At 44.7% G+C, this 57,671-nt stretch carries 44 protein-coding genes, 1 rRNA gene and 1 riboswitch (2 of these 46 cut by a window edge); of the genes, 4 read left to right on the top strand and 41 right to left on the bottom strand.

Annotated features, from left to right (window positions below; genetic code table 11):
* From murB to H9Q76_RS04380, 11 genes are all read right to left on the bottom strand, one after another.
* On the bottom strand, window positions 1-260 hold the start of the coding sequence (gene murB / locus H9Q76_RS04430; protein ID WP_021984209.1) for a UDP-N-acetylmuramate dehydrogenase. The gene continues 619 nt to the left of window position 1, outside the view; only the first 260 of its 879 coding nucleotides appear in the window; its start codon is at window positions 258-260; the stop codon falls past the left edge of the window.
* 143 nt (window positions 261-403) lie between these two features.
* Window positions 404-1,345 carry an ROK family glucokinase gene (locus H9Q76_RS04425; RefSeq protein ID WP_021984208.1) on the bottom strand — a complete coding sequence of 314 codons (942 nt, stop codon included), beginning with the start codon at window positions 1,343-1,345 and terminating at the stop codon, window positions 404-406.
* A gap of 26 nt (window positions 1,346-1,371) precedes the next feature.
* Window positions 1,372-2,322 carry an HPr(Ser) kinase/phosphatase gene (gene hprK / locus H9Q76_RS04420; protein WP_021984207.1) on the bottom strand — a complete coding sequence of 317 codons (951 nt, stop codon included), beginning with the start codon at window positions 2,320-2,322 and terminating at the stop codon, window positions 1,372-1,374.
* Between the two features lie 68 nt (window positions 2,323-2,390).
* Window positions 2,391-2,666 (bottom strand): septation regulator SpoVG, encoded by a 276-nt coding sequence (spoVG, locus tag H9Q76_RS04415; protein WP_021984206.1) that lies wholly within the window; start codon window positions 2,664-2,666, stop codon window positions 2,391-2,393.
* 35 nt (window positions 2,667-2,701) lie between these two features.
* The gene (gene glgD, locus H9Q76_RS04410; RefSeq protein ID WP_021984205.1) at window positions 2,702-3,826 is read right to left on the bottom strand and encodes a glucose-1-phosphate adenylyltransferase subunit GlgD; all 1,125 of its coding nucleotides are present in this window, start codon (window positions 3,824-3,826) and stop codon (window positions 2,702-2,704) included.
* Window position 3,827: 1 nt separating this feature from the next.
* Window positions 3,828-5,096, bottom strand: coding sequence for a glucose-1-phosphate adenylyltransferase (locus H9Q76_RS04405; RefSeq protein ID WP_021984204.1), 1,269 nt, complete (start codon window positions 5,094-5,096; stop codon window positions 3,828-3,830).
* A gap of 137 nt (window positions 5,097-5,233) precedes the next feature.
* The gene (locus tag H9Q76_RS04400; protein ID WP_021984203.1) at window positions 5,234-5,599 is read right to left on the bottom strand and encodes a hypothetical protein; all 366 of its coding nucleotides are present in this window, start codon (window positions 5,597-5,599) and stop codon (window positions 5,234-5,236) included.
* 17 nt (window positions 5,600-5,616) lie between these two features.
* Window positions 5,617-6,555, bottom strand: coding sequence for an SPFH domain-containing protein (locus H9Q76_RS04395; protein WP_021984202.1), 939 nt, complete (start codon window positions 6,553-6,555; stop codon window positions 5,617-5,619).
* Between the two features lie 40 nt (window positions 6,556-6,595).
* Window positions 6,596-7,030: an NfeD family protein gene (locus tag H9Q76_RS04390; protein ID WP_021984201.1), complete on the bottom strand. Its 435-nt coding sequence runs from the start codon at window positions 7,028-7,030 to the stop codon at window positions 6,596-6,598.
* A gap of 179 nt (window positions 7,031-7,209) precedes the next feature.
* Complete coding sequence (typA, locus tag H9Q76_RS04385; RefSeq protein ID WP_117781276.1) at window positions 7,210-9,048, bottom strand: translational GTPase TypA; 1,839 nt, start codon at window positions 9,046-9,048, stop codon at window positions 7,210-7,212.
* Between the two features lie 135 nt (window positions 9,049-9,183).
* Entirely contained in the window at window positions 9,184-13,998 is a 4,815-nt protein-coding gene (locus H9Q76_RS04380) for a hypothetical protein (RefSeq protein ID WP_249321715.1), read from the bottom strand.
* 242 nt (window positions 13,999-14,240) lie between these two features.
* Between H9Q76_RS04380 and sigG the strand changes: the two genes are divergently transcribed.
* A complete protein-coding gene (sigG, locus tag H9Q76_RS04375) occupies window positions 14,241-15,026 on the top strand; it encodes an RNA polymerase sporulation sigma factor SigG (protein ID WP_117781274.1) in 786 nt (261 codons plus the stop codon).
* Window positions 15,027-15,084: 58 nt separating this feature from the next.
* On the opposite strand, the gene H9Q76_RS04370 is transcribed toward sigG, so the two are convergent.
* From H9Q76_RS04370 to purF, 7 genes are all read right to left on the bottom strand, one after another.
* Window positions 15,085-17,619 carry a leucine-rich repeat protein gene (locus H9Q76_RS04370; RefSeq protein ID WP_249321714.1) on the bottom strand — a complete coding sequence of 845 codons (2,535 nt, stop codon included), beginning with the start codon at window positions 17,617-17,619 and terminating at the stop codon, window positions 15,085-15,087.
* Window positions 17,620-18,096: 477 nt separating this feature from the next.
* Window positions 18,097-19,008, bottom strand: a complete 912-nt coding sequence (locus H9Q76_RS04365) for an FHA domain-containing protein (RefSeq protein ID WP_021984197.1) — start codon at window positions 19,006-19,008, stop codon at window positions 18,097-18,099.
* A gap of 21 nt (window positions 19,009-19,029) precedes the next feature.
* Complete coding sequence (locus H9Q76_RS04360) at window positions 19,030-20,397, bottom strand: 4Fe-4S dicluster domain-containing protein (protein WP_334298704.1); 1,368 nt, start codon at window positions 20,395-20,397, stop codon at window positions 19,030-19,032.
* 184 nt (window positions 20,398-20,581) lie between these two features.
* On the bottom strand, window positions 20,582-22,036 hold the full coding sequence (locus H9Q76_RS04355; protein ID WP_249321713.1) for a nicotinate phosphoribosyltransferase: 1,455 nt from the start codon (window positions 22,034-22,036) through the stop codon (window positions 20,582-20,584).
* Between the two features lie 74 nt (window positions 22,037-22,110).
* On the bottom strand, window positions 22,111-23,400 hold the full coding sequence (locus H9Q76_RS04350) for an adenylosuccinate synthase (RefSeq protein ID WP_021984194.1): 1,290 nt from the start codon (window positions 23,398-23,400) through the stop codon (window positions 22,111-22,113).
* Window positions 23,401-23,520: 120 nt separating this feature from the next.
* On the bottom strand, window positions 23,521-24,975 hold the full coding sequence (purB, locus tag H9Q76_RS04345; RefSeq protein WP_021984193.1) for an adenylosuccinate lyase: 1,455 nt from the start codon (window positions 24,973-24,975) through the stop codon (window positions 23,521-23,523).
* Window positions 24,976-25,026: 51 nt separating this feature from the next.
* A complete protein-coding gene (gene purF, locus H9Q76_RS04340; RefSeq protein WP_021984192.1) occupies window positions 25,027-26,463 on the bottom strand; it encodes an amidophosphoribosyltransferase in 1,437 nt (478 codons plus the stop codon).
* A 212-nt stretch (window positions 26,464-26,675) separates the two neighbouring features.
* Here purF and H9Q76_RS04335 point away from each other — a divergent pair, with 212 nt between their 5' ends.
* Window positions 26,676-27,020, top strand: coding sequence for a PilZ domain-containing protein (locus tag H9Q76_RS04335; protein ID WP_021984191.1), 345 nt, complete (start codon window positions 26,676-26,678; stop codon window positions 27,018-27,020).
* A 67-nt stretch (window positions 27,021-27,087) separates the two neighbouring features.
* Here H9Q76_RS04335 and H9Q76_RS04330 read toward each other — a convergent pair whose 3' ends face one another.
* The 9 genes from H9Q76_RS04330 to H9Q76_RS04290 form a co-directional block, all read right to left on the bottom strand.
* The gene (locus H9Q76_RS04330) at window positions 27,088-28,491 is read right to left on the bottom strand and encodes an exopolysaccharide biosynthesis polyprenyl glycosylphosphotransferase (protein ID WP_227572918.1); all 1,404 of its coding nucleotides are present in this window, start codon (window positions 28,489-28,491) and stop codon (window positions 27,088-27,090) included.
* 9 nt (window positions 28,492-28,500) lie between these two features.
* Window positions 28,501-29,859 (bottom strand): phosphoglucosamine mutase, encoded by a 1,359-nt coding sequence (gene glmM / locus H9Q76_RS04325; protein ID WP_021984189.1) that lies wholly within the window; start codon window positions 29,857-29,859, stop codon window positions 28,501-28,503.
* 121 nt (window positions 29,860-29,980) lie between these two features.
* Window positions 29,981-31,048, bottom strand: coding sequence for a diacylglycerol/lipid kinase family protein (locus tag H9Q76_RS04320; protein WP_118670806.1), 1,068 nt, complete (start codon window positions 31,046-31,048; stop codon window positions 29,981-29,983).
* 19 nt (window positions 31,049-31,067) lie between these two features.
* Window positions 31,068-31,733 carry a 7-cyano-7-deazaguanine synthase QueC gene (queC, locus tag H9Q76_RS04315; RefSeq protein WP_021984187.1) on the bottom strand — a complete coding sequence of 222 codons (666 nt, stop codon included), beginning with the start codon at window positions 31,731-31,733 and terminating at the stop codon, window positions 31,068-31,070.
* A gap of 48 nt (window positions 31,734-31,781) precedes the next feature.
* Window positions 31,782-32,360: a GTP cyclohydrolase I FolE gene (gene folE, locus H9Q76_RS04310; protein WP_021984186.1), complete on the bottom strand. Its 579-nt coding sequence runs from the start codon at window positions 32,358-32,360 to the stop codon at window positions 31,782-31,784.
* 1 nt (window position 32,361) lies between these two features.
* A complete protein-coding gene (gene queE / locus H9Q76_RS04305) occupies window positions 32,362-33,030 on the bottom strand; it encodes a putative 7-carboxy-7-deazaguanine synthase QueE (protein ID WP_021984185.1) in 669 nt (222 codons plus the stop codon).
* A gap of 1 nt (window position 33,031) precedes the next feature.
* The gene (gene queD / locus H9Q76_RS04300; RefSeq protein ID WP_021984184.1) at window positions 33,032-33,451 is read right to left on the bottom strand and encodes a 6-carboxytetrahydropterin synthase QueD; all 420 of its coding nucleotides are present in this window, start codon (window positions 33,449-33,451) and stop codon (window positions 33,032-33,034) included.
* A 142-nt stretch (window positions 33,452-33,593) separates the two neighbouring features.
* Window positions 33,594-35,081 carry a threonine synthase gene (gene thrC, locus H9Q76_RS04295; protein ID WP_021984183.1) on the bottom strand — a complete coding sequence of 496 codons (1,488 nt, stop codon included), beginning with the start codon at window positions 35,079-35,081 and terminating at the stop codon, window positions 33,594-33,596.
* Window positions 35,082-35,093: 12 nt separating this feature from the next.
* A complete protein-coding gene (locus tag H9Q76_RS04290) occupies window positions 35,094-35,954 on the bottom strand; it encodes a 3D domain-containing protein (RefSeq protein WP_117781267.1) in 861 nt (286 codons plus the stop codon).
* A gap of 252 nt (window positions 35,955-36,206) precedes the next feature.
* On the opposite strand from H9Q76_RS04290, the gene H9Q76_RS04285 reads away from it, so the two are divergent.
* Window positions 36,207-37,001: a hypothetical protein gene (locus H9Q76_RS04285; protein WP_117781266.1), complete on the top strand. Its 795-nt coding sequence runs from the start codon at window positions 36,207-36,209 to the stop codon at window positions 36,999-37,001.
* Here the strand turns inward: H9Q76_RS04285 and dusB are convergent.
* The 11 genes from dusB to H9Q76_RS04230 all read right to left on the bottom strand — a co-directional run bounded on the left by dusB (window position 36,982) and on the right by H9Q76_RS04230 (window position 48,092).
* Window positions 36,982-37,917, bottom strand: a complete 936-nt coding sequence (dusB, locus tag H9Q76_RS04280) for a tRNA dihydrouridine synthase DusB (protein ID WP_021984180.1) — start codon at window positions 37,915-37,917, stop codon at window positions 36,982-36,984. The genes H9Q76_RS04285 and dusB overlap by 20 nt on opposite strands.
* Window positions 37,918-37,928: 11 nt before the next feature.
* Window positions 37,929-38,693, bottom strand: a complete 765-nt coding sequence (locus tag H9Q76_RS04275; protein WP_021984179.1) for a type III pantothenate kinase — start codon at window positions 38,691-38,693, stop codon at window positions 37,929-37,931.
* Window positions 38,694-38,704: 11 nt separating this feature from the next.
* A complete protein-coding gene (locus H9Q76_RS04270) occupies window positions 38,705-39,025 on the bottom strand; it encodes a DUF6145 family protein (protein WP_021984178.1) in 321 nt (106 codons plus the stop codon).
* Between the two features lie 13 nt (window positions 39,026-39,038).
* Window positions 39,039-39,794: a 4-hydroxy-tetrahydrodipicolinate reductase gene (gene dapB, locus H9Q76_RS04265; protein WP_021984177.1), complete on the bottom strand. Its 756-nt coding sequence runs from the start codon at window positions 39,792-39,794 to the stop codon at window positions 39,039-39,041.
* Between the two features lie 30 nt (window positions 39,795-39,824).
* Complete coding sequence (dapA, locus tag H9Q76_RS04260) at window positions 39,825-40,715, bottom strand: 4-hydroxy-tetrahydrodipicolinate synthase (RefSeq protein WP_021984176.1); 891 nt, start codon at window positions 40,713-40,715, stop codon at window positions 39,825-39,827.
* An 81-nt stretch (window positions 40,716-40,796) separates the two neighbouring features.
* Window positions 40,797-40,976, bottom strand: a riboswitch (Lysine riboswitch).
* Window positions 40,977-41,019: 43 nt separating this feature from the next.
* Complete coding sequence (locus tag H9Q76_RS04255) at window positions 41,020-41,649, bottom strand: single-stranded DNA-binding protein (protein ID WP_021984174.1); 630 nt, start codon at window positions 41,647-41,649, stop codon at window positions 41,020-41,022.
* A gap of 120 nt (window positions 41,650-41,769) precedes the next feature.
* A complete protein-coding gene (locus tag H9Q76_RS04250; RefSeq protein WP_021984173.1) occupies window positions 41,770-42,555 on the bottom strand; it encodes a TrmH family RNA methyltransferase in 786 nt (261 codons plus the stop codon).
* Window positions 42,552-46,112: a DNA polymerase III subunit alpha gene (locus tag H9Q76_RS04245; RefSeq protein WP_021984172.1), complete on the bottom strand. Its 3,561-nt coding sequence runs from the start codon at window positions 46,110-46,112 to the stop codon at window positions 42,552-42,554. Before H9Q76_RS04245 ends, H9Q76_RS04250 begins: the two co-directional genes overlap by 4 nt.
* An 8-nt stretch (window positions 46,113-46,120) precedes the next feature.
* Window positions 46,121-46,729, bottom strand: a complete 609-nt coding sequence (locus H9Q76_RS04240; RefSeq protein WP_021984171.1) for a DUF5662 family protein — start codon at window positions 46,727-46,729, stop codon at window positions 46,121-46,123.
* A gap of 27 nt (window positions 46,730-46,756) precedes the next feature.
* Complete coding sequence (locus H9Q76_RS04235) at window positions 46,757-47,839, bottom strand: FAD:protein FMN transferase (protein ID WP_249321712.1); 1,083 nt, start codon at window positions 47,837-47,839, stop codon at window positions 46,757-46,759.
* Window position 47,840: 1 nt separating this feature from the next.
* Window positions 47,841-48,092 (bottom strand): hypothetical protein, encoded by a 252-nt coding sequence (locus H9Q76_RS04230; protein ID WP_117781264.1) that lies wholly within the window; start codon window positions 48,090-48,092, stop codon window positions 47,841-47,843.
* Window positions 48,093-48,237: 145 nt separating this feature from the next.
* Here H9Q76_RS04230 and abc-f point away from each other — a divergent pair, with 145 nt between their 5' ends.
* Complete coding sequence (gene abc-f, locus H9Q76_RS04225) at window positions 48,238-50,163, top strand: ribosomal protection-like ABC-F family protein (RefSeq protein WP_249321711.1); 1,926 nt, start codon at window positions 48,238-48,240, stop codon at window positions 50,161-50,163.
* A 1-nt stretch (window position 50,164) separates the two neighbouring features.
* On the opposite strand, the gene H9Q76_RS04220 is transcribed toward abc-f, so the two are convergent.
* From H9Q76_RS04220 to H9Q76_RS04210, 3 genes are all read right to left on the bottom strand, one after another.
* Entirely contained in the window at window positions 50,165-52,444 is a 2,280-nt protein-coding gene (locus H9Q76_RS04220; RefSeq protein WP_118545143.1) for an EAL domain-containing protein, read from the bottom strand.
* 11 nt (window positions 52,445-52,455) lie between these two features.
* Window positions 52,456-54,750 carry a GGDEF and EAL domain-containing protein gene (locus H9Q76_RS04215; RefSeq protein ID WP_117781261.1) on the bottom strand — a complete coding sequence of 765 codons (2,295 nt, stop codon included), beginning with the start codon at window positions 54,748-54,750 and terminating at the stop codon, window positions 52,456-52,458.
* A gap of 187 nt (window positions 54,751-54,937) precedes the next feature.
* Window positions 54,938-57,671, bottom strand: a 23S ribosomal RNA gene (locus tag H9Q76_RS04210) (it continues 145 nt past the right edge of the window).

The raw sequence follows: 57,671 nt of genomic DNA, 5'->3' as shown, positions 1-57,671 counted from the left end.
TCCACCCGGATTTCACTCATGGCACTGCCAATCTGGATAATCAAGCCATCATATCCGGCGTCTGTAAACAGGACATTACTTCCATTTCCAAGTACACAATAATCAAGCTTGTGTTCCTTGCAATACGCGATCAATGTCTGGATTTCAGCCGTATTTTTCGGCATTGCAAAATACTTTGCCGCCCCGCCAATGCGAAATGTCGTATGCTTGCACATCGGCTCCTGCTCCAATATTTTAATCTCTTCTATCTTCAAACTCATACGTTCCTCACAAAAATAAACATAAAAAAGCCCATAAGCTCTGCTTTATCATAGCTTATGGGCAAAATTTATTCAATGTGTAAATATATAGAAAAATACTAAGGAAAACTGCTTCCCTTCGTCATTTTCACGATTAGGCATCACTAATCGTTCATAATCGCACAGGCTCCACCATACATACCGGCATCATTTCCAAGTGTTGCAAGTGTGAACTTCGTGTTCTTGCATGCGTGGAATGCATACTCCTTGAAATATTTCTCTGTTGTATCTGTGATGATCGTACCTGCCTTGGATACACCGCCACCAATAACAAAAACCTCTGGATCAACCACACATGCGATCTGTGCCAATGCTTTGCCAAGGCACTTTCCATGTCTGTCTACGATCTCAGCTGCAAGCTCATCGCCCTGCTTTGCTGCATCGAACACTTCCTTTGCAGATACATACTGTACGTTGCGAAGTGCAGATGGACGATCCGTTGTGTTGAGCAATGTATTTGCCATTCTTACGATACCAGTTGCAGATGTGTACTGCTCCAGACAGCCCTTTCTGCCACATCCGCAAACCTCTGTCTCATCATCGTTCACCTGAATATGTCCGATCTCACCGCCAGCACCATTCACACCGGAAAGCATCTTTCCGCCTAAGATGATACCGCCGCCAACACCGGTTCCAAGTGTTACCATAACGATGTTACTGAAGCCTTTTCCACCGCCCTGCCACATCTCGCCGAGCGCTGCCATATTTGCATCGTTACCAACCTTGACTGGAAGTCCGATAATCTTGGATAACTCATCTGCTGCATTGAAGATTCCCCATCCAAGGTTTACACAACGGAGAACGGTTCCATCTGCCTTGACTGGTCCCGGAACACCCATTCCGATACCCTTTACTTCGCTCTTGTCAATCTGCTTTTCTGCAAGCTTATCCTCGATGGATGCTGCGATATCGCCTAAGATATACTTTCCGCCCTCATCGGTGCGTGTTGTGATCTCCCACTTGTCAACCATCGTTCCTTCTGCTGTGAAAAGTCCGATCTTAACTGTTGTTCCTCCGATATCTACACCAAATACATACTTTGCCATCTTCCTCTATATCCTCCTTATTTCTCTTAGACATTATGTGAATTTTTCGCTATATTCTGTGTTACACGGTTATACAATTCCTGAGCCGCATTGTATCCCATCTTCTTCTGTCTGTGGTTGACAGCTGCGGCCTCTACGATAACCGCAATATTTCGTCCCGGTCGAATCGGAATCGAATGACTGACGATCTTATTTCCGAGAATCTCTGTATACTGATCCTCCAGTCCCAGACGGTCATAGTTCGCATCCTTATCCCACTCTTCCAGATTCACGATCAGGTCGATGCTCTGTGTATGCTTGACACACTCTACACCGAACATACTCTTGACATCGATAATTCCGATTCCTCGAAGCTCGATAAAATGTCTCGTAATATCCGGAGCCGTACCGATCAGCGTCTCATCCGAAACCTTCTTGATCTCTACAACATCATCCGATACAAGACGATGTCCACGCCGAATCATCTCCAGAGCCGCCTCACTCTTACCAAGGCCACTGTCTCCGGTAATCATGACACCCTCACCATATACGTCCAGCAAAACCGCATGAATGGAAATACGCGGTGCAAGCTCCACATGCAGCCACTTTACAACCTCATGCACGAAGTCAGACGTCGTCTCCGAAGTATCAGTCAGAATTGGGATTCCACATCGTTTTCCGGTCTCGATGATATAATCATATGGCTTGATATTACGACAGAAGATCAGACACGGAATCTTGAATGCAAATAACTTCTCAAATATCTGGATATTCTCTTCCTCTGTATGCATATTTGAAATATACGCAAACTCTACATTTCCACATATCTGAATACGTGCGGAATCAAAATGTTCAAAAAAGCCCGCCAGCTGGACTGCCGGACGGTTCATATTTGGATCTTTGATCAATATATGATCGGTATCAATTTCAGGCGTATGATTGATCAGATTCATCTTTTGAATCAATTGTGTCACACTTACGCTATATTCTTCTTCCATGCCCTCTTACGTCTCCTTACTTATTTTGAAAAAATGGGCTGTCGCAGACGCAACAGCCCTTTGCTATTTTACTCTTCATCCTCAGACTCAGACGCTACTTCCTGATACTTCTCAAGAATGAGACTCTGGATTTTGTCTCTTGTCTCAGAATTGATCGGATGTGCAATATCCCGATATTCACCATCCGACGCCTTTCGACTCGGCATCGCGATAAACAATCCCTTCTCTCCTTCAATTACCTTGATATCATGTACTACAAATACATCATCAATTGTAATCGAAACAACTGCGCGCATCTTGCCTTCTTTTGTAACCTTACGTACCCTTACATCTGTGATTTGCATATTAGTCCCCCTTTTACGCAACTCTTTTTGTGAAATTATAATGCGTATCTAAAATTCTTCTCAACGATGACCTTAATCTCGTTTGGATCTCCTGTATGTACTGTATTTGCACGAAGTGTATCACGGCTCTCCACGATACAGTTCTCAATATAACAGTTATCCCCGATATGTACATCATTCAGAATAATAGAATTCTTGATGACACAGTTATTACCGATATAAACTTTTTTGAAAAGAACGGAATCCTCTACCGTACCATTGATGATGCTTCCGCTTGCGATCAGGCTGTTGCTGACAGCTGCATCTCCATTGTATTTTGCTGGTGGTAAATCCTCCACCTTGGAATATACATCCGGATGCTGACGGAAGAAGTAATCACGAATATCCTTCTTCAGGAAATCCATATTGGTCTTGAAGTAAGAATCAATCGTACCGATATTTCTCCAGTAAGAATCCAGCTTATATGCATAAATCTTCTTTACGTTCTTGTAACGAACAAGAATGTCATTTACAAAATCGCTTCTGCCTTCTGCAGCACATGCCTCCAGCAACTCAATCAACTGACGACGTCTTACAACATATACACCGATGGATGCTGTATTTGTCTCTGCCACGATTGGCTTCTCCTCAAAGCTGATTACACGATTATCATCTGCAAGCTTTACAACACCGAAACGGTTGATATCATCCTCGCCCGGCTGGATATCCTTACATACAACTGTGATATCTGCACCTGTTGCGATATGCTCTTCCAGTACCTTATTGTAATCCAGCTTGTACACTGCATCACCACTGGCAATAACTACATATGGCTCATGCGCTGATTTCAGGAAACTGATATTCTGATACAACGCATCTGCAGTTCCCTTGTACCAATAGCTGTTTGTCGCTGTGATCGTTGGTGTAAACAGATAAAGTCCACCCTGTTTTCTACCGAAATCCCACCACTTGGAAGAATTCAAATGCTCGTTCAACGAACGTGAATTATACTGTGTATAAACAGCTACCTTCTGGATATGGGAGTTTGTCATGTTGGAAAGTGTGAAATCGATTGCACGATAGCTTCCCACGATTGGCATAGCTGCAACTGCTCTCTTTGCAGACAGCTCTCCCATTCTGCTGCTATTTCCACCTGCTAAAATAATACCGATTGCTCTCATTCTACTCACCTGCCTTTATAATACTAGACCCACTCTTTAACAATCCATCCGGATATTCGTCAATGGTTGTCTCACCAAAGATGGCAACGTTCTTACCAATCTTAACGCCTGCCGGAATTACGGAATTCTCTCCGATTGTTACAAGACCATATGAGTAGATATGTGGTGCAAGTTCATTTGGAACTTCCTCGCCGACACCAAGTTCTGCGTTGTCTCCAATATGAACACCCTCTGCGATAATTGCCTTGTCCATAACGACACCGTCACCAATCACTGCACCATTCATAATAATGGAATTCTTGATTACAGCGCCCTTTCCGATCGTAACGCCGGAACCGATAACGGAATGCTGTACAGTACCGTAAACTTCCGTTGCCTCACCAACAATACTCTCTGTCACAGATCCTTCCGGATCAATGTACTGTGGTGGAAGCTGATCGCTCTTTGTGTAAATTCTCCAGAACTCCTCGTAGAGATTGAACTCTGGGATAATATCTACGAGCTCCATATTTGCTTCCCAGTAAGAACCAAGTGTTCCTACATCCTTCCAATAGCCCTTGTACTCGTAAGCACAGATCTTACTTCCACGCTCATGGCAGTATGGAATGATATGCTTACCAAAGTCACAGGATGGCTGATCTTTCAGTGCTGTCAAAGCCTCACGAAGCACCTTCCAGTTAAATATGTAAATACCCATAGACGCTTTGTTGCTGCGTGGATGCTCCGGTTTTTCTTCAAACTCCTGAATACATCCGGTATCGTCTGTGATAACAACACCGAAACGGCTTGCTTCCTCCATTGGTACCTGATAGGTTGCCAATGTGATATCGGCCTTGCTTGTCTTGTGATAGTCAAGCATCGCCTCATAATCCATCTTGTAGATATGATCTCCGGAGAGAATCAGTACATAGTCTGGATTGTAGTAGTCAATATACTCAAGATTCTGATAGATTGCGTTCGCAGTACCTGTATACCACTGGCTGTTTGCACTCTTCTCGTATGGAGGAAGTACGGTCACACCACCGATGCTTCGATCCAGATCCCATGGGATACCGATACCGATGTGCTGATTGAGCCGGAGTGGTCTATACTGTGTCAACACGCCGACAGTATCAACCCCCGAATTAATACAGTTGCTGAGTGGGAAATCAATAATCTTGTATTTTCCACCAAATGCAACCGCCGGCTTAGCAAGCTTAGAAGTCAAAACACCCAAACGACTTCCCTGTCCGCCTGCTAAAAGCATAGCTATCATTTCTTTTTTAATCATAATGTCACCCCTTTTAGCATAATATGTTTGTATTATAGCATTAAACCTAAAAAAGTGAAACACTTTTAGGCAATTTTTATAATTTTTTCTTAAAAAAGCTCATTGGAATGGTAAATAATACTAAATTTTACATTTTTTTACACATTCATCGTCTCTGCAACACGTTTCATCGCCTTTAAGAACGGTAAAAAGTCCACCTCCAGAGACGCTGCAAGCTTAATATCATCCTTTTCCTGCAGCACTTTGCCGAGGCGTCCGACTGCGGACGCCATCCTGCCTTTGTCAATTCTTTGTTCATCCCGGTTAATCAGATCCTCACAGTTATTAAACACTTCGATCTCCCAGTTGATTCCCTGAATCACCAGATTGAACAGCTCGTCCGTATCGGACTGCCGGTTGTGTCTGAGTTCTGCAATCAGTGTCTCCGTTCCGGGAATGATAGTTGCACTGTAGTTGTATAGCTCCTTTAGTAAATCCTGTTGTGCAGATGCCTTATCACTCATTCAAAACTTCCTCCTGTCTACGACTCACTATTTTTCGTCACAATCTCTGTCAGGGAAGACGCAAGCCCTGCAATACCGGAAATCTCACTCGGAATAATCAGCTTCGTTGCTTTTCCGTCTGCTGCCTTGGCAAATGCCTCAAGACTCTTCAATGTAAGAACCGCCTGATCTGGTGCAGCTTCATTCAGGAACTTGATACCATCTGCGTTTGCCTGCTGTACTTTCAGGATTGCTTCTGCCTCACCTTCGGCACGGCGGATGGTTGCTTCCTTTGTCGCCTCTGCACGCAGAATTGCGGACTGCTTTTCTGCCTCTGCGGAAAGAATCAGAGACTCCTTCTGTCCTTCTGCGCGAAGAATTGCGGACTTCTTCTCACCTTCTGCAATCAGGATCTGTTCACGTCTCTCACGCTCTGCCTTCATCTGTTTTTCCATCGCATCCTGAATAGCTGCCGGTGGAATGATATTCTTCAGCTCGACACGGTTGACCTTGATACCCCAAGGATCTGTCGCCTCGTCCAAAGTCGCACGCATCTTTGTATTGATCGTCTCTCTCGATGTCAGAGTCTGGTCAAGTTCCAGCTCACCAATGATATTTCGAAGCGTTGTTGCTGTCAGATTTTCAATCGCCATGATTGGCTTTTCCACACCATATGCAAACAACTTCGGATCTGTGATCTGGAAGAATACGACTGTATCAATCCGCATCGTAACATTATCTTTTGTGATTACCGGCTGTGGTGCAAAATCAACAACCTGCTCTTTCATAGAAATGCGGTGTGCTACCTTATCAATCAAAGGCGTCTTCAAATGCAGACCTGCTGACCATGTCGTATTGTATGTTCCCAGACGCTCAATGACATATGCATGTGCCTGTGGTACAACACGTATAGAACTGCAAATCACTACAACAACCAAAATTACAAGAAAAATACCTAATATCTGTGCTCCATTCATCTTTCTGCCTCCCTTTTTCAATCAACTCTTCTATACTATCCTATGCCTGTGTGCTCTTCGTCACGATGAGCTTCACGCCGTCGATGCTCTGCACGAGAACCTTCTCTCCCGCAGCAATCTTCGAATCATCTGCGGAACGTGCAGACCATTCCATGCCCGAAAGCTTCACAACACCCTGTGCCTCCAGATTGTTGATCTCCTGCTTGACGATTCCTTCTTTTCCAATCAGACTGTCTACATTCGTCTTCTCCACATTCTTCATCAGATGCTTCGCCGCAAATGGCCGGGTAAACACAAAAAGCAACGTCGACACAACCGCAAACACAAGAAGCTGCACCAACCAGTGTGCACCGGTCAGCGAGATCAGTCCTGCCACAAATGCACCGCCTGCGAACCATATGGACGTAAGTCCGAGTGTAATGATCTCAACCACGATCAGTATCACAGTTATAATCAGCCATATTGTTAAACCCATAGTAACCTCCTCCTGTTATTTTTCAGCAAAATACACATCTCCTATGTATTCCGCTCCGTCTTTTTTATTTTATCACACCGCGCATAAATCTTCCACAAAAAATAAAGAGAAATCCGTCAATTTTGCACAAATTTAACGGATTTCTCACATTGTTTTTTAATATGATGGTTTTCGACAGATTAATTCGACTGCATTGCACGCTTTGCACGCATACGAAGTGTTGGATCCAGAATCTTCTTACGGATACGGATGGACTTCGGTGTGATCTCCAGAAGCTCGTCAGTATCAATGAAATCCAGTGCCTGCTCCAGAGAAAGGATCTTTGGAGGTGTCAGCTTCAGCGCATCATCGGAACCGGATGCACGTGTATTCGTAAGCTGCTTCTTCTTGCAGACATTTACTTCGATATCCTCTGCCTTACCGCACTGTCCAACGACCATACCGCCGTAGACCTGCTCGCCCGGTCCGATAAAGAGTGTTCCACGCTCCTGTGCATTGAACAGACCATATGTGATACTCTCTCCTGACTCAAACGCGATCAGAGAACCCTGACTTCTGTAATTCATATCGCCCTTGTATGGCTGATAACCATCAAACATCGTATTGATGATACCATTTCCCTTGGTAGCGGTCATGAAATCACCACGGAAACCAATCAGTCCACGGGATGGAATTGAGAACTCCAGTCTCGTTGTACCATTTCCAGTTGGTGCCATACCCTGCAGCTCACCCTTACGCTGATTCAGCATATTGATAACGGTACCGGAGAATTCATCTGGCACATCAATGACTGCAATCTCGAACGGCTCTAACTTCTTGCCCTTCTCATCTTCCTTATAGATAACCTCTGCCTTACTTACTGCGAACTCATAGCCCTCACGACGCATGTTCTCGATCAATACAGACAGATGCAGCTCACCACGTCCAGATACCTTAAAGCTCTCAGTCGTGTCTGTCTCTTCCACACGCAGAGAAACATCAGTATTTAACTCACGGAACAGACGGTCACGCAGATGACGGGAAGTAACGAACTTTCCTTCCTTACCTGCGAGCGGTGAATCATTTACCATGAAATGCATGGCGATCGTAGGCTCAGAAATCTTCTGGAACGGAATTGGTTCCGGATCATCCGGTGAACAGATTGTATCACCGATGTGGATATCGGAAATACCGGAAATCGCTACGATCGAGCCGATGCCTGCCTCGTTCACTTCCACCTTGTTCAGACCTTCAAACTCATATAACTTACCAATCTTTACCTTGCGATACTTGTCAGGCTCATGATGGTTTACGATGATTGCATCCTGATTCAGCTTGATCGTACCATTATCCACCTTACCTACACCGATACGGCCAACATACTCATTATAATCAATCGTACTGATCAGAATCTGTGTACCTGCATCTGGATCACCGGTTGGTGCCGGAATATATTTCAGGATCGTCTCGAACAATGGCTGCATATCTGTACCCGGTTCATCTGGTGAAAGGGATGCGATACCTGCCTTTGCGGATGCGTAAACAAATGGGCAGTCAAGCTGCTTCTCATTTGCATCAAGCTCTAATAAAAGCTCCAATACTTCCTCTTCTACTTCTGCCGGTCTTGCCTCCGGACGATCGATTTTATTGATACACACGATTACGTTCAGATCCAGTTCCAGTGCTTTTTTGAGCACGAACTTCGTCTGTGGCATCGCACCTTCAAATGCATCTACCACAAGGATAACGCCATTTACCATCTTTAAGACACGCTCTACCTCGCCACCGAAATCAGCATGGCCCGGCGTATCAATGATGTTAATCTTCGTATTCTTATAAGTAACTGCGGTGTTCTTAGAAAGGATTGTGATACCTCTCTCACGCTCGATGTCATTCGAATCCATGACACGCTCTGCGACTTCCTGATTGTCACGAAATACACCACTCTGCTTCAACAGTTCGTCCACGAGGGTTGTCTTACCATGATCGACATGGGCGATAATTGCTACGTTTCTTACATCTTCTCTTGTAATCTGCATATCTCTTTCCTCATCTCTATATACATACTCAACTACAACAAACTTAGGTATTTTAGCACATTCTTCCCTTACTTTCAATATTTTAGACAAAAAAAGCTCCGGGGATTTCACTCCCCGAAGCCCTGTTTTTACTGCTTATTTTTTGATATATGCCTGTGTTTTCACACTGGTGATACCCTGATAGCTTCTCGCTGGTGCATTACCACCCTTTGGTACAAGCACGATCTGGATTCCTTCCAGTCTCTTCGCAAGTCCTGCGGTTCCTGCTGCTTCGCCGTTCTTTGCCCAGCCAAGCCAGCCAAAGCTCTGTGCATGTACACGGTAATATACATCGTAATGCTCTGCCATCTCGCCAGTCAGTGCAATACGGATTGCTTCGAGACGCTTCGCCTCTCCACTTGTACCAGACATATCTCCATCGCGCCTCCAAGTATTTGGATTGTTTTCATTTCCCTGCCAGCCGTAAGTCTGTACATGGGTTGTGTAAACAATGCTTCCACTGTATGGCTTATTTGTAAGCTTGATGTTGATACCTTCGAGTCTCTTTGCCTGTCCGGAAGTACCACTCATCTGTCCGTTATACTTCCATCCCTGCCAGCCAAAGGTCTGTACGTGTGTGCGGTATGCAACATTGACATTTGCCTCTCCAGCCACACTTGGATTTGTATTTGAAGTTGCCTGATTGCCAACCACTGGAGAAGAACCAGCCTTTGCAATATAACTCTTTGCCTGATGTACGCCAGATGCTGCGTTAACACCTGCGTAGTTGACACCCGGTACAGCTGCGCCCTTCTTCACTACCACGATCTGGATACCTTCCAGTCTCTTTGCATAACCTGCAGTTCCAGATGGTGCGCCATTCTTCGCCCAGCCAAGCCAGCCATATGACTGTGCATGCACTCTGTAATAAACATCGTACTTATCCTTATCTGCGCCTGTAAGCTGGATCTTGATTGCCTCTAATCGCTTTGCTTCACCCTCAGTTCCGTTCATCTCACCATTTGCGGACCAAGGCAACCAGCCGTAGCTCTGGCAATGGGTTGTGTACTGGATTCCAAGGTTGTCATTTCCGTAAACACGGATCTTGATGCCTTCCAGTCTCTTTGCCTTGCCACTTGTACCAGCCATCTTACCATTTACAAACCACTTGCTTGCATTGTTCTCGTCGCCCTGCCAGCCAAAGGTCTGTACATGGGTTGTGTAACGGATTGTCACATCCGGTATCACAACTGGTTCTGGCGTCGGTGTTGGTGCTGGAAGCTTTGCGATTGCTTCCTTTGCAAGAACGGTCTTGCAGACGGTACATTCCTTATGTCTGCTTCCCTCTGCATCGACGGTTGCTGCCTTATCTACGATCCAGTCGCTGGATGTGTGATCTTTCTTGGCGATTACTTCACCTGTTGCAAGCTTCGTGTCACAGTCCACACAATAAGTATCACCGGTATATCCTGCTTCTGTACAGCTTGCTTCCTTTGCGTTTCTGACTTCTGTTTTCTCATGCTTACAAACCTTCTTGTCGCATATTACATAATCAGAGCAATGGCTAAGTACCAATGTAACCATTCCATCCTTTACTACAACACTGTCGATTGGCTCTAATACATTTGTCTCTTTGTTGATATGGTAGTAATAAACCGTAGTTCCATCTGCATACTGGTCGCCAACTGCGATTGTTACCTTCGTATTCTTTGGAAGTTCACCATCATGTGCAAATGCCACTACACACTTCGTTGCATCTGGATCGGTCAATTCTTCAACTACCTTCTGATTTCCATAGCCTTCTGCATCCTCAAATACTTCCAGCTTTGTGTTCACGCCGCCTGTAACCTCTGTTTCCTTCAGAGAATCTGCATCAAAGCTCCACGTATATTCTACCGTTCCGTCCGATGCTTTCTTGCTGATTTCCAATGAAACTTGTGCATCCTTCAAGCTGTTCAATACATCTGAAGATACAGTTGCCTGACTGTCATCTGTGTAAGAAGTCTGAATGCTTGTTATCTTTGTCTCACCTTCGTTATCCGAATTGTACTGATTTGCTATTTTTATACTTTCCTCGATTGCTTCTGAAGAAATACCCTTATCCTCTGTAGATGAAGTCTTTATTGTTGCTTCGTTTGAGTTCTTATCCTCTTCGATTGTAACAGTCGTTGTCCCTGTTGACGGAATTGTTGTTTCTATTTTATTTCCATTTTCTCTTTTCTCCAAAGGCGTTATTTCAACTGTTCCTGTTACATCGTCATTCTCTCCGGTGATCCAAATATAATAGACCTTCGTGTCCTTTGACAAATTGTTAAATACAACCTCTTTATTTCCTCTTGCAAAAGGAAGTTCTAATAAATCGTCAAATACCGATAAATCCGAATCATCATATTTAATATCAACTTTGCTTTTTGAATCTACTGAAAGCTTATACAATTTTCCCCTTGAACGTACTTCATTTATATATCCATTCTCGTCATAATCATCTGGCATCATTACCCAGTCAACCCCATCTTTCGATGTTGTAAAGCTCCCCGGCTTGAGTTCTGTTGCCTGACTTTGTTTCAGAGTAATATCGCCAGCCAAGCTATATGCATCCACGGTAATAACATTTACCGCTGGCGTATAACTCGGATTTTGCTGTACACATATATACAATTCACATGGTGTCATTTCTTCATTTTTATATTTATATGTATAACTTCCTCCATATGTTTCAATATATCTAATTGCTGGTTCTTCTGGATTTGAATACACATACATTTCTCCGCTTAATGGAACTGTAATTTCAACCTCTGTATAGGCATCCAAATTATACTTATACCATACTCCAGATAACTGATTGTAAATGTTATACCCGTCTCCTGCAGTTACAACCGTATATATATCATGCTCACTAATACACTCATTTTCTCCATTATAAATTTCACAAATTTCATCTGTCTTTTGAGACAGGCGATTATCCTCGTCCTTATTTAAAGTAAGTACGATTGATGAATCCAGATGACTTGCATCTCCTGAAATCACAAGATATCCTTTGTTCAACAATTTGATTGGAACATTTTTTTCCTCACTCAAATTCAGTTTTGTACTATAACCTGATTCATAATCTAGCAAATCCCCTGTATGTACATGCAAATCATCTGTTTCAAAAAGATATAATTTTGCATTTACATCTGGATTATCTGATTTCACATTTAATGTATAAATTCCTGGATCAACCGCGTACACCTTAGCATTCTCTATTACATATGTACTTTCCCCATAATTGTAAGCCAGCATGCTTATATATGTGTCATCAGAATCATCGTATTGATATGTTTCAGATGTTCCAACTTGTAACAAAGTGGCATTTGTTTTTTCTTCAGCCAATTTTGAAGTGATCGTCTTAATCTGCATATTGGCATTCTCATCATATGAATGAGTTACTTTCCATACATAATAAGACTTCGCTTCATTTGATGTGTTCTCCATTTTTCCATTATTGGTTACATAATTAAACTCACTGTCATACACAATTGCATAACCAACTGTTCCATCAACTACATATATCGCTCCTGCAGGAACCGTAATTTTATATAAAACTCCAAGCGATGCCTGATAATTTGCCTTTCCATCCAGCATTGCTGAACAATACTTATAAAACTTTGAACCATTTTCATGCTCAACCTGACCATTTTTTACATTTTCTTCTGTAATCTCAACGGCATTTTCTTTTATTGTTGACACATCCGAAAGTTCGGTAACGGAAATATTAGCTTCATTGTCGTTCGTACTATAAAAATAATATGTTCCCTCTGTAGCTTCCCAATAATCCCCAGAATTTCCATATTCAAGATTTAATCTTTCATATACATTCCAATTTGAATCATATTTCATCATAGTAATATTACCTTTTGGAATAATTACTTCATATACACACCCTTCCGGAACACACAATCTTGCCCAATGTGCCTCCTTTTTTTCTGTTGTTATAGTCGACGCATCCTTTGTTGTATCTCGATATTGCAAATAATCATATTTCAATCGCTGTTTTTCTTCTTTACTAAGAGTAAAATTTTCACCTACCTTAATATCTGTAACTGTAGCTTTGTCAATATCAATTGGCGTAGTTTGTTTTATTATTTCTCCAAATACAACTCTAAATTCCTGCATACATCCATAATATCCTGAATAGATATAATAAGTTGCTTCCTGATCAGTTAAATTTTCCAAATAATTGTCTTGTATGCCTGCATATTCCAATTGATTGTCATTTTTCTTTAATACATTAATGCTCAGTGCATCATCATCAAAACCAAATGCCTGTATTTTTACTTTAGTATCTGGACTTAATGTAATCTTGTACATTTTTCCGTTAATCTCTGTTCCCTTAAAGCTTCCAAGCATATAATCGGTTACTTTTATGTTTTCTTCTAATGCACCAGTAACTTCTGTAATGTCACTTTCTTCATATTGCGTGTTTTTTTGCAATTCTACTGTAATATCATTTTCTTCCGTCTGATCTTCAGAATAAAGATCATTCCTAATATTTATCCAATATTCATATCCACCTTGCAGATAGCAATACCCTTCATCACTGCCAAGTCCTATTACCATGATGGAACCATGTGGAATCATGCAACCATTTTCATAACTATACATGTCTACCTCATAAACAAGATTTGAAGTATCCCCATCATACTTAAATTTCAAAATATAACTTTCATCATCTAATTTGTCTATATGCAACACCTTTCCTGTCCATGTAGAAGTTTCAGAATTTGAAATAGGGTATGAAACCGTTTCCTTTTCCCACCTCACCTTGTTCGTTCCAATTTGTAAATCATCTACATCCATATAGGATGTCGTTGTCCCGGTTCCGGTCTCTTCCGCCCGTACAACCAGGTACTGGTTTGAAATCAACGGCAGCACCATACAGAGTGTCAGTATGACCGCCATCAACTTCTTGCAAACTTTCCATTTTTGCATACGCTTCTCTCCTCTCAGCTTTTTATTTTTGTTTCTGGGATTACCCATTGTTCGTATCATAGCATATAAAAATGGCATTTTTTACACTTATGCAAAATTGGCAAGGATTTATGCAAAATTGGTATTTTTTACAGATTCTTTGCCATATAGCCAGAAACTGGAAACCAAAAATTGTATAGCTTTCCACAGATTTGTAAATCCTTTCTAGTAGTGAACAAAAGGATTACAGGAGATACGAAATTATGGCTGGAAATAAAGTAGTAATCTGTGGAGTCAACACAAGCAAGCTCCCACTGCTTTCTGAGGATGAAAAGCGGGCACTCTTCGCCCGCATGAACGCAGGGGATAAAAGTGCCAGAGAAGAATTTATCCGTGGAAACCTCCGACTTGTTCTGAGTGTGATCCAACGGTTCTCCGGCAACAACATCGAAAGCTCCGATGACCTTTTTCAGGTCGGCTGCATCGGGCTGATCAAAGCACTGGATAATTTCGATCAGACACTGGATGTCAAATTCAGTACCTACGCTGTACCTATGATAATCGGTGAATGCCGCCGCTACATGCGCGACAACAACACGATCCGTGTCTCGCGCTCGCTCCGGGACATCGCCTACAAAGCAATCTACACGCGGGATATCCTGACAAAGAAAAACGACCGCGAACCAACGGTTGACGAGATTGCCAAAGAATTAGAGCTTCCAAAAGAAGATATTGTGACCGCCTTAGATGCGATTGCCACACCAATGTCCCTGTTTGAGCCAGTATATCAGGAGGGGCAGGATGTCTTATATCTGATGGATCAAGTCAAAGACAAAAAGAACAAAGAAGAAAACTGGGTGCAGTCGCTTGCTTTACAGGAAGCGATGCAACGGCTCGACGAGCGGGAATTAAATATCATCCGCCTGCGTTTTTTTGAAGGTAAAACACAGACGGAAGTTGCCGATGAGATTGCGATCTCACAGGCACAGGTCAGCCGATTAGAAAAAAATGCTTTAAAATCCATGCGGCATTATCTGTCGAACGAATAAAAAACAGGTTCCATGAAAGATCTTTCATGGAACCCATTTTCTATATTTCTATTATTGATTATTTCTTGATATATGCCTGTGTTCTCACACTGGTAATACCCTGATATCTCGTTGCTGGAGCCTTGCCGTTCTTCGGTACAAGCACGATCTGGATACCTTCCAGACGTTTTGCAAGTCCTGCAGTTCCTGCTGCTTCGCCGTTCTTTGCCCAGTTCAACCAACCATAGGTCTGTGCATGTACACGATAATAAACATCGTAATGCGCTGCCATCTCGCCAGTCAGATTGATACGGATTGCTTCCAGACGCTTTGCCTCTCCGGAAGTACCACTCATCTGTCCATCGTGTCTCCATGTGTTCTGATTGTTCTCATTTCCCTGCCAACCGTAGGTCTGTACATGAGTTGTGTAAACAATGCTTCCACTGTATGGCTTGTTCGTGAGCTTGATGTTGATGCCTTCGAGTCTCTTTGCCTGTCCGGAAGTACCACTCATCTGTCCGTTGTACTTCCATCCCTGCCAGCCGTATGTCTGTACATGGGTACGGTATGCAATATTTACATTTCTCTCACCTGCCACACTTGGGTTGGTATTAGACGTTGCCTGATTTCCAACCACCGGTGAAGAACCAGCCTTTGCAATATAGCTCTTTGCCTGATGTACGCCAGAAGCCGCATTCACTCCTGCATAATTTAATCCCGGTGCTGATGCACCCTTCTTCAATACGACAATCTGGATACCTTCCAGTCTCTTTGCATAACCGGCAGTTCCGGATGGTGCACCATTCTTCGCCCAGCCAAGCCAGCCGTAAGACTGTGCATGCACTCTGTAATAAACATCATATTTATCTTTATCTGCACCTGTAAGCTGGATCTTGATTGCCTCTAATCTCTTTGCCTCGCCCTCAGTTCCGTTCATCTCGCCATTTGCCGACCAAGGTAACCAGCCGTAGCTCTGGCAATGGGTTGTGTACTGGATGCCAAGGTTTACATTTCCACTGACCGAAATCTTGATACCCTCCAGACGCTTTGCCTGTCCGCTTGTACCAGCCATTCTACCATTTGTGAACCACTTGCTTGTGTTGTTCTCGTCACCCTGCCAGCCGTATGTCTGTACGTGCGTTGTATAACGGGTTGTAACATCTGGCGTTGGTGTCGGATCTGGGTCTGGGGTTGGATCTGGATCTGGAGTTGGATCTGGGGTCGGAGTTGCCTTTGTAACTGTTACATAAAAACGTTGTGTACGTTTTCCATCATTCGAACGGGCTAATACATAAGTTTTTCCTACTCCAACTGCCTTTGCTTCACCAGTTCTCGAATCTATTGTAACAATATCTTGATTTGCACTAAGATAGTTAACACCTTTGTTTGTTGCATTTTCCGGAAGTACCGTTCCTGTTACTTTAAAGGTGTCTCCAACCTTCAATTTTGTCTCATCTACATCTGCAATTACTTTTATATCATCTGCATAAATCGTTTCGTCATCATCACTGATTAAATTGAAATGATAACCGTTTTCCTGTGCATATTTATGAGCAGCACTATTTTCTACACAGTTAATGGTTAAAAATTCACTTACTGACGTTACAGAATGTCCTAAGTCAGAATTCCATCTTGTTTGGCAACATAAATTTTTACCAATACTTTTTACCGTCTTTGGAATCGTCAAATTCGCTAAGCTACCACATTCATCAAATGCATAGTCTTCAATGGTTGTCACACCAACAGGGATTTCAAGTGTACTCAGCTCATGACTACTTTCAAACGCATGACTTCCAATCGTTCTTATCGTTTCTGGGATTTTTGTTCCATAGATTCCTATTATCAGCTTATCCGTATCTGTCTCGATGACTGCATTACAATTATCACGACTATCATATACAGGGTTTTCAGGTGAAACCGTAAGCGTTGTAATTCCACTGCTCATAAATGCATTTCCGCTAAGCTTCGTCACATTCTTCGGAACCTCAAATGACTTCAATCCCTTACAGCTCTGAAATGCTTTTTCTCCAATCTCAGTCACAGAGTCCGGAATTGTTAATGATGTCACATTCTCACAAAATCCAAATGCACCCTCACCAATCTTTGTGATATTGTCTGGAATGTCAAGTGATGTAATATTAGCCCATTCAAATGCATATGCCGGGATTTCTGTGATTCCTTTTGGAATATTGAACGATGCCAATGCATAACAGTCACCAAATGAGTATGGTTCTAAATCTGTTACACTATCTGGAATGTGTACGTTTTTCAAATTTTTACATTCGTAAAACGCACTTTCCCCTATTTTCTTAACAGTATCCGGAATCGTGACACTCGTCATTGTTTTTTGATAAAACGAATATTGATCAATCGATGTAACTGGCTTTCCATTAATCTCTGCGGGAATCTCCACGGCATCTTCATTCAGCAAATAATCATAAATCATATATCCGCCATTTTCCGTGTCTTCCACATATTCGAATCTTCCATCTTCTGTTTTCATAGCAGATTCTTCCGCTTTCACGTCTACTTTGAACACCGACATACTAGAGATCACGCACAAAAGTGCGAGTAACACAGCCAATACCGATGCTCTTCTTTTTCTTTTTTGCATCTTTTTCCTCCCTTTCTTTTATCCCTTCCACCAAAAAAATTGCACGCAAAAAACACCACGCACACAACGACTACTCCTGCATCCCTGTTCTGCCTGGTCTCGTACTATGTCTCTATGAAGTTTTTTCCGTTTGCTGATATTTTGAAATGGAAATAATGATGATGTATCTTGATTTCTCAGCGACTGCAACGAAACTGCATTCTGCAGCAAATTATCGTCTAAGCAGTACCCCCCCCCCCGAAGAACATTCGTTCTGATTGGGAGAACAGTTGTGCATACATCTGCTTTTATGAATTTAAGAACGTTATATTCATGCTGCATCTTTTGCACCCCCATCTTTTGAATCAACATACAAGTTTCATTATATATTTATTATTTGCATTCTGCAATAAGTGAGTGAAAATTTACTATCTGAAAAAGGGAGAGCTGCATGACGTTCACACATCATGCAGCTCTAAAATGAGAAAGCGTATTAAATTATCGTACCCAATACTTAAACTCTTCATCACCCATACGGATATAGTCATCATTTTTCAGCATGACATCAAATCCCGGCTGGATCATCTTTCCATTCACATAAGTATGGTTTGTTGAGTTCTCATCACGGATATAACATTCTCCATTGCTGATACGGAAACTGCAATGCTTCCGGCTTACCTTCCGGTTATCTGGAATCTGATAATCACATTCCGAAGACTTTCCTACTAAGAACTCTGTCTTCTCAATCGGAATCAGCGCGTTCGTTCTGGAACGAACGAGATATGGAGTGATATTGTTGTAACTCATCTGCTGTAAGACAGTTGTCTCGCCCTCGCCAAGATCAATATCATCCTTCAAAATATCTTCTTTCTGCAATTCAATAATGAATGTATAGAACTCACGCAAAGAGAACATTAACCGGCTATCCAAATAATGCAGGATCTGGTCAACACAATTGACACACTGCATATCTGCAAACCGGATCTTGCTGATGAAATTCTGTACAAACTCGCAGACATTGCAGTCTGTAAATTCCTTCTCAATCGGCATGTAGATCAACTGTACATGCAGATTGGACAGTTCAATATACATATACTTCGTGTTCAGAAGTACTTTCTTGATTGGCATATTGCGGTCTTCAAAATACAACAACTGATTCAATATATTCGACAAGATTGAAAGAAACTCGCCCTTGTACAACTGCTTCTTCAAGAACTGACCGAGCGGCAACGTTGCAGGAATCTTGTAAGACAGAACACGCACGCCCTCTACAACACTCTGCTGACAGGTGGACTGGTTTCCAAGGAAAAATGCATTAAATCCTTCCATCTCTGTCTGATTTACGATCACGGTATCTTCTATTCTGAAATTCAAATTAAATTCGTCATAACTTTCCTGTACTTGATCCACGGTTTTTCCCCCTGTTACATTTTATTGCAGGTGAAACTCTGATATCGCACCTTCAATCGTCTTATCAGCAGCTTCCTTACCATATTTTTCAACATCCATACGGCTCTTCGCCATATGCGTCAGATTTCCGTTTCCGTTGACACAGCCACCCTGACATGCCATGCCCTCCATGAAGTTTCCATCCAACATATTTCTGCGCAGCTTCAACAGCGCAATCTTACATTCTTCAATACCATCGCAGACAACCGGCTTCAATTCGAAGTCCTCTGCACCCTGTTCTTTCATTCCCTGCTTCACAGCACTGCTCAGACCGCCTGTGTGAGCAAAGATACGTCCAAAGTAAGAAGCATTCTCCAGACTTTCCTCTTCCAGTGTCGTGATGTCGATCTCCCGGCTGTCAAGCACTGCCTGCAGCTCTTCAAAAGTCAGTGCACTGTCGATATACGGTGCAACCGTCTCCTTGCGGATCTCCATCTTCTTTGCGGTACACGGTCCGATAAATACGACCTTCGCCGTCGGATCCTGCTCCTTAATATGTTTCCCGATCATCGCCATCGGTGACAAAGTAGAAGATACATATGGCAACATATCCGGGAAGTTCTTCTCCACATAGGATACAAATGCCGGACAGCATGAACTCGTCAGCATACCCTTCTCCCGCAGCTCCTGTGATTCATGCCAGGTTGTCATATCTGCACCAAGCGCAACCTCCACAACTTCATCAAAGCCAAGCGCCTTGATTCCGCTGATGACCTGTCCACGCTTCGCGTAAATAAACTGTCCCGCGATTGCAGGTGCAACCGCCGCGTAGACCTTATAATTCTTGCCATGGTCACTGTCCTTGATCATGTTGATGACCTGTAATATGTATGATTTCTCATTGATGGCACCAAACGGACACTGATATACGCATGCGCCACACGCGATACATTTATCGTTATCAATCTTCGCTTCCTGATCCTCGTTCATCGTGATCGCGCCAATCTTACATGCCTGCTGGCATGGACGCTTAAAATCTGAAATGGCACTGTACGGACATGCCTTTGCACAGGCACCACACTCTTTACATTTCGACTTGTCGATATGGGCTTTCTGATGCTCATCAATCGTGATCGCACCAAACTTACACGCATCCGCACAGCGGTGTGCCAGACAGCCACGACAATGCTGTCCGACTTCATATCCGCCAACCGGACACTCATCGCAGGCGATCTCCATGACTTCAATGACATTGTCATTGTCCGGATTGCCGCCCATTGCCATCTTGACCTGTTCACTCACGATCGCGCGTTCCTTGAATACGCAGCAACGCATCGTTGGCTTCTTGCCCGGAATAATCTTCATTGGAATATCCAGAATTCCTTCGAGCAATGTGCCATCCCATGCCATACGCGCAACCTCGCGCAACACTTCATAACGAAAATATTGGGTTCTGGTGTCAAATTTTCTCATATTCTTTGTAGAGAGTATTCTCTCCTTCTCCTAATTCTATGTCATATCCTAAAACATATATAATTATCTTAATATTTCTGATAATTTCTGTCAACGGATACCGCACATTTTTACATAATTTTTAATGATTCTCCCCTTGTCCCTGTGCAAGCATCTCTTCTTTTATCTGATATAATTTCTTCGACAGATCAACGTAATGGATATGTGGATTCGTAAATCGCTGTTCCTCCTCCCAGATCTGATGGTCAAGCTGTTCTGTCACATATGCTTTGATTGCATCAAGCTCCGGCTTGTCATAAACTAGCTTTCCATCGCGGAAGATCGGCACCTGCAGCTCCTTCACATCCACATTTTCAAACTTCATCTTCTTCCAAGGCTTCACCGGATCCACGTAGGCAAATGGTTCATCTCCGTTTACTTCCTCGTCGTACATCGTGATCAAATCGGCAAGCGCATATCCGGTCTCACGGCTGTAAATACGCCACAGCTTCTTTCTGCCCGGATTCGTGATCTTTTCAACGTTCTCAGAGATCTTGATCTTCGGCACAAATTCCCCGGCATCATTCTGCACAGCAGCAAGCTTGTAGACACCACCAAAGACCGGATCGGATTTCGACGTGATCATACGTTCTCCGACGCCGTAGGAATCAATGCTTGCGTTCTGCTTTTTCAGTGACTGCATCAGAAATTCATCGACACTGTTCGACACGACGATCTTGCAGTCCTTCATATCATGTGCATCGAGTGTCTTACGGATTTTCTTCGAGAAATATGCCAGATCACCGCTGTCAATGCGGACACCCTTCAGGCGTTTCCCGGCAGGCTCTAACACTTCCTTTGCGACACGGATGGCATTGACCAGACCGCTGTTTAAGATATCATAGGTATCGATCAGCAATGTACAGTTGTCCGGATAGACCTCTGCATATGCCTTAAACGCTTCGTATTCATTGTCAAAAAACTGAATCCAGCTATGTGCCATCGTACCGATTGCAGGTACGCCAAACCGTTCATCTGCCATGACCGTTGCTGTCGCAGCCGCGCCACCGATATAGGCTGCTCTTGCACCGAGAATCGCTGCATCACCACCATGTGCACGTCTCGCGCCAAACTCCATAACAACCGCACCACTCTCAGCCGCTGTCCGGCAGATGCGGGAGGCTTTTGTGGCAATCAGCGACTGGAAATTCATCGTAAGCAGCAGCATCGTCTCAATTAACTGTGCCTCGATCACCGGTGCCGTCACCGTGACAATCGGAGTATTTGGATAACAGATCGTGCCTTCCGGCAACGCATCAATATTTCCTGTAAACTTAAAATCAGCAAGATACTGCAGGAATCCTTCTGAGAACTCGCCCTTGCCCCGCAGGAATTCGATATCCTCCTTAGAAAAATGCATGTTCTCAATGTATTCGATCAACTGTTCCAATCCGGCAGACACAACAAATCCACCATTATCTGGATTCTTCCGGTAGAACATATCGAATACAACCATCTTATCTTTGAACCCTTTTTCAAAATACCCGTTGGACATTGTCAGCTCGTAATAATCCATCAGCATTGTCAGATTTCTCATAGAATAAACCTCTCTATTAAAAAACTGTTGCACCAAAGCGTTTGGTGCAACAGCCTTTGTTTTATTATTTCGTCTTAGTTATTAAATCCACGATAGATGATATCAGATCTCTTTGGTCCGTTGGAAACCATCGTGATCGGGAATCCGATCTGCTCTTCGATAAACTCGATATACTTACGACAGTTCTCTGGAAGATCCTCATACTTCTTAATTCCGCGGATATCCTGCTTCCATCCCGGAAGTACCTTATATACAGGTTTTGCTTTCTTTAACTTTGCAGTTGTAGGGAAGTCCGTTGTTACCTCTCCGTCAATGTCATAGCCAACACAAACCGGAATCTCATCGAGATAACCAAGTACATCCAATACGGTAAATGCAACATCAGTTGTTCCCTGAATCCGACAACCATACTTAGATGCGACACAGTCAAACCAACCCATACGTCTTGGACGTCCGGTTGTTGCACCAAACTCGCCTCCATCACCACCACGGCGGCGAAGCTCATCCGCTTCTTCTCCGAATATCTCACTGACAAATTCACCTGCTCCAACAGCGGATGAATATGCCTTACATACTGTTACGATCTGCTTGATCTCATATGGAGGAATACCTGCTCCAATCGCGCCATAAGCAGCCAGTGTGGAAGAAGATGTTACCATCGGATAGATACCGTGATCCGGATCCTTCATGGAACCAAGCTGTCCCTCTAAGAGGATATGCTTTCCTTCCTTGATTGCATTATACAAATAAGCAGATACATCACATACGAACGGAGCTACCATCTCCTTGTACTCCATCAATGTGTTGTACACTTCATCCACGGTCAGAAGCGGCTTCTTGTACAGATACTCTAACAATACGTTCTTCGATGCGATCACACGCTCGATCTTGTCGCGCAAGGCTGCCTCATCGTCAAACAGCTCACTTACCTGAAAACCAATCTTTGCATATTTATCTGAATAAAACGGTGCAATACCGGACTTTGTAGAGCCGAAAGACTTTCCTGCCAGTCTCTCTTCTTCATATGCATCAAATAATACATGATATGGCATTACCATCTGTGCACGATCCGATACGAGGATCTTTGGCATCGGAACGCCCTTGTCTGTAATTGACTTTACTTCATTGAACAACACCGGGATATTCAATGCAACACCATTTCCGATAATGCTGGTTGTATGGTCATAAAATACGCCGGAAGGAAGTGTATGCAATGCAAACTTTCCATAGTTATTCACGATTGTATGACCTGCATTTGCTCCACCCTGAAAACGCACGATAATATCTGCCTTCTCTGCGAGCATGTCTGTAATTTTACCTTTTCCTTCGTCACCCCAATTGGCGCCTACTACTGCCTGTACCATAGTCTAACCTGTTACCTCCGTTTTTATCACTTTGCAATTAATAGTGTATCGACCGCAGTCGACCTTTCTATTCTACTTTATTTTTACAATAAAATCAATACGCATCGACGATTACGCATCTTATACGTTAATCTCTGCCTTTACGCCGAGGATATCTTTGTTTGCATCGAGAATTGGCTGAATCTGCTCTGCCAGGAACTCGGCTGTCTGCTCCGGTGCACGACCAACAAAGTTCTTTGGATCAAGCAGAGCTTCGATCTCTTCGCGTGTCATGCCAAATGCAGAATCGCATGCGATCAGCTCTACCAGGTTATTCTCGTTTCCATACTTCTTCACCTGCTCACCCGCGATCATCGAATACTCACGGATCTTCTCATGCAGCTCCTGACGATTTCCGCCACGCTTTACGGCATCCATCATGATGTTCTCGGTTGCCATGAAAGGAATCTCCTTCATGAAATGCTGGTAGATCACCTTGTCATATACGACAAGTCCATCTACGACATTCAAGTACAGATCCAGAATACCATCGATGGCAAGGAATGCTTCCGGTACAGAAATTCGCTTGTTTGCAGAATCATCCAGTGTACGCTCAAACCACTGTGTACTTGCCACAATTGCCGGATTTAAAGCATCTGCCATCACATAGTCAGACAGGGATGCGATACGCTCACTACGCATAGGATTCCGCTTATATGCCATCGCTGACGAACCAATCTGGTTCTTCTCGAACGGCTCTTCTACTTCCTTCAGATGCTGAAGAAGACGGATATCGTTAGAGAACTTATGGGCTGACATCGCAATGCCGGAAAGTACATTTAAGACTCTCGCATCGACCTTTCTGGAATAGGTCTGTCCGGAAACCGGATAGCAGGCTGCAAATCCCATCTTCTCAGCAATCTTTCCATCGATTTTCTTCACGGTCTCATGGTCGCCCTCAAACAGCTCTAAGAAACTTGCCTGTGTACCGGTTGTTCCCTTACAGCCAAGCAGCTTCTGCTGTCCGATCATATATTCAAGGTCTGCTAAATCCAGCAGTAACTCCTGCATCCAGAGTGTCGCACGCTTACCAACTGTCGTTGGCTGTGCAGGCTGGAAATGTGTAAATGCCAGAGTCGGAAGATCCTTATAGGTATCTGCAAACTTTGCAAGCTCATTGATGACATTGATCAGCTTTGTACGAACGAGCTTCATTGCCTCTGTCATAATGATGACATCTGTGTTATCGCCAACATAACAGCTTGTTGCACCCAGATGGATGATACCTGCTGCCTTCGGACACTGCTGTCCATATGCATACACATGACTCATAACGTCATGACGCACGAGCTTCTCACGCTCTCTTGCCACATCGTAGTTGATATCCTCTACATGGCTTTTCAGTTCTTCGATCTGCTCGTCTGTGATACGTGGGTTGCCATCGGCATCTTTTAGTCCAAGCTCCTTTTCGGTCTCAGCAAGTGCGATCCATAATTTTCTCCATGTCTTGAACTTCATGTCCGGGGAGAAGATATACTGCATCTCCTTGCTTGCGTATCTCTCTGAAAGTGGGCTTACATACTTGTCTCTGCTCATAAAAACCTCCAAATTTATATATTTTCCTCATATGTTCTTCTATTATACACCTTATGCGTCATATTCGCCACGAATATCTTCTTTTGGTGGATCAATTGGCCATTTTCCTGTGAAACAGCCCTGACAGAACTGTCTGCCACCGGTCAGTTCCGGCAGCCGTTCCAGCTTCAGATAGCCAAGGGAATCCGCACCGATGATCTGACGGATTTCCTCAATGGTACGGTTGTATGCGATCAACTGGTCACTGTCCGGCACATCCGTTCCGAAATAACACGGATACAGGAATGGTGGAGATGAAATCCGCACATGGACTTCCTTCGCACCGGCTTCCTTCAGCATACTGACGATCCGGTCACTCGTCGTTCCACGCACGATGGAATCATCGATCATGATCACACGTTTTCCTGCAACTGCATCCTTTAACACGTTTAACTTCACGCGCACACTGGATTCACGCTGACTCTGCTTCGGCTTGATAAAGGTTCGTCCAACATAGCCATTTTTTACGAAAGCAGTTCCGTATGGAATACCGGATTCGAGCGAATAGCCAAGTGCCGCTGCATTTCCGGATTCCGGTACACCAACAACCAAATCCGCGTCCACCGGGCTGTCCTTTGCGAGACATCTTCCGGCAATGATACGCGACTGATATACACTCATCCCATCAATCACACTATCCGGTCTTGCAAAATAAATATATTCAAACACACATCTGCCGTGTTCCTTCTGGCACAGCTCTCTGTGACTTTCAATCCCTTTTTCCGGTGATATAACAACCATCTCACCCGGTTCCACATCCCGAACAAATTCTGCACCGATTGTATCAAGTGCGCAGCTTTCCGATGCAAGCACGTACGCATTGTCGCGTTTTCCGATGCAGAGTGGACGGAACCCAAACGGATCACGGGCACCGATCAGTTTTCTCGGACTCATGACAATCAGGGAATAGGAACCGACCAGCTTCTTCATGGCATTTTGAACTGCTTCCTCTGCCGAAGATGTCTTTACACGTTCCCTGGCAATATGATATGCGATCACCTCGGAGTCGATCGTCGTCTGGAAGATTGCACCATCATGTGCGAGTTCTCTTCGAAGCTCCGGTGCATTGACGAGATTCCCGTTATGTGCCAGGGCAAGGGTACCCTTGATATAATTCAGTACAAGCGGCTGTGCATTCTCTCTGGTACTCGCACCGGCTGTTGAATATCGTACATGACCAACTCCGATATTGCCTTTGAGCTTATCTAAGTCTTCCTGTGTGAATACCTCATTCACAAGTCCCATACCCTTAGAAGACAGCACCTTGCCCTTTGGTCCTTCGGTATCAGATACCGCAATACCACAGCTTTCCTGTCCTCTGTGCTGCAAAGCGAACAATCCGTAGTAAATCGTTCTAGCCACATCGTGTCCGTCAAAGTCATACATACCGAAGACTCCACATTCTTCGTGCAGACCATCATCCTGATAGTGTTCCATTACATCACTCATATCGCACGTTCCTCTCATTATAATCTTATTATCCGCATATCGCTTCTTTTTTTGATAATTTTTTCAAACCTTGCTTATTATAACCTAGATAACTTAAAGTATCAAACAGTTTATGTGTTTTTTTCGAGTTTTCGTGAATTTATATAGCGTTTCACTTGTTTTTTTGATATAATAGTGCCAATCTAATAAAAATTCCAAGCTGGAGGGTTCGTATGCAGGAAAAAAGAAAGAACGTCAGACTTCCAATCAAACTCAAATTGGAAGTTTCTAATTTATTTAAGCAGGATGGTGTAAAAATCGAAAATCTTGATGCCGAAATCGAGGTCTTCGATATATCCAAAGCTGGTATCGGCTTTATGTCCCTGTCCAAGCTTCCGGTCAATTATTATTTCAATGCAACGATTGAATTCGAGAACCGGGAAGAAGTAATCTTATCCGTTGTGAAGATTCTGTATGTAACACCAATTGGCAACGCCGGCTATCGTTATGGCTGTGAGTTCGTCGGTCTGCCGTCTATGTACGATTACATATTTGAGGAGTATGCGCAGAACCTGTAAGTATTCCAATTCCGTTATATAGAAAAAGAAAGAACTGTACACGCATTTTCGTGAACAGTTCTTTTTTTTATTCTGTTCCCTCAACCGGGGGATTCACCGACTCTGGTGGCTGATATTCTTCAAACACCAGCTCTTCGCCTCTGTGGAACGCTTCTGTACTGTCCTTCTTAAACAGGACAATCAACGTCTGGAACAACAGCTTGATATCCAGCCAGAAGCTGTATTCTTCAATATACGTCAGATCTAAGATCAGCTTATCCTTCGGGGATGTGTTATACTTTCCGGCAATCTGCGCATGTCCGGTGATACCTGCTTTCACACGCAGACGGTACTCGAACTCTGGCAGAACCGATGTATAGTTAAATACGTTTGCCAGCATCTCCGGTCTTGGTCCAACGACACTCATATCCCCCTTTAATACATTGAAAAACTGTGGGATCTCATCCAGCCGGTATTTCCGCAGGAATTTTCCGACACGCGTCACACGCTCATCATCTTCCACCACAGAATAATTCTCTACATTCTCCCGCATTGTGCGGAACTTGTATACAGAGAAGATCTTTCCGTCCCGCGTCGCACGGTTCTGCTTAAAAATGAGGCTTCCGTGGTCATCGAGTTTGATCATAATGCTGACAACCAGCATAATCGGCGAGGTAAGGATCAACGCAATCACAGAGATTACAATATCCATCGCCCGCTTGATAAACCGCTGCTCCAGAGTCAGCCCCTTGGAATAATTACAGTATACCGATACGTCGTCTAAGATAAAATGCTTCGCACTCTTCTCGATCACATCATGCATATCCGGGTTGAAATACACATTCTTCATATTCTGGTAACAGTACTCTAAGATCTTTGTCCGATCCTGCACCGGAACGTCATAGATAAATATCGTATCATGCTCCAGAATGTATTGCTTGAGGTTTGCGTCCCGATAGTCCGCTACCTTGTTTACCTTGTATTGCAGCTTGTATTTTAAAACGCCGCGCACAATCTCATTTAAGCTCTGCTGGGAAGATGTAATGATAATACAATCCTCCGGCTGATAGATCTTAAAATACAAATGATTGCCGCCATACACGAAAATCAGGATCGTCACAAACTGGATTGCAATAATCGGCAAAAGCAGATATGGCTGTTCCAGCTTGAAGCTCTGGTTTTTCATCTGGTTTGTATTCATGATCGACAGAACGATCACAGAGATCACATCTGTAAATACCTGATTCAAAAACAGGGACAGCACGATCGGTTTACTCTTTCGTTTTCCTATGTCGTAATGTCCATAGATCGTCGAAAACATATAATGCATTACTACATACGCTGCGATTGTAATACCGGATGTTCGCGACAGATTCCACAGCTGCCAGTTTGATTTCGCATAAATTCCATACAATACAAAGAACAATATCAAATTCAAAATCGCCTTGAGAAGAAATACAAGTGAAGTCTCAAGTTTTCTGGTATTATTCATTCTATATCCTTACTGTACTTCGTATCCTTTGCTTCGGATAACATCGACTACCGCATCTACATGTTCTTTACAGATTTCATCGGTCTTGGCTTCCACCATCACACGGATCAGTGGCTCTGTACCACTCTGGCGAAGTAGAATTCTTCCATCATCTCCAAGTGCTTCCTCCACCTTCTTTGCGGCTGCAAGTACATCTGCGTCTTCCATAACTTCTTTCTTACTTGTAACTTTAACATTCACCAGAAGCTGTGGGTAGATCGTCAGTCCGCGTGTCAGTTCAGAAAGCGGCATCTTCTCTTCCACCATTGCTTCCATGATCTTCAGGGATGTCAGAACGCCATCACCCGTTCTTGCATTCTTCGAGAAAATGATATGTCCACTCTGCTCACCGCCGAGGATATATCCGTTCTCCATCATACACTCATAGACATATTTGTCTCCGACTGCAGTCTTCTCATAGCCGATGCCTTCTGCATCTAATGCCTTGTACAGACCAAGGTTTGACATGACGGTTGTCACGACTTTGTTATTGTTCAGTCTGCCACGGTCACGCAGATATTTTCCACAGATGTAGATGATCGCATCGCCATCCACCAGATTACCCTTCTCATCAACAGCCAGACAACGGTCTGCATCGCCATCATAAGCAAATCCTGCATCTAAATTATTTTCTACAACAAACTTCTGCAGCCCCTCAATATGGGTAGAACCACAGTTCGTATTGATATTCGTACCATCCGGTGTGTTATTGATGACATATGTCTTCGCGCCAAGTGCATCGAACACTGCTTTCGCAACCGTCGAAGATGCACCGTTTGCACAGTCGAGTCCGACACGCAGATTCTTGAATGCACGTGTTGGGAGTGTCATCAGATAACCGATATAACGGTTTCTACCCATCGAATAATCCGTCGTCCGTCCAATCTTTTCTTTCGTTGCAAATGGAATCTCCGGTACCAGTCCATCGATATAATCCTCAATCAACTTTTCAACAGCCGCATCCATCTTTGCACCGTGACTGTTAATGATCTTGATTCCGTTATCATAAAATGGGTTGTGGCTCGCAGAAATCATAATTCCACAGTCAAACTCATCGGCACGCACGATATAGGACACACTCGGTGTCGGTGTGACATGCATCAAAAATACATCCGCGCCACTCGCTGTCAGTCCGGCAACTAAGGAATACTCAAACATATAGCTCGAACGTCTCGTGTCTTTTCCGATGACGATTCGTGCCCGGTCATCCCCCTGCTTCTCCTTACCAAAATAATATCCGAGATATCTTCCGACCTTGTACGCATGTTCCACTGTCAGGTCTACATTTGCCTCACCGCGGAATCCGTCTGTTCCGAAATACTTTCCCATTATTTTCCCCTTTCAATTTAGCTGTCTAAATTTTATCTTCATCGTTTTATGCACGTGTGCATTATTCTTATTATATTCTTTTTTCTCTTACTTGTAAAGAATTGGCATAGCAAAGCGGTTCTCACTCTTTTTTATCCGGCTCTGTCTGTGCAGATTCCTCTGGATAATGCAGTGCATACCGGCTATACAGATCTTCAAGATCAATATCATCTTCCGTGTAAGCAGTCTCCTCGTCACGCTCTTCATCCATCGCGTCATCGTCATCACTCGGCTGGTTTGCCATTTCCTCAATGTTGATCTGCGGCAGCATAATATCAAGCGCCTGCTGCTGGTTTAAGATCTCCACATGCTTCAAACTTCCGCCAAACTCCCCATCGAGTGTCCATGCGATCTCCTGTTCTCCATCTACAACAACACGGGACGCCTTGCATTCAAAGAACATCTCATTTCCCTCAACTTCATTTTGCAGAAGTCCACGGATGATCTGCTGCATCTCCGCCGGTGTTGATGGCATCTTGATAAAGAGGCAGTCAAATTTTCCGTCATCCAACACGACATGCTTGGCTCCTCGCAGCTTGAATCCGCCAACCGAAAGCGTATTGGTCACCATACCATACAGATATTTTCCAGTGATGACCTTCTCGTCAAACTGTGCCGTCAGATTAAAGCCTTTATAATTTCCGATATTTTTAATTCCTTCAATAATATATGCCGAATGTCCGATTGCCTTCTTCAGGGACTGATTCGTATTATATGACACATCGGTGAAAATACCGAATGCCGCAATGTAGATAAACGACTTGTCCGCGAACTGTCCGATATCAACCTTCGTACATTTTCCATTTACAATCTGATTTGCCGCTTCAATGGGTTTTCTTGAGATACGAAGGCTTCGTGCGAAATCGTTTGTCGTTCCAACCGGGATATAACCAAGCGGCACTTTTTTGTGTCCCATCTTGGAGTATCCGCAGACCGTGTTATCGAGCGTTCCATCGCCACCTGCGCACACGATCAGATCGTAATCTTCGCCGTCGACACGCACCTTGCGTTCTGCATCCTCCGGTCCCTGTGTCGGATACGTCACGACCTCGTATCCAGCCTGTGAAAATACCATGATAATCTCAAACAAATCATTTCTTATCGCCGTTCGTCCGGCTTTCGGATTGATAATAAATAACAAGCGTTTCATGGCTTCCCTCCATTATCCTTTATCGTCTGGCAAGATATGCATCCAAGCCTTTTTTCCGCAGCTTACATGCAGGGCAGTTGCCACAGCCATCGCCCTTGATGCCATTATAACATGTTAATGTCATATTGCGAACCAGATCAAATCCACCGAGCTTATCGGCAAGCTCCCATGTCTCTTCCTTGTCAATCCACATAAGCGGTGTGATAATGTCAAATTCATAATCCATCGCCAGATTTAAAGATACATTTAAGGACTTGATAAACTCATCTCTGCAATCTGGATAACCAGAGAAATCACTCTGGGATACACCCGTCAGGATATCCGTGACACCCTTCTGCTTTGCGAATACCGCTGCAAATGTCAAAAACAGCATATTTCTTCCATCGACAAATGTATTTGGTGTACCCTCTGCCGGTGCATCGCTGTCCACCTTCATATCATCACGGGTCAGAGAATTCGGTGCGAGCTGATTTAACAATGTCATATCCATGATTGTCTGCTCCACATCCAGCTTCTCACAGATTTCCTTCGCTGCATCAAGCTCTGCCACATGTCTCTGGTGATAATCAAACGATACGGCATACACCTTCTTATAATGTTTCTTCGCATACAGCAGACAGGTTGTGCTGTCCTGTCCTCCACTAAATACAACAACGGCTGCTTCTTTGTTCTTCTTATGCTGCATAATAATCACTCCTTCTTATCCTCTGTTTTCATCTTCTATGTTCAGCTCTTATTTCAGTAACATCATCAGTTTGTTCTGCAATGTCTCATTCTTCTCGAACTCACCGGTAAATGTCGTCGTGAACGTCTTTGCACTTGCGTTCCGGATACCTCTAGCTGTCATACAGCTATGGCTTCCCTCGATCACAACTGCCACATCCTCACTTCCAGTCACCTTACTCATAATATATGCGATATCGGTACCGATTCTTTCCTGCAACTGTAAGCGTTTTGCGACCATATCTGCAATCCGTGCGATCTTGCTAAGTCCGAGCACTTTTCCCTTCGGAATATAAGCGACTGATACATGCATGTCATACATCAGTGCCATATGGTGCTCACAATAACTGAACACCTCGATATCCTTGACCAGGACCATGTCACTCGTATCCTTGCCCGGACGCTCGAACGATTTGTTGAACATCTCTGCAATCTCATCGTTCGTATAGTTCATTCCTTCAAATACTTCCTCATACATGCGGGCAACCCGGTCGGGTGTTTCCTTTAATCCTTCTCGGTCGGGATCATCGCCAAGGGCAACTAAAATCCCGCGGATATGTTCTTTGATTGCTTCTTTATCGATTGCCATCTTATACTCCTTTTTTCTCCGGATCCCAGATGTATTTGTGCATCTGTAGCTGTAACCGGACATCCTTCATGTTTTCCTGTATCATGTACTCTACGATCTGTGCCGGTGTGATCGCTGAAAATGCGGAACTCAAATATACGGTTGCCTTCGCACACAGATCATATGTCTCAATGATCTTCTTCGCCGTTTCCAGATCTCTTGTCGACGAAACAACGAATTTCACTGCATCCTGCGGTTTTAACCATGCGTAATTTTCTGTGCGCATAAACTGCTCCATCCCACTGTCTGGAAGCTTATAGTCAAGCGTCATGCAGACATTCTCTGGGCGTGCATCGTATCCGGCAATATCCACGCTTCCGTTCGTCTCGATCTCTACGCGCAGGGCTTTATCCGCTGACAGAAGTGTGATCAACCATTCAATTTCCGGCTGGATCAACGGCTCTCCGCCCGTCAGCGTCACATTTTTCACGCCACAGGATTTGATATACGCATAGATTTCTTCCGCACTCATACTCTTGTATGGCACCTGCGGTTCATTCGCCCATTTCGTATCACAGTATCCACAAGCAAGATTACATCCGGCAAACCGGATAAAGCATGCAAGCTCTCCAGCATGGGTTGCCTCGCCGTTGATACTGACAAACGTTTCTACTACTTTATACTTTCCCATATTACTCCATATATGCGGCACAGTTATTTGGTGTCTCATACACCGTTGCCTTTAAGACATGATAGCCTTTTCCTTTCATCTCGTCATAGAAGAACTTTGCAAAGTTCTCTGCAGTCGGTCGGAACATCACTTCTACAACCTTGAAATGCTCTTCTTCGAGCACATCCAGCGTTCTGCGTTTCAGACTTCCAATCTCCACGATCAGACAATGGTCGAGTGCATCTGCGATGTTCTTCAGATCTGTTTTTAATTTGGAGAAATCCACGATCATACCACGGTTATTTCCTCCCATCTCCAGACTGTTGCTTCCTACCTCGATTTCCACTGTCCAGTGATGTCCATGAATGTTTGAACATTTTCCCTCATAGCCTGCCAGAAAATGTGCACTGTCAAAGCTGGCATTTGTCTTTAATGTATACATACGAAAACTCCCTTCAATAAAAAATGCGGGCGCACAAAGCACCCGCAACATAAATTCTGTCATTTATGGTTTGCCCTAGTTTTGTTTAACGGCAGGATGGTGCGAATGAACTACCGCGCGTATTCTCAACGCGTCTATGTTATTAAATATTCAAAAACTTCTTTACTTCTGCAAGCATGTCTTCCTTGTCGCAGACGATATCGTGGCGAACCTCTGCCTGACGGATGTCTTCGATTGCCTGTGGTACCTTCACGCCAGAAAGCTTATTCAGCTCATCGACAAGTTCGAAATCAGACTGCTTGTCATATGCACTGTCGATTGCATTCATAACGCTTCTCGTAAACTTGTATGGGCTTGCTGTACTTGCGATCACAGTTGGTGTTGTATCGCCAGTCTCCTTCACATACTTGTCATATACCGATGCTGCTACGGCTGTATGGGTATCCATGATGTACTGATCGGACTCATATACACGCTTGATCGTAGCGGCTGTCTCTGCCTCAGATGCATAATTTCCGTAGAAGTCTGCCAACTGCTTCTTCATATCGTCTGTGATCGTGTAAGCACCCTTGCCGTTTAATGCCTGCATCAAAGCCTTGTTCTTCTCTGCATCATTGCCTGCGATACGGTAGATCAGACGCTCCAGATTGCTGGAGATCAGAATATCCATAGAAGGAGAAGTTGTTAAGATGAACTCTCTCTTTCTGTCGTATGTACCTGTACGGAAGAAATCGTACAGAACCTTATTCTCATTCGATGCACAGATAAACTTGTTGATTGGAAGTCCCATCTGCTTTGCATAGAAAGCAGCTAAGATATTTCCGAAGTTTCCGGTTGGAACAACGACATTGATCTTGTCGCCAGCCTTGATCTCTCCATTTGCAACGAGTCTTGTATATGCATATACATAATATACCATCTGTGGTACAAGACGTCCGATATTGATGGAGTTTGCAGAAGAGAACTGATATCCCTTGGATGCCAGATACTCGTTCAACTCCTTGTCAGAGAACATCTTCTTGACGCCTGTCTGTGCGTCATCAAAATTACCTGTGATACCGATGACACATGTATTATCACCCTTCTGGGTTACCATCTGCTTTTCCTGAATTGGGCTTACACCATGCTTTGGATAAAATACGATGATCTTCGTTCCCGGTACATCTGCAAATCCTGCAAGTGCAGCCTTACCTGTATCACCGGAAGTAGCAGTCAGAATCACGATCTCATTCTTCACATCGTTCTTCTTTGCTGAGGTTGTCAGCAGATATGGAAGAATGGAAAGTGCCATATCCTTAAACGCGATTGTTGCGCCATGGAACAGTTCCAGATAATACGCACCTGCCTTATGTACGAGCGGTGCAATCTCCTTTGTATCGAACTTCGAATCATATGCACTGTTGATACAATGACGAAGCTCTTCTTCTGTGAAGTCTGTCAGCATCAGCTTCATAACCTGATATGCAACCTCACGGTAATCCATCTTGGAAAGCTCTTCCAGGCTCTTGTCAAATGCCGGAATTGTATCCGGTACAAATAAGCCACCCTCGTTTGCAAGTCCTTTCAAAATCGCCATAGAAGCGGTCGCTGTCTCTTGTGCATTTCTTGTACTTCTGTAAACCAGTTCCATCTTTTTCTCCTTTTATTCAACTACCAGATAGGCAGAGGTTGTTCTCATGTTAAAGTTCAAAGCTTCCTGATGTGTATTGCAGAACACATCGAAATGATTTCCTGTGATCGCACCACCACGATCCTGTACTTCATAGATCTGTCCATCGATCATGATCTTTGTACCAAACGCAAAATTCTTCGGTGCAGCAATTGTCCATCCGGCTGTCGCACGTGCACCACTTGCTGTGATCGGATTCTCCATATTGCTCCACTTACCACAACAGATTGGACATGGACAGTATGCAGTCAGCAGGTATTCACCCAGATACTGATACTTTCCGTTCGCATCGGCTGGTACATACGTCGGTGTAGAAGCGGTTGTCGTAGTAGTTGTTGTATCGGTCTCTGCGGATGCCACAACGACGGCATTCGGATCGTACTCGCCAATCTCACCCGGTCCGCTATGCACAGCGGTCAATGCCTCCAAAGCCGCCTGATCCCGTTTATCCTGTCTTCTGGCTGTCAGAATCTCATCAATCTGCTGTTCTGCACGCTCTAACTGTGCAAGCTGGTCTGTCTCATAATTTACGTTTACCATATCATTGTAGCTGATTGCAGTACTTGCAAACAGATCTCCTGAAAATGGTTCTTTATCCTTCGTCAGATCTGCAACGGTCATCATAACACCGGTTGCAACCTCACGATTTGCGATCCGGTCTGCCAGTGAGACTGCACAGACAATGACCAATGCAAGTGCCACAGCGCCAGCACCTACATACTTTCCGTATGCCTGCAGGAAACTTTTCATTTTCCCCGGTTCTCTCTGTTTCTTATCCTTTTTTTCTTTGGAATCCATATTCAATTCAATCGTTGCGATTTTACCTGCGTCCATATTGTTCCTATTCTCCTCATGCAATTCCGATTTGGAATTTATGATAAAATTGTTACAAAAAGGTTACATTTACACTTTCATGATTATAATTCAAGAATGCCGTTCGGTCAAGTAATTTCGCGACTTTTTCACGACTTTTTTCGATCGGCAGACTGGACTTTTTCCTGTGCAGCCGTTATACTGATTTTATGTGCGGATTTTGTATTTTTATGGCACATAATATCACGGAAAGGATTTCCCCTCACTCAGATTATGGCAGCTTTACCTGGTATCTATACAGCAACCAAAAAAGATGGCAGCACCTATTACCGTGCTTCCATCACATATCTGAAAAAACATATCAGCCTTGGCAGCTTCGCAACAGAGGAGCTTGCTTCGCGCACCTACAGGGAAGCACGCCTGATCTTGGATCACGCAGAGATCACGCTGTCAGAATACAGCCTGTTTTCCTGCCTTTCCCATGACAAATTCGTATGTCTCATCAACTTCCGCGACAACGGCATTTATTTCAAAACACCGATCTACCTGCGCAGAAAATATTTTGAATACCATATGTCTGCCACAGAGATTCTGAAGTTCGACCGGGATGATCTGTTCTTCTATGCATCTAAGAAAATCCAGAAAAAAGGCGGTTATCTCTTCGTCAGCGACTACGGAAGCCAGTACAGCATCCTGTCCCGCTACGGCATCCGTCCGTTTTCTGTCTACGGCAGAGACTACCGCATGACAAACGGCGATGCACTTGATTTCCGTTATTCCAACATCGAGATCATCAACCAGTATGCCGGCGTCCAGAGAAAAGAATCCGCTTCCGGTCAGGTGCAATACCAGACTAAAATCCACGTAAATGGCGATTTCATCGTCGGCACTTACGCAGACGAGATTTCCGCTGCCATCGCATACAACAAAGCGGCGGACACACTCGCAGCACATGGAATCAGTAAGGCATACGCCAGAAATTACATTGTCTCCATGACAAACGAGCAGTATCACACCGCTTATACTTCGATTTCTATCTCCAAAAAGCTTACAGCGCCTGCACCATAGCCGCAAGTGCATCGTAGGTTTCCACCATATTGATCTTCGCGCGCAGCTTCGCCGAATCCGGCATGCCCTGCGTGTACCAAGCCACATGCTTACGCATCTCATGTATCCCGGTGAATTCCCCTTTGTATTCCACCATCAAAGACGCATGGCGCAGCATCATCGCTTTCCGTTCTTCCACACTCGGCTTTTCCAGATGTTCTCCGGTTTTCAGGAAATGACTGATATCCTGAAAGATCCAAGGATTTCCTTTCGCCGCCCTTCCGATCATCACACTGTCACAGCCCGTCTGTGCCCGCATTGCAAGCACATCCTCCGCACAGGTAATGTCACCGTTGCCAATTACCGGCACAGACACTGCTTCTTTGACCTGCCGGATCACATCCCAGTCTGCCTGTCCGTGATAATACTGTTCTCTTGTTCTTCCATGCACCGCGATTGCAGAAACGCCTGCCTGCTCCGCGATCCGTGCCACCTCCAGCGCATTGATATGCTCTGCATCAAAGCCTGCCCGGATCTTGATCGTAACTGGAAGCGAAACCGCATGCACCAGTGCATCGACAATATCTCCGATCAATTCTGGCTGTTTCATCAGCGCGGAACCCTCGCCGTTGTTGACGATCTTCGGAACCGGGCATCCCATGTTGACATCGATAAAAGAAAATCCCTTATCCTCCAGTCTTTTTGCCTGTGATGCCATAAGCTCCGGTTCACTGCCAAAGATCTGCACGCCAATTGGCGCTTCCTCCGGTTTTGTCATAAGCAGCGGTCCCGTATTTTTGTTGTTATAATACATGCCCTTGGCACTCACCATCTCCGTGTATACGATATCACAGCCCATCTCTTTGCATAAGAGACGAAATGGCAGGTCACAGATACCTGCCATTGGTGCCAATGCGATTTTACCAGTAAAATCCATCGTTTCGTCCTTTATTGTTTCTCGTAAATTAACTGCAAGCCTTTCAGTGTGAGGTCTGCATCATAATAATCAATACAATCGGTATTCTCTGAAATCAGCTTACCAAGTCCGCCAGTTGCCACAACCTTGATGTTATCCAGTCCGGACTCTTCCTTGATCCTGCGGATAATATACTCAGTCTGACCAACATAGCCATAGAATACACCTGCCTGCATACTGCTGACTGTATCCTTTGCCAGAATCGTATCTGGTCTCTTGATTTCGATTTCTGGAAGCTTTGCAGTCCCGGACCAGAGTGCTGCTGCCGCCAGTCGGATTCCCGGCGATGTCGCCCCCGAATGGAACACGCCACCTTCCAATACCAGATCATGCGTCGTTGCAGTTCCAAAATCTACAACGATTACCGGGCCGCCATACAACTCATACGCAGCCACTGCATCGACCAGACGGTCGGCACCCAGTGTCTTTGGTTCCGGAATTGCAATATTGATTCCAGTCTTGATGCCTGGTGCAACAATAATCGGCTGAATGTTCAGATACTTGATGATACCACTCGTCAGAGAGTGCATAACCTTCGGTACAACGGACGCGATAATAACCGCATCGATCTCTGAAACATGTATATCCCGTACCCGAAGCCAATCCACAAAATACACGCCATACTCATCCGATGTACGTGCCGTACCAGTTGTGATACGGAACGTCTTGATCAGCTTTTTTCCATCAAACAGTCCTACTGTAATATTCGTATTTCCAACGTCTACTGCAAATAACATATATCTTCCCCTTAGCTAAGGAAAAATGTCTGAAAATACAGCTCCAGCTGTTCAAACAATTCCTTCTTTTCCTTTCTGATCTGCTTGATTTTTAAACCACAGCCAATCTCGTCGTACAGGATATCTTCCTCTGCCGCGTCAGTGACAATATTCAGGTTTCCCATACTGTCAAACACAAGCATAATGATTCCACCAACATCTTCTGTGAACAACGTGCACAGAATCCGAAGCTCTTTTTTAACCTCAGTCGGCAGATTGTCAAAATCTTCATTCAAATAATACTTCTGCGTGTACTTTGAAGCACTGCACAAAATAATTTCATCCTGATACATAATCGTTCCTCGCTTATCCAATCACATCTGCCATATCATAAAAGCCTGCCGGCTTTCCTGCCAGAAACTTTGCTGCTTCCACTGCGCCCTTGGCAAATACAGACTTCGAATAAGCCGTATGCTTAAACTCGATCACTTCGTCCACACCTGCAAAAATCACCTCATGCTCACCGACGATCGTTCCGCCACGTACCGCAGAGATACCAAGTTCTTTCTTGTCACGCTTCTTTCTTACCTGCGAACGGTCATAGACATACTCATACGCATTGTCTCTGGCGTCGTTGATCGCATCGGCAAGTGCCAGTGCTGTTCCCGATGGTGCATCCACTTTCTGATTATGATGCTTCTCTACGATCTCAATATCATAACCGGCTGGTGCAAATACATTTGCTGCATCCTTCAGGAGCTTCATCAACGTATTGATACCCAGACTCATGTTGGCAGACTTCAAGATTGCTACCTTCTCAGAGCAAAGAGATACCTTGTTGAGCTGCTCCGGGGAAAGTCCGGTCGTACAAAGTACAACTGGAACCTGCTTATCAACTGCATAATCAAGCAGCTTATCAACCGCAACGGCTGCTGCAAAATCAATAATCACATCTGCCTTGACATCACATGCGTTGATATCTGTAAATACCGGATATCCGTTTTCTCTATTATCTACGACATCAATGCCGGCAACGATCTCCACATCCGGATCTTCCTTGCAAAGTCCTGTGATGACCTGCCCCATCTTACCGTTACAACCATGCATAATCACACGAATCATTTGTTTTTCCTCCCGGTCTGTCTATCTGTATTACTGGATTTTTACACCAAATCCTGTCATTGCTTTCTTTAACTGCTCTGTATGCTCTGGCTCAAGCTCTGTCAGTGGCATACGAAGGTTGCCTTCGCAAAGTCCCATCAGTTCCACTGCCTTCTTGACAGGGATTGGGTTTACCTCACAGAACAGTGCCTCACACAGAGGAATTGCCTTGATCTGAATCTCTCTGGCTCCAACCACATCACCATCTAAGTACTTCTGTACCATATCATGTGTCTCCTTCGGAGCTACATTTGCAAGTACAGAAATCACGCCCTTTCCACCAAGGGACAGGATTGGCATAACCTGATCATCATTTCCAGAATATACATCGAGGCATCCATCTGCCAGGCTTACCAGACGTGCAACCTGTGACAGATTGCCAGTTGCCTCCTTGATCGCTACGATATTTTTTACATTCTTAGCCAGATATACGGCTGTCTCCGGCTGGATGTTCGTACCGGTTCTGCTTGGTACGTTGTACATGATAATTGGAAGTGTCACGCTGTTTGCAACGGCTGTGTAATGTGCGATCAGACCTTTCTGTGTTGCCTTGTTGTAATATGGTGTTACAACAAGCAGACCATCCACGCCATACTTCTCTGCTTCCTGAGACAGATAAATAGCTGTCTCTGTACAATTTGAACCTGTTCCTGCAACAACCGGAATACGCTTGTTGACAACCTCTGCACAGAAACGAATACAGTCAAGATGCTCTTCATGGGATAAGGTTGAAGACTCACCTGTCGTTCCGCATACAACGATACAGTCGGTTCCACCAGCGATCTGATACTCGATCACGTCACGGAACTTATCATAATCCACCGAACCATCCTTCTTAAATGGTGTTACAATCGCAACTGCTGAACCTGTAAAAATTGACATCTTTCTCTTCCTCCTAAATAATTATAAGGTATAACCATAAATAAAGCTGGCACCCGATAAAGTGCCAGCTTGAAATGTCTCAATTCCGGTAGCGCTCCATCTGCATGCTTACAAATGACAGTCATACAATTCTTCATTGCACAACCAGGATTCCAGTGCTTAGACATCTGTCGTCCTTCGGCGGTTTCCCCTTTTCCATGCGATCCACTGCTCTAAGTCATCCCGCAAAGTACTCTTGAATTCCGCACCTCTACTCAATCAAAATCAAGGATAGTATATCATCGTTATACAGGTCTGTCAATCATTATTCCAAACATTCCATCTTGCTGACTGACACCTCGTATGCGACCTTATTGACTATCTCATCATTTCCTATTTTTTTCTGATATTCCCGGCTCTGGATACGTCCCCAGATTGCCACATGCTCACCAACTGCGAGCTTTCCTGCAAATCTGGCATTTCTGCCCCAGCAGATACAAGGAATATAATCTGATTTTCCGTATGCCCGGTTCACAGCGAGCAGAATATCTGCAATCTCTCTGCCAAGCGGCGTCATACGGTAGATCGGCTCTTTGCATATGTATCCGTCTAAGTATATCTGGTTCGGTTTGTTCTCCTTGTCATCCACCGCGTCGATCACCTCGATCTCACGTACAAACACAGACAGGATCAAACGGTTCTTGTTCTCCTCGTGCTTGTTGTACGACCGGAACTGTCCCTTCGCCAGTACCTTTTCCCCGATGTGGGATTTTTCTACATCAAACAGGCGATCGGAAACCATCAAAGGAATCACGTCATGCGCATCGCTTAATCTGCTGACTACCAGATCCACCATATAGAATCCCTCTCCGAATATCTCATGGCTGAATCGGAAATCTGATACGATTTCTCCTGCTACTACCACCTGATTGTTGTTCAAAATCTTCTCTGTCATATTTTTTCCTCCCTCTTGTCAATGTTCACAGCCTCATTTATATCCCCATATAAACTGTGAATTTTTAATATTGTACATTTACAATATATGCGTGCCTATATTGTAATATTCCAAACTTTTTCATTTTTTTCCTGTGCTTCGCTGTCGCAATACCTCGTATGCGATCACCGCGGTCGAAATCGCTGCATTTAACGACTCCACCTGTCCGCACATCGGAATCCGGATCAGATCATCCGCTTTTGCGCTGATTTCATCGGACAGACCATTTCCTTCGTTTCCGATCAGAAATGCACAGCCACCGGTAAAATCTTTCTCATAGAAGGTTGCCCCATCCAGATGCGCCCCATAAACCGGGATTCCACGTGTTTTCACGCGATCGATCGTCGCTGCCAGATCCTCGGCTACGGCAATTGGCATCCGGAAGATCGATCCCATCGTAGAACGGATCACCTTCGGGTTGTAGATGTCGACCGTATCTGCACTCAGGATAATACCCGTCACCCCAGCACCCTCTGCGGTTCGTATAATGGTACCAAGATTTCCCGGGTCCTGCAGTCGTTCGATAATCAGAAGAAACGGTGCCGCATCACCTGCAAATAAATCATCCTCCGTTGTGGCTGTCTGATATACCTCCGCCAGAATTCCCTGCGGCGTGTTTGTATCCGACATACTCTGGAAAACCGAATCCCTGACAATTTCCACCTCTGCCGGTATCTGGTTGCAGATATCTGCGAATTTGTCTGTCATGCTTTCCGCCACATAAAGTGTCTTGACCGCATCTGCCGGAATCTCCCGCACCATGCGGATGCCCTCCACGATATAAAGTCCGGTCTCTTTGCGCCGGCTGGCGGATTTGATCAGCTTTTTTATTTCTTTGATTTTGTCGTTTGACGCTGACGTTATCACGATTTTTCTCCGTTTCCTTTCTTATCTAAGAGAATGACATTCGCCTCTCCATATGTCTGTTTCAATTTCTCTACCAGAGTCTCACTGGCATCGACCCGGTATAAATCCGGTAACTGCTTGAGCTTGATATTTTGCTCCTGTCCTTCTCCGGCTGGTTTGATCAGTACCTTCACGACCACCCGGCCCGGATACTGCCGGAGCGTCGCATAGAGTGCCTGCTCCTGCTGCATATAGGTCTCTAATTCTGTGAAGCGCAGCCACAGTTCCTTACCGGCTGCTATACGTTCCTGCCGTATCTCGTCGAAGGTTGTCATCTTTGAGAAGAGCAGCTTGCCGCCCCGCTCATCGACCGATGCATTTCCTTTGATCAGCACCTTCGCATCCTTCACAAACCGGTCTTTATTCTGCCGGTAATCTCTGGCGAACACGACAACCTCAACCGAACCATACAGATCCTCCACAGTAAGGAATGCCATCTCATCGCCGTTTCGTGTTGTCTTCTTCGTAATCTCCGTGAGCAGACCGCCGATCGTGTAGCTGGATTTATCCACGACACATTCACGCTCTTCGAACTCCATCTCCGTTCCGGCATTCTCGTCCTCCTCGGTATCTGCCAGAAATGCCGTCGACTTCGCGGTTGTGTATTCTTCTATAATATCCAGATCATCCTCCAGCGGATGTCCACTGACATAGATACCCAGAATCTCCTTTTCCTTTGCAAGCAGCTCATCCTTCGGGTATTCCTCCACATCCGGATAGCGCACCTGAAATTCCGTCTTTTCTTCCTCTCCAAGGAAATCCATCAGCGACATCTGTCCACTCATGGCATTTTTCTTTTCTTTCGCCGTCTGCTCTAACACAGCCGGATACACCATCATCATCTGATGGCGGTTATAGCCGAAGCTGTCAAACGCTCCTGCTAAAATAAAGCTCTCGATCGTCCGCTTGTTTGCTTCCTTCCCAGAAAGTCTCGTACAGAAATCCTCTAAGCTTGTAAATGGACCGTTCGCAACAACCTCCTGGTGCACGACTTCTGTCACACCGTCTCCGATACTTCTTAATCCTGACAAGCCAAACCGGATCGCATTTCCATCGACAAGGAAATCTCCGCTTCCTTTGTTGATATCCGGCGGCAGGATTTTGATGCCAAGCGATTTACACGTCTGGATATAACTGCTCATCTTCTCCGTATTTTCACGGACAGACGAGATCAGCGCTGCCATGTATTCAACCGGATAATAGATCTTTAAATATGCGGTCTGATATGCGACCACCGCATACACTGCCGCATGCGACTTGTTAAATGCATAGTTCGCAAAATCGACCATATCGTCGAAGATTTTATTGGCGACGGATTCCTGGATACCGTTTTTGACACAGCCCGGCACGTTTAACTCCTCGTTACCATATACAAAATACTGCCGCTCTTTGTCCATGACGTCCGCTTTTTTCTTCGCCATCGCACGGCGTACCAGATCCGAACGTCCCATCGAATATCCGGCAAGCTCCATTACGATCTGCATAACCTGCTCCTGATATACCATACATCCGTATGTTGATTTCAGGATCTTCTCCAGCTTCGGTGTATCATAGACGATACTTTCTGGATGCTCACGGTTCGCTAAGTACTTCGGAATGAAATCCATCGGTCCCGGACGATACAGCGAGATTCCGGCAATAATTTCATCCAGATTCTTCGGCTTCAACTGCTTCATGAAAGACTTCATACCGGCACTTTCCAACTGGAACACGCCGTCGGTCTTTCCTTCTGATAACAGCTCATAGACTGCCGGATCACTCATATCCAATTCCGACATATTGAGCTTCACACCATGATTTTCTTCAATCCGGTCTAACGCGTCCTTGATGACAGTCAGATTCCGCAATGCCAGAAAGTCCATCTTCAAAAGCCCCAGCTCTTCCACCGGGTCTTTCTCATACTGGCAGACAATACCACCATCCACGCTCCGTGCGAGCGGTACATATTCCTCGATTGGCTTCTGACCGATGATAACGCCTGCGGGATGTACACCCGTATGCCGTTGCAGACCTTCGAGCTTCATTGCCATGTCAAGCAGCTTTGTTACATCCGGTTCATTCTCATACATTTCCTTCAGGTCTGGACTTACTTTCAAAGCCACCGGAAGAGTGACATCTTTTACGCCCGGAACCTTGTTCGGAATTGCCTTTGCAACCTTATCACACAGACTATATGGAAGTGCCATCGCACGACCGACGTCGCGCACACACATCTTTGCTGCCATCGTACCGAAAGTGACAATCTGGACAACCTTTTCCTTGCCGTATTTCTGTACGACGTAATCAATGACTTCCTGTCTTCGGTTGACACAGAAATCAATATCAATATCTGGCATCGATACACGTTCCGGATTCAGGAATCGTTCAAACAGCAGATCGTACCGAAGCGGCTCGATATCCGTAATATACAGACAATAGGATACAATTGATCCGGCAGCAGAGCCTCTGCCCGGTCCAACCGGAATATCATGACTTTTCGCGTAATTGACAAAATCCCACACAATCAGGAAATAATCAACAAAGCCCATCTGTTTAATCATGTCAAGCTCATAATGCAGACGGTTCTTTACCTCATCTGTGACCTCTGGATACCGCTTTTTCGCGCCCTCCTCACAGAGCATCGTCAGATACGAGAAGGAATCATACCCCTCCGGCACATCGTATTTTGGAAGCTTCCGCTCACCAAATACGATCTCGACATTACACATATCTGCGATCTTGTTCGTATTCTCCAATGCTTCCTTTGCATATGGGAACAGCGCCTCCATCTCCTCCGGAGATTTCAGATAGAACTGTCCTTCCTCATAGCGCATACGATCTTCGTCATTGACCGTCTTTCCCGTCTGGATACAGAGCAGAATATCATGTGCCTCCCAGTCCTCTTTGTTGATATAATGGGAATCGTTCGTAACAACCATCGGGATGCCGGTTTCTTTGGACAACCGCATCACGCCCATATTGACGGTACGCTGATCCGGGATGCCATGATCCTGCATCTCCAGATAATAATTGCCCTCGCCAAAGATCTTCAGATGACGCAATGCTGCTTCTTTTGCTTTCTCATACTGCTCCTGACGCAAGTCAGTCGCAACCTCACCAGCCAGGCATGCCGAAAGTGCAATGATACCCTCATGGTATTTCTCCAGCACCTCCATGTCCACACGCGGTTTATAATAATAGCCCTCCGTGTAGCCACGTGTCACGATCTTACAGAGGTTGTGGTATCCCTCGTTGTTTTTTGCAAGCAGAACGAGATGGTAATACCGGTTTTCTCCCTTTACCACCTCACGGTCAAACCTGGAACCCGGTGCCACATACACCTCACAGCCGATGATCGGCTTGATTCCATTTGCCTTACATGTCTTATAAAATTCGATCACGCCATACATCGCACCGTGGTCTGTGATTGCCAGCGCATCCATGCCAAGTTCTTTCGCACGCGGAACCAGCTCCTTGATCTTTGCCGAGCCGTCCAACAGACTGTACTGCGTATGCACATGTAAATGTGTAAATTTCATCTTATCTCCTAGTAATCTTCTCCATACGGAAACAAATATTTCAAAAATGGCAGATACTTCGCAAGCTTCTTCCGACGCAGCGGAATCACCTCATAATTATGAATATAACGAAAGGTATAAGCCTCGCCCTTTCTCGCAAGCATATTCAGATACTTCTCCAGAAGCTTCGCGGAATCCGGATGCAGCAGACGTCTCGATCTGCCATTCATATAATAATCGAGTGGCTGCTTCTCATAATAATTTTCCTTGTTGTAAATCTTGCAGGCTGCCACACGGTCACAGAACATCTCAATCACATATTCCTTCGGCATCTTACAGCCAACCAGCAAATGTTTTGTATCGCTTCTGTCAACATTGTAATCCACCCAGTACTCCAGATGGTGTTTGTTTCTTCCCTTGTGGTGCAGCCACGAAGAGGTGTATCCCTTATCCTCACGCTCTGCATCGTTCGGGCTGCGGTTTCCCTGATAGTATTTCGCGCCCATCGAAAACTCCGTCCATGAATATTTGGACAGGTCGTGCAACAGTCCCTGCTTATACAATCCAACCGCAAAGCAATGCCGCATCACCATAATCTTATGTGCAGTAATCGTCTTTAAATGTTCCAGCCACTTCATTTTTAACATCTCTTTTCGCCTTCTATTTTATTTCTGTGCAGCCTGTGCCGCATGATACTGTTCTTTCAGTCCATCCGTCACAGTCACCTGATTTTCTTTGTCAATAAATACTGCCTCTGCCTTGTACTTCTGCAACAACGGCAAAGACTTCTCATAGCCAAGCACATAGCATGCCGTCGACAATGCATCGCTGTACAAGCCATTTTGGCATACAACTGTCACCGAAGCAAGTCCTGACTCCGCCGGATATCCGGTTGTACGATTTAAAATATGATGATACCTCGTACCATCCTTCTCGATAAACTTTTCATAATCACCGGAGGTGGATACACAGGTGTTACTGTTCGAAGCAAATTCCAAATAACCGATCATATCCTCTGCGTCACCCTGCGGATCACGGATGCCTACCCGAAATGAACTGCCGTCCTTTTTTGCGCCATACACAAGTATGCTTCCACCGACACTGATTGTTCCGCCGCTTACCGCATCCTCTTTTAATATCTGCTCTGCAATATCCAGTGCAAATCCCTTGCCGACTGCGCCAAGATCAAGCACCATATCCGGCTTGCTGATCGTCACGTCCTTCGATTCACCGATTGTCACTGCCTCATATCCGGTCTTTGCAAGTGCATCTTTGATCTCTGTATCTGTCGGGACGCGGAAATCCTCCTCGGTCGCGGACTCGATATTCCAGAGATCTGCCAGTGGACGGATCGTGATGTCTAACGCGCCCTCGCTGCCCCGGCATATGTTATACGCCTGCGTCAGCGCCAGATACAAGGTATCCGAAACCTCTGCCGCTTCTCCCGCTGTGTATGTGTGGTTCAGCTTATATAAGGCACTGCCCTCCTGCCGCCATGATATCTCCTGCTCATCTAAGTCTTTGATTGCCTGTTCAATCTTTGCATACTCCGTATCCTGTGTCCCATACAGACTGACCGACACCGATGTTCCCATCGCGAAGCTGTACGTCGTCTGTCCATCGGCAAGCTGCCTGTCCTTTGATGTATCCTCCCGTGCATTCCCCCACTGGTACAGTACGATCAAAAGTCCTGCAACTACAAGCATGCCGACCGCAATCACTATTTTTCTACCAATTCCCTGCTGCATATCAATGATGATATCCTTCCATTCGTTTTGTATATTCGTCGAGCTGCTCTTTTAATTTCTTATATTCCTTTTCCTTTAGCTCCCCGGCTGCCTGATATTCAGCCAGCTTTACCTCCGCCTGCTTCCGCGCAGAAATCGCCAGATCCTTGTAGTTGTTCTCCAGATTGATCTGCACTTCATGAAACAGTGCTTCTATCTCTTTTTTTGCCTGACTTGTTTTCCCAAATAACAAAACCTTCACTTCCTTTTTCATGGAAATTCTCAAAACATTTGTTCGCATAATTATGTTTTAGTATACCATTTTTTCGTGCTTATTTCAATGTATGATTGAAAGTCCTCCCGCTTTTTGATAAAATGCACTGGTAGAATTTGTTCGAAACACGCAGGAGGAATTTATCATGCTGTTAGCATGCCAGAATATATCAAAAGCATTCGGCACAAAGGAAGTTTTGAAGGATATCAACTTCCATGTCAACGAGAAAGAAAAGATCGCCATTGTCGGTATCAACGGCTCTGGAAAAACGACGCTCCTAAAGATTATCATGGGCGAAGAATCCGCCGACAGCGGACAGGTCGTGATTGCCAAGGATACCACGATTGGGTATCTGTCCCAGCATCAGGATATCTCCTTTGACAACACGATCTATGGCGAAATGCTTGCAACCAAACAGTACATCCTTGATTTAGAGGCGAATATCCGCCGTTTAGAACAGGATATGAAGCATGCAGAAGGCGAAGAATTAGAGAAGATCTTAGAGACCTACAACCGCCTGAGCAGCAAATACGACCGCGACAATGGGTATTCTTATGAGAGTGAGATTACAGGCGTTTTAAAAGGACTCGGTTTTGGTCCGGAGGACTATGACCGCCATATCAATACATTATCCGGTGGTCAGAAAATGCGAATCGCACTGGGACGTCTGCTTCTGACACGCCCGGACATCATCATCCTCGATGAGCCGACAAACCATCTAGACATGCCAAGTATTTCATGGCTCGAGTCTTTCCTGTCCTCTTATCCTGGTAGTGTGATTGTGGTCAGCCATGACCGCTATTTCATTGATCGGATTGCAACGCAGATCGTAGAAATCGACAACAAAAAGGCAACCGTCTACCACGGAAACTACACCTACTTTGCATCCAAGCGCGCAGAGATCCGTGCCAATATGATGAAGGCCTACTTAAACCAGCAGCAGGAAATCAAGCATCAGGAAGCTGTCATCACGAAACTCAAGCAATTTAACCGTGAGAAGTCCATCAAACGTGCGGAAAGCCGTGAAAAGATGTTAGATAAGATTGAAGTCTTAGACAAGCCGACCGAGGTTGCCTCCGAGATGCGGCTTACCTTAGAGCCATCTGTGGAAAGCGGGAATGACGTCTTAACCGTCACGCATCTGGCGAAATCCTTCGGCACAAACTGTCTGTTCCAAGATCTTGACTTTGATATCAAGCGCGGCGAAAAGGTTGCCCTGATCGGCGGAAACGGAACCGGAAAGACCACGATCTTAAAGATGGTCAATCATCTTGTACCGAAGGACGCCGGAACGATTGCCCTTGGCTCGCGCGTCCATATCGGCTATTACGACCAGGAGCATCAGGTACTCTCCCTGCATAAGACGATCTTCGAGGAGATCAGCGATGCCTACCCGGATCTGACCAACACAAAAATCCGAAATGTACTGGCAGCCTTTTTATTTACCGGGGACGACGTATTTAAGAAGATTGAAGATTTAAGCGGCGGCGAGCGTGGACGTGTGTCCCTTGCCAAGCTCATGCTCTCCCCTGCCAATTTCTTAATCCTAGATGAGCCGACAAACCATCTGGATATCCAGTCCAAGGGTATCTTGGAGGATGCGATCCGCAGCTATACCGGAACCGTATTTGTTGTCAGTCATGACCGTTATTTCATCAACCGGATTGCAACCCGGATTCTGGAATTAAAGGACGAACAGCTTTACAGCTTTATCGGGAATTACGATTATTACGAAAGTCACAAGGATCAGGTGTACGAGGCGGCTGCACCGAAACAGACGGATGCTTCCGCAGACACCTCAACAGCACCTTCTGCCACTCCTTCCGGCAAAGATGATTACAAAAAGCAGAAGGAAGAACAGGCACGACTTCGTAAGAAAGAAAACGATATCAAAAAAACAGAACAAAAAATTGAAGAAACAGAGGCAGCGATTGCGCAGATTGACGAGGAATTCTTAAATCCTGAATACGCAACAAACTCTGCCAAACTCGGCGAGCTATCAAAAAAGCGCGAAGAGCTGGAAGAAACGCTCTCCGCACTTTACGAGACATGGGAAACCCTGCTCGCTTAAGTTAAAAATAAGTTTTCTCGAACTGATTGACCGGCATCGGTTTTGCAAAATAGTAGCCCTGGAACAATGTACATCCAAGCTCCTGCATATACTGAAGCTGGTCTTTTTGTTCGACGCCCTCTGTCACTACATGGATATCCAGCTCCTTTGCCAGATTCAGTACCATTTCCAGAATCATCCGGCTACGCTCCGGATCTTCATTTCTCCGCAGGAATTCCATATCAATCTTGATTGCATCCAGATTCATGTCCTGCAGCATATTCAATGACGAGTATCCACGTCCAAAATCATCCATCACCACACGGAACCCATATGTCCGGAGATCATCGATCAACGCCAGATGTTTATTCGCATCTTTCATGACGGACGTCTCTGTAATCTCCAGACGCAGCTTATCCGGATCAATCTCATAACATTCCACCAGAGTTGTCAGAGTTGTATAAATATCTAAGAAATAAAAATCCTTCGGTGATACATTGACCGATATGTAATACTGCTCTTTTCCCATCGCTTTCCAACGCTGCAACTCCTTACAGGCAAGCTCCCATACATACTGATCCATCGCGCTGATCAGACCGGATTTTTCAAACACATCGACAAACTCCTCCGGCAGCATCATGCCATGCACCGGACGGAACCAGCGCACCAATGCCTCCGCGCCAAGCATCGTTCCCTGCTCATCTACCTGTGGCTGCAAATATAGCCGAAATTCCTGTTTTGCTATTGCAGAGCGAAAATCACTGACCATATGCTGTCGCTCCAGCATCTGTTTTCGCAATTCATCATCATAATATGCAATGGACTGCTGATAATCCCCCTTAATCGATTCAATTGCCAGAAATGCCCTGTCACAGTAGACAGATATCGGTGTTTTGATGTTCCGGATTGGACAGATTCCGGTATAAATCCGTGCGTGGTAAGAATTATTATCTCCAATATGGCTAATCAGATCCAATTCCTCCAAATATCGCTCATGGTTGAGCTTCTCATCGCGCACGCAGACTGCAAATCGATCTGCCGAAAGTCTCGCCAGTACTGTATCGCCCGTCGCCAGATTTCGGAACATGTTTGCCAGAGACCGTAACACCGCGTCGCCACGCTCAATTCCAAACACATCGTTGATGATCTTAAAGTTCTGAATATCCGCACACAGAATGCTATACTTTACATTTGGATTTGCGACGATCTGCTGCTCAACAGTTTCATAAAAATGCTCACGGTTGAACAGACCTGTCAGCGAATCATAATTACTCCTGTAGCGTTCTTCCTCCAGTTTTTTCCGATGTTCTGTTTCATCATGCAGTACATAATAACAACCGATAAAACGGTTGTCTTCATCCCAGATTCCCCGATATCGTGCAGCAAAAAAATTCTGTTTACCATTGATTTCTGTCTCGCCCTGCCAACTGCATTCCTCGATTTCTTCCGGTTTGCGATCACCCTTCCACGACCGGTAATAGTTCTCGATCACACGAGTATCTTTATCTACATGAAATACCTGTCTGGCATACACATTGGCATAGATGCATCGTCCTTTGATATCCATGCAGACAACACCATCTGTGAAATTTTGTACCACCATAACAAGTGTTTTCTCCACCAACCCCTTCGGCACATACTGAAATGTAATATAATAGATGCCGGCAGCGGTAATTCCGTAAAATAACACGGAGTAATCAAACTCCAGGTTGAGCACCTCATAAACAACATTTGTTGCAATCATCAGCAAAAAGCAATACAAAATTGCATAATACTGTTTCACATAAATTCGTGCCGCCTTATAGATTTCATAAGCTAACAGCAGAAATGTCATAACCGCAAACATATACACGAACAACTTGTGATATGAATAAAGCCACGTTCTTGAGGTGACTTTGTAATAATATCCCTCTGCTTTATCTCCGGATAATACAACCGAAAATAACATCTGATTATATACATTAATGCCACACAGAATCCCGTCAATCGCTATCAATATCCCAAGGATTAAACCTCCACGTTTGTTGACAAACGTCTCCTGTGTAAAATCATTAATATAAATAAAAAACAATATCAACAGGAAATCACTGCACCAAAAATACAAGCCATACGACGCCAATGCAACTGTATCATTGATATCCAGAATCGTCATGGCATAAAACAAAATGGTTGATGCAGCTACAGTATGAAGCCGTACCACATCCTTCGCAACCTGTGTCTGTTCTATCTGCTTGATCATAATAATGCGATATACCAACAAAACAATCATAATCAGCATAATCGCTAACATCGCACTCTTCAATCCTATCTCCCCTATCCTTCGGTTGAAATATATTTGTCTTCATAATCCCAAACCGACATTGGTTTTGCAAAATAATATCCTTGAAATACATCGCACCCCATCATGGTTAATGCATCCACCTGTTCCCTGGTTTCTACTCCCTCGGTAACAACCTCCATCCCCAGTCGTTTCGACAAATGAATAACATTGCTTACGATTGACATACTTCGTTCATTATTTCTGGTCTTACGTAAAAATCCCATATCCAGTTTGATTGTATCCATCTTGATATCCTTCAACATATTCAAAGAAGAATATCCGCTTCCAAAATCATCCATCTCCACCTTAAACCCATACTGCCGCAGTTTGTTTACCAGACGGATTACTTTTTTCGTATCCGACATGACTGCCGTTTCCGTGATTTCCAGATGAAGATTCTTCGCTTCGAAGCCATGCTTTTGTACCAGTTGAGTAAACACTTTATAGATATCCATATAATAAAAATCACGTGGTGAAATGTTTACTGACAAATAAAAATCTGCATGTCCCTGTCTGCACCAGTCGCGAAGCTGGATACAGGCTTTCTCCCATATGTAACGATCCAACTCACTGATCAGACCGGTCCGCTCAAACAGCTCAATAAACTCTCCCGGCGGAATCATACCACGCTCTGGATGAATCCAGCGAACCAGTGCTTCTCCACCACGCACAACACCGTCCGCAGATATCTGTGGCTGAATATAAAAGCAGAACTGTCCGCCCTCTAACGCATCATGGAACTGACTGATAATTCCCTGTTCCTTGAGTGCAGTCTCCCGCAGCTCCTTATCATAATAGCTGATACGGTTTGAAACATCATCCTTGATGGTTTTGATTGCCATAATAGCCCGGTCACACATAACTGCAACCGGTGTATTCCTATCGTCTACTTCATAGATTCCCATATACATACGCAGCCTAAAACTGGAATTACCTTCTATATGCTCAATTCGCGAAATCTCCCGTCGAAATATGTTTTCCTGAAATAATTCCTTTGGCAAAAGCAGTGCAAACCGGTCACCTGCCAACCGCCCATAAATACAACCTGCCGGAGTTTTCTGTTTCAGACTTTCTGCCTGTTTTATTAAAATATCATCCCCCTTTTTACTTCCATATACATCGTTCACAATCTTAAAATCACGGATATCACTACAAACAATATAAAACGCCGTATCTGAATTCTCCCGTAACATCTGTTCTGCGCACTCATAAAAATATTCCCGATTATAAATACCTGTCAATGCATCATGGTTTGCCTTATACTGTTCAGATTTCACACGCTCCACTTCTTCCGTTCGGTCATGTAACAAAAAAAAGCTTCCAATCTCGTGATTCTCATATATCATCTTCTTATATTGAAACTGAAAGAAATGTACTTTTCCATCTATTCGAAATTGTTCTTTCCATGCAATATCATGAATATCCCGAAGATTTTTTCCATTCAGCCAGCCCTGCAACTTTTTATCAAGTGCAGAAAGCTCAGACACATGAAGAATCTTCTTTGCCTGTTCATTTGCATGAATGCATTTCCCTTTTACATCATAACAGACAACTCCGTCATCGATAGTCTTAATAAACAAGGCCAGCATTTTTTCTACAAGGCCCGCCGGAATATGAAAGAATGTAAAATAAGTGATTGCACAACATAATGCGGTATATCCGATCAATGAAAAATCGTAAATGAATTCAAACTTGAAAAACATAATATTTGCAATTGCGGTCAATATAAGCGTAATAATGATCGAAGAATAATTTACTTGAAAAATTCTTGGGCATTTTGACCTGCGGACAAGCAGAACAATCAGACATGCCGCAGCAAATGCATAACAAATCAATGTATGAACCCCATACAAGATACCATAGCTTTTTACACCATAATAAACATTACCGAACTGGTCTGTCATCGGAGCCACATGGAATACATTCTGCACTCTAAGATTTGAAAATAACACAATCGCATCTGTAAGCAACAGGATATACGTTACCGGACGCATCCATACTTTATGCCGATAGGTGTCAGCATATACACGACTATAAATAAACAGCAACAACGTCATAAAATCTACACAAAAATAAAAAAGTGCATAAAAAAACAATGCCAGCTTCTCATCGACTGTCATCAACGCCATACCATACAGCATAACCATTCCTGTCTGTGAAAGCAGTAATCCAAACACCGAATTCCGTAAAGCGTTTTTTTCTATCCGTTGTACTGTATATATACAAAATAAGAGGGGAATCAATAAGATAACCAAACTCCCAAAGAATATATATTTCAATATAAACACCCCAAATCATATCATTTCATATTTTAAAAATACTTAATATTATTTTATAAAATTCACTACGTACTGTCAACTTAAATGGCACAAAAAAAAGACCTCATCGGTCTTTTCTTTCTGTACCTTCAGAACTTCATACAAAGATCTTATATCTAACCTCTTAACAAATCATCTTTCCGTTCTCAAAACCTCTAAGGATAAGCCCTCGACCTATTAGTACTTGTCAGCTGAACGTGTTGCCACGATTACACTCCAAGCCTATCAACCTTGTAGTCTTCAAGGGGTCTTACTCTTATGATGGGATATCTTATCTTGAGGGGGGCTTCACGCTTAGATGCCTTCAGCGTTTATCCCTGCCGGACTTGGCTACTCTGCCATGCTGTTGGTACAACAACAGATACACCAGCGGTCCGTCCATCCCGGTCCTCTCGTACTAAGGACAGCTCCTCTCAAATATCCTACGCCCACGCCGGATAGGGACCGAACTGTCTCACGACGTTCTGAACCCAGCTCGCGTACCGCTTTAATGGGCGAACAGCCCAACCCTTGGAACCTGCTACAGCTCCAGGATGCGATGAGCCGACATCGAGGTGCCAAACCACTCCGTCGATGTGAACTCTTGGGAGTGATAAGCCTGTTATCCCCAGGGTAGCTTTTATCCGTTGAGCGATGGCAATCCCACTTTATACCACCGGATCACTAAGTCCTACTTTCGTACCTGCTCCACCCGTCGGTGTCGCAGTCAAGCTCCCTTCTGCCTTTGCACTCTTCGAATGGTTTCCAACCATTCTGAGGGAACCTTTGAGCGCCTCCGATACCCTTTCGGAGGCGACCGCCCCAGTCAAACTCCCCGCCAGACATTGTCCCCCAGCCGGTTCACGGCTGTAGGTTAGGAATCCAGTACTACAAGGGTGGTATCCCAACAGCGGCTCACACGAAACTGGCGTCCCGTGATCGAAGCCTCCCACCTATCCTGTACAGGTAGTACCGAATCCCAGTATCAAGCTGGAGTAAAGCTCCATGGGGTCTTTCCGTCCTGGCGCAGGTAACCAGCATCTTCACTGGTATTTCAATTTCACCGGGTGTGTTGTTGAGACAGTGCCCAAATCATTACGCCTTTCGTGCGGGTCGGAACTTACCCGACAAGGAATTTCGCTACCTTAGGACCGTTATAGTTACGGCCGCCGTTTACTGGGGCTTAAATTCAAACCTTCGCTTGCGCTAAGCTCTCCTCTTAACCTTCCAGCACCGGGCAGGCGTCAGCCCATATACCTCACCTTTCGGTTTTGCATAGACCTATGTTTTTGCTAAACAGTTGCTTGGGCCATTTCTCTGCGGCCTCTTCCGAGGCACCCCTTCTCCCGAAGTTACGGGGTCATTTTGCCGAGTTCCTTAACAACACTTCTCCCGCCGGCCTTAGGATTCTCTCCTCATCCACCTGTGTCGGTTTACGGTACGGGCGCATATATCACAATAGCGGCTTTTCTCGACAGCTGGCTCATACACTTCCCTACTCTTGTTCGGTACGCGTCACGTCTTCAGATTGAATGGTGGATTTGCCTGCCATTCTCCTACCTCGCTTGCCCCGGTCTATCCATTCCCGGGCTGTACTCTCCATCTGTGTCCCCACATTTCTGAATATATGCGGTACAGGAATTTCAACCTGTTATCCATCGACTACGACTTTCGTCCTCGCCTTAGGCCCCGACTTACCCAGGGAAGATCAGCTTTACCCTGGAAACCTTAGATATTCGGCCTTTAAGATTCTCACTTAAATCTCGCTACTCATTCCGGCATTCTCTCTTCAATACAGTCCACAGCTCCTTCCGGTACTGCTTCGTTCCGTATTCAATGCTCCTCTACCAATCTTTCGATTCCTAAGCTTCGGTGTCGTGTTTCAGCCCCGGACATTTTCGGCGCAGGACCTCTCGACTAGTGAGCTATTACGCACTCTTTGAATGTATGGCTGCTTCTGAGCCAACATCCTAGTTGTCTTCGAAATCCCACATCCTTTTCCACTTAACACGTACTTTGGGACCTTAGCTGTAGGTCTGGGCTCTTTCCCTTTTGACTACCCAACTTATCTCGTGCAGTCTGACTCCCATACATCATCTTTACGGCATTCGGAGTTTGATAATCTTCGGTAAGCTTTGACGCCCCCTAGGATATTCAGTGCTCTACCTCCGCAAGACTAATATGAGGCTAGCCCTAAAGCTATTTCGAGGAGAACCAGCTATCTCCGGGTTCGATTGGAATTTCTCCCCTACCCACACCTCATCGCCACCCTTTTCAACGGATGTGCGTTCGGTCCTCCATTGCCTTTTACGGCAACTTCAACCTGGACATGGGTAGATCACCCGGTTTCGGGTCTGCCCGGTCTGACTTTACGTGCTGTTAACACTTGCTTTCACTTCGGCTCCGTACCTTAAGTACTTAACCTTGCCAGACATGGCAACTCGCCGGACCGTTCTACAAAAAGTACGCGGTTGATCATGTAAAGATCTTCCACAGCTTGTAGACACAGGGTTTCAGGTTCTCTTTCACTCCCCTCCCGGGGTCCTTTTCACCTTTCCTTCACAGTACTATGCGCTATCGGTCACTGAGTAGTATTTAGCCTTAGGGAGTGGTCTCCCTGCCTTCCCACAAGGTTTCTCGTGTCTCGTGGTACTCTGGATCCTGCTAGCTGCAACTCGGATTTCACATACGGGACTTTCACCCTCTCTGGTCTGACTTCCCAGACTGTTCTGTTATCCTATTGCTCACATGTCGCAGTCCGAACCCCGGAACGCACGCGCTCCGGTTTAGGCTCTTCCGTTTTCGCTCGCCGCTACTCACAGAATCGATGTTTCTTTCTCTTCCTCCGCCTACTTAGATGTTTCAGTTCAGCGGGTTCCCTCCATATACCTATGTATTCAGCATATGGTGAC

Origin of the sequence: Wujia chipingensis, assembly GCF_014337155.1 — a bacterium.
Taxonomy (GTDB): Bacteria; Bacillota; Clostridia; order Lachnospirales; family Lachnospiraceae; genus Coprococcus_C; species Coprococcus_C hominis.
The sequence above is the reverse complement of the archived record's forward strand: the minus strand, read 5'-3'. Positions and strand labels throughout refer to the sequence as shown.

What these genes read in the sequence shown, in the direction of transcription:
- H9Q76_RS04425 (WP_021984208.1), bottom strand. Translation starts at nt 1,345, where the DNA reads ATGGCAAAGTATGTATTTGGTGTAGATATCGGAGGAACAACAGTTAAG.
- hprK (WP_021984207.1), bottom strand. Translation starts at nt 2,322, where the DNA reads ATGGAAGAAGAATATAGCGTAAGTGTGACACAATTGATTCAAAAGATG.
- spoVG (WP_021984206.1), bottom strand. Translation starts at nt 2,666, where the DNA reads ATGCAAATCACAGATGTAAGGGTACGTAAGGTTACAAAAGAAGGCAAG.
- glgD (WP_021984205.1), bottom strand. Translation starts at nt 3,826, where the DNA reads ATGAGAGCAATCGGTATTATTTTAGCAGGTGGAAATAGCAGCAGAATG.
- H9Q76_RS04405 (WP_021984204.1), bottom strand. Translation starts at nt 5,096, where the DNA reads ATGATTAAAAAAGAAATGATAGCTATGCTTTTAGCAGGCGGACAGGGA.
- H9Q76_RS04400 (WP_021984203.1), bottom strand. Translation starts at nt 5,599, where the DNA reads ATGAGTGATAAGGCATCTGCACAACAGGATTTACTAAAGGAGCTATAC.
- H9Q76_RS04395 (WP_021984202.1), bottom strand. Translation starts at nt 6,555, where the DNA reads ATGAATGGAGCACAGATATTAGGTATTTTTCTTGTAATTTTGGTTGTT.
- H9Q76_RS04390 (WP_021984201.1), bottom strand. Translation starts at nt 7,030, where the DNA reads ATGGGTTTAACAATATGGCTGATTATAACTGTGATACTGATCGTGGTT.
- typA (WP_117781276.1), bottom strand. Translation starts at nt 9,048, where the DNA reads ATGCAGATTACAAGAGAAGATGTAAGAAACGTAGCAATTATCGCCCAT.
- H9Q76_RS04380 (WP_249321715.1), bottom strand. Translation starts at nt 13,998, where the DNA reads ATGCAAAAATGGAAAGTTTGCAAGAAGTTGATGGCGGTCATACTGACA.
- sigG (WP_117781274.1), top strand. Translation starts at nt 14,241, where the DNA reads ATGGCTGGAAATAAAGTAGTAATCTGTGGAGTCAACACAAGCAAGCTC.
- H9Q76_RS04370 (WP_249321714.1), bottom strand. Translation starts at nt 17,619, where the DNA reads ATGCAAAAAAGAAAAAGAAGAGCATCGGTATTGGCTGTGTTACTCGCA.
- H9Q76_RS04360 (WP_334298704.1), bottom strand. Translation starts at nt 20,397, where the DNA reads ATGGCATGGGATGGCACATTGCTCGAAGGAATTCTGGATATTCCAATG.
- H9Q76_RS04355 (WP_249321713.1), bottom strand. Translation starts at nt 22,036, where the DNA reads ATGAGAAATCTGACAATGCTGATGGATTATTACGAGCTGACAATGTCC.
- H9Q76_RS04350 (WP_021984194.1), bottom strand. Translation starts at nt 23,400, where the DNA reads ATGGTACAGGCAGTAGTAGGCGCCAATTGGGGTGACGAAGGAAAAGGT.
- purB (WP_021984193.1), bottom strand. Translation starts at nt 24,975, where the DNA reads ATGAGCAGAGACAAGTATGTAAGCCCACTTTCAGAGAGATACGCAAGC.
- purF (WP_021984192.1), bottom strand. Translation starts at nt 26,463, where the DNA reads ATGAGTGATGTAATGGAACACTATCAGGATGATGGTCTGCACGAAGAA.
- H9Q76_RS04335 (WP_021984191.1), top strand. Translation starts at nt 26,676, where the DNA reads ATGCAGGAAAAAAGAAAGAACGTCAGACTTCCAATCAAACTCAAATTG.
- H9Q76_RS04330 (WP_227572918.1), bottom strand. Translation starts at nt 28,491, where the DNA reads ATGAATAATACCAGAAAACTTGAGACTTCACTTGTATTTCTTCTCAAG.
- glmM (WP_021984189.1), bottom strand. Translation starts at nt 29,859, where the DNA reads ATGGGAAAGTATTTCGGAACAGACGGATTCCGCGGTGAGGCAAATGTA.
- H9Q76_RS04320 (WP_118670806.1), bottom strand. Translation starts at nt 31,048, where the DNA reads ATGAAACGCTTGTTATTTATTATCAATCCGAAAGCCGGACGAACGGCG.
- queC (WP_021984187.1), bottom strand. Translation starts at nt 31,733, where the DNA reads ATGCAGCATAAGAAGAACAAAGAAGCAGCCGTTGTTGTATTTAGTGGA.
- folE (WP_021984186.1), bottom strand. Translation starts at nt 32,360, where the DNA reads ATGGCAATCGATAAAGAAGCAATCAAAGAACATATCCGCGGGATTTTA.
- queE (WP_021984185.1), bottom strand. Translation starts at nt 33,030, where the DNA reads ATGGGAAAGTATAAAGTAGTAGAAACGTTTGTCAGTATCAACGGCGAG.
- queD (WP_021984184.1), bottom strand. Translation starts at nt 33,451, where the DNA reads ATGTATACATTAAAGACAAATGCCAGCTTTGACAGTGCACATTTTCTG.
- thrC (WP_021984183.1), bottom strand. Translation starts at nt 35,081, where the DNA reads ATGGAACTGGTTTACAGAAGTACAAGAAATGCACAAGAGACAGCGACC.
- H9Q76_RS04290 (WP_117781267.1), bottom strand. Translation starts at nt 35,954, where the DNA reads ATGGACGCAGGTAAAATCGCAACGATTGAATTGAATATGGATTCCAAA.
- H9Q76_RS04285 (WP_117781266.1), top strand. Translation starts at nt 36,207, where the DNA reads ATGGCAGCTTTACCTGGTATCTATACAGCAACCAAAAAAGATGGCAGC.
- dusB (WP_021984180.1), bottom strand. Translation starts at nt 37,917, where the DNA reads ATGGATTTTACTGGTAAAATCGCATTGGCACCAATGGCAGGTATCTGT.
- H9Q76_RS04275 (WP_021984179.1), bottom strand. Translation starts at nt 38,693, where the DNA reads ATGTTATTTGCAGTAGACGTTGGAAATACGAATATTACAGTAGGACTG.
- H9Q76_RS04270 (WP_021984178.1), bottom strand. Translation starts at nt 39,025, where the DNA reads ATGTATCAGGATGAAATTATTTTGTGCAGTGCTTCAAAGTACACGCAG.
- dapB (WP_021984177.1), bottom strand. Translation starts at nt 39,794, where the DNA reads ATGATTCGTGTGATTATGCATGGTTGTAACGGTAAGATGGGGCAGGTC.
- dapA (WP_021984176.1), bottom strand. Translation starts at nt 40,715, where the DNA reads ATGTCAATTTTTACAGGTTCAGCAGTTGCGATTGTAACACCATTTAAG.
- H9Q76_RS04255 (WP_021984174.1), bottom strand. Translation starts at nt 41,649, where the DNA reads ATGACAGAGAAGATTTTGAACAACAATCAGGTGGTAGTAGCAGGAGAA.
- H9Q76_RS04245 (WP_021984172.1), bottom strand. Translation starts at nt 46,112, where the DNA reads ATGAAATTTACACATTTACATGTGCATACGCAGTACAGTCTGTTGGAC.
- H9Q76_RS04240 (WP_021984171.1), bottom strand. Translation starts at nt 46,729, where the DNA reads ATGAAGTGGCTGGAACATTTAAAGACGATTACTGCACATAAGATTATG.
- H9Q76_RS04235 (WP_249321712.1), bottom strand. Translation starts at nt 47,839, where the DNA reads ATGCAGCAGGGAATTGGTAGAAAAATAGTGATTGCGGTCGGCATGCTT.
- H9Q76_RS04230 (WP_117781264.1), bottom strand. Translation starts at nt 48,092, where the DNA reads ATGAAAAAGGAAGTGAAGGTTTTGTTATTTGGGAAAACAAGTCAGGCA.
- abc-f (WP_249321711.1), top strand. Translation starts at nt 48,238, where the DNA reads ATGCTGTTAGCATGCCAGAATATATCAAAAGCATTCGGCACAAAGGAA.